A 57,671-nucleotide genomic window follows, 5' to 3' on the forward strand; every position below is an offset into this window, starting at 1 on the left:
GGTCGTACAGCGTCAGGCTGCGATCTTTGCGACGGAGCTCGCTGCACGCGGCTATGATGGACAGCAGATCTGCGATATCCTGAACCGTGATGCGGAGCAGAACCAGATCTATGTCGGTGTGGATACACTGAAGTACCTGAAGAAGGGTGGACGTATCACACCGGTGGCCGCTGCCATCGGCACACTGCTCCATATCAAACCGGTGCTCGGCATCACAAACGGAGGAAAGCTTGATTCCTATACGAAGGTGCGGACGACCCGTCAGGTGAAGGATGCGATCATCAAGGGACTGAAGAGCGAGCTGGAAGGTCGCCTCGGCGATCCGGAGATGAAGAACTGCTATGTCGCGATCGCCTATACGGATAATCCGGAGCAGGCGGCCGACTTCGCAGAGGAGCTGAAGGAAGCCTTTCCGGATCGACTGAATCCGGAGATCGCTGTTCGACCGCTGTCGCTGCTGATTTCCTGTCACATCGGCCAGGACGGACTGGGTGCAGCCGTCATCGAGCGTCCGGCTGAGCTGAATCCATAAAATAGTATGAAAATGAAAGAGGTCGGACCTTGATGGGTCCGGCCTCTTCTGCTATGATGCTCTTATGAATGTGAAACGACCGCTTCTTCTGATGGCCGTGGTGTATGTACTTGGAGTGTGCGTATCTGCCGGGGAATGTGGTTTCGTTCTGAGAGGGGCTGCGGTGATTCTGTCCGCATGCCTCGTTTTCCATGGGATAAAAAAGAAAACGCTTCGGAAGGGTGCGCTTGCACTCTTATTTGTGCTGTTCCTCGCCGGGGGTCTGCGCTATCGGATGGCAGCCCGCGCATTTCAGCGTTCGGAGGAACGGATCCGTATCTTCAGCGGGATGAAGGTGCGTCTGTGCGGAGAAGTGCAGGAATATACGGAGGCTGCGGGAAAGGCGAAGCTGCGCGTGCGAAACGCGCTGCTGTCGAGTGCGTACGGTGCGCGGGATACCCTGCCGGCTTCGGCCACCGCGGCGCTGCGGGCGCGCTATGATCAGCCAGTCGGGACGATCCTCGTCTACATGGAGACCGGGGATGCAGCGTCGCAGTCTGGAAAGTGGAGCGAGAAGGATCGTACATGCAGGGCGCAGTCACCGTCCGAAAAACAGGACAGGGATCCGACGGCAGATCGGCATCCGGAGGCGTCTCGGCCTCTGCCGGGGGAGCGGATCGAAGTGTATGGGAAGATCTCGCCGGTGGAAGCGCCGCGGAATGAGGGTGTGTTTGATTTTCGTCTGTACTATCGAACGATATCCGTGCAGGGTTCGATGTACGGGACATCCTTCCGGGTCATCGGAGGGGAGCCGAAGCCTTTTGCAAGGGGGCTGCAGGAGCTCCGACTTCGGATGGGGGATATCCTCGATCAGCTGCTGCCGCCACAGGACGCCGGCATTTACCGTGCACTGCTGACGGGAGATAAATCGGCCATGGATGAGGATATCCGATCCCTCTATCAGGAGAATGGCATCGCCCATATTCTCGCGGTTTCCGGCCTGCATCTGTCGATTCTGGGCCTCGGTGTCTATGAGCTGCTGCGGCACTTCGGCAGAAGTAAGGCCGTATCCGGCAGCGTCGCAGCTCTTCTGATCATATCCTACGGGATTCTGACGGGCTGCTCCGGCTCGGCTCTCCGGGCAGTGCTGATGCTGCTTCTGCGCTTTCTCGCTGCTGCCATCGGACGGAGCTATGATATGCTGACGGCGATGGCCGCGGCCGCACTCTTTCTCCTGTGGAAGGAGCCGTTCATGCTTTTCGGTGCAGGCTTCCAGCTGAGCTTTCTTGCGGTACTCGCCATCGGCCTCTGTCATGTCCTCCCGGCACCGAAGCATCCGCTCCTCGAGGGCCTGTGGCTCTCCTTTTATCTGCAGCTCCTGACGATGCCGGTGATTCTGTTTCACTATTTCCGCTTTCCGCTCTACGGGATCTTCCTGAATCTCATCGTACTGCCACTGATGGGCTGCGTGATCTACAGTGGCGTTTTCGCTGTCGGGCTCTTCGGACTGTCAGAGAAGCTCGCGACCATCGCCGTCGGTGGTGGACACTGGATACTTCGCCTGTATACGCTCCTCTGTACGCACTGCGCAGCACTTCCGTACAGCTCCCTGCTGCTCGGTCGACCGTCGATGCACAGTATCCTTCTTTACTATACAGCGCTCAGCGTTGTGACATGGGCGCTCGCGGAACGGCATGCAGCCGAACACGTCGGGCAGCAGCGTGTCCGGCGGTATCCTGTGCAAACGGAGATTCCGGTCCGGGAAAGCTCCGTATCGCAGAGCAGAAGGTCTCGATGGGTACAGCAGCTAAACATACTGCCGGATCCTGGGAAGCTGGCGTGTCGACTGCCACTCCCCTGCATCGTGCTGCCGTTGCTTCTTTCGATGCTGTGCCTTCCGGCGAAGCAGCCGCAGGGGCTCGAGATCACGGCACTGGATGTCGGACAGGGGGATGGCTTCATCCTGCGAAATCAGGGACTGGTGATGAGTGTGGATGGTGGTTCGACGAGTGACCAGCGCCTCGGGGAAAATGTACTCGTCCCGTATCTCGAGTCACAGGGAATAGGGCACATTGATCTCGCGCTGATTACGCACTGTGATGCGGATCACTATTCTGGAATACAGTATCTTCTTGAGGAGGAGCCGAAGATGAGCATCGGAGAGCTGTTACTGCCACGGGTGGCCATGCAGGATGCGCGTTATGATGCGCTTCGAGATGCAGCGGCTGCACGGGATGTGCGGATCCGGTACTTCGGACAGGGCGACTGCATTGACCTCGGCGAGGTGGAGATACGCGGATACTATCCGGTGGGGACGGAGAGGCTGGAGGTCGCGAACGATCACTCGATCGGGATGCTGCTGCGCGCGCCGGATTTTCAGATGCTGTTTACGGGGGATATGGACGAGGACTGTGAGCGACAGATGCTCGCGGCACTGTGGGAGGCCGATGCAGGCTACCCGAAGATCGATGTGCTGAAGGCGGGGCATCACGGCAGCCATACGAGCAGCTCGGAGGCACTCCTCGCCGCGCTCCGCCCGGACTATGCGATTCTCAGCTACGGTGTCGGAAACGATTACGGACACCCGCATGCAGAAACGCGGGAGAGGCTGCGACGCTACGACGTAAAGATGCTCGAGACCGGCGTGATGGGGGAAATCAGGATAACAGTTTCGTCAGAGGCCCTCCGAGGCCTCTGATATAAACAGAAATTAAGAAACCCTGCGGTGGGTTAACCGCAGGGCTTTGTGAGTAACGTTACTTACAAATATTTATTTTCAAGAACGACTTGAAAAAGCAGAAATCCTGTACATGATTTCTGTGCGCTTCGCGCAATCAGTTCATGGAAGCGACAGCCTTTGAGATGTGAGCAACCTTTCTGGAAGCGTTGTTAGCCTTATAGATGCCCTTGCTGTGTGCCATGCAAATCTTCTTCTGAGCCATCTTCAGAGCATCCTGAGCTGCTGCCTTATCGCCAGACTCAACTGCTGCGTATACTCTCTTGATGTATGTCTTAACCTCAGAACGAATAGCCTTGTTACGCTCGTTTCTAGCCTGAGCTACAAGAATTCTCTTCTTTGCGGACTTAATGTTTGCCATTGTGAAATCTCCTTTCCTTCAAATATCGTGTGGAGATCCGTCGGATCTCGGCGCTTTCAAATACCGGACACGGACAGTTTGAAAACACGCTAAACTATCATATATAAAACCCCCGCCGGTGTCAAGCTGAAAAGCACGTTTTTTCAGTCTCTCACGCGGACTACGTGTAACAGTTCAGATCGGCAGGAGACCCGGAGGGGGCGGCAATGGAGGCACAGTACTCCGAGACCGGTTCAATCTAAGCCGAGGCCCTTTAGCTGAACTGTGACATTCTGTTGGCAAAAGATGCAGGAGTATGTTAGTATATTTCCACGGAAAATACAAGAATCCGGGAACTGTCCCGGAAATTATATTTATATAGGTAGGAACATGGCAGACATCACAAACATCGATCAGAGTAAAATCAGAAACTTTTGCATCATCGCGCATATCGATCATGGTAAATCGACGCTGGCCGACCGGATCATCGAGAAGACGGGTACGCTGACGGCGCGTGAGATGCAGTCACAGGTGCTCGACAATATGGATATCGAGCGTGAGCGTGGCATCACGATCAAGTCACAGACGACGCGTATCGTCTATAAGGCACAGGATGGGGAGGAGTATATCTTTAACCTCATCGATACCCCGGGTCACGTCGACTTCAACTATGAGGTATCCCGTTCACTGGCAGCCTGTGATGGTGCGATTCTGATCGTCGATGCGACGCAGGGCATCCAGGCGCAGACGCTGGCAAACACCTATCTGGCGCTGGATCATGATCTCGAGATCCTTCCGGTGATCAATAAGATCGATCTTCCGTCGGCCGATCCGGATCGTGTGGCGGAGGAAATCGAGGATATCATCGGCATCGAGGCACATGATGCGCCGCGTATCTCGGCGAAGACCGGTGAAAATGTGGAGGAGGTCCTGGAGGCCATCGTGAAGAAACTGCCGGCACCGACCGGCTCGAAGGAAAAGCCGCTGCAGGCGCTGATCTTCGACTCCCTCTATGATAACTACCGTGGTGTTATCATCTTCTGTCGAATCAAGGAGGGTACGGTGAAGGTAGGTACCCGCATCCGTCTGATGGCGAGCAGTGCCGCCTTCGATGTAACCGAGGTCGGGTATTTCGGACCGGGCCGCTTCATCCCGTGTCCGGAGCTGAGTGCCGGTATGGTCGGCTACATCACAGCGTCGATCAAGGATATCCGTGATACCCGTGTCGGTGATACGGTGACCGATGATCGGAATCCGGCGGCAGAACCGCTGCCGGGCTATAAGCAGGTGCAGTCGATGGTATACTGTGGTATCTATCCGGCTGATACGATGAAGTATCCGGATCTCCGGGATGCCCTGGAAAAGCTGCAGCTGAACGATGCGGCACTTCAGTATGAGCCGGAGACCTCGCAGGCGCTCGGCTTCGGTTTCCGCTGCGGCTTCCTGGGCCTTCTGCACCTCGATGTCGTACAGGAGCGTCTGGAGAGAGAGTATGATCTCGACCTGGTGACGACGGCACCTTCGGTTGTCTACCATGTGTATAAGACCGACGGCACGATGATGGAGCTTTCGAACCCGGCGAACCTTCCGGATCCGTCTGAGATCGATCATATCGAAGAGCCAGTGGTCGATGTGGAGATCATGGTGACCCCGGAATTCATGGGTGCCATCATGCAGCTCTGCCAGGATCGTCGTGGCGTGTATAAGAGTACCGAGTACATCGAGGCGAACCGTGCGATTCTCAAGTATGAGATGCCGCTCAATGAGATCATCTATGATTTCTTCGATGCGATCAAGTCCCGTTCAAAGGGCTATGCATCCTATGATTATGAGCTCAAGGGCTACCAGACCTCGAAGATGGTGAAGCTTGATATCATGGTCAACCGTCAGGTCATCGATGCACTGAGCTTCATCGTTCATAAGGACTCGGCGTATGAGCGTGGAAAGAAGATGTGCGAGAAGCTGAAGAATGAGATTCCGCGTCAGCTTTTTGAAATTCCGCTGCAGGCGTCGATCGGTGGACAGATCGTCGCTCGTGAGAACATCCGCGCGATGCGAAAGGATGTCCTCGCGAAGTGCTATGGCGGTGATATCTCCCGTAAGAAGAAGCTGCTCGAGAAGCAGAAGGAAGGTAAGCGCCGGATGCGTCAGTTCGGTAATGTCGAGATCCCGCAGAGTGCGTTTATGTCGGTACTGAAGCTCGATTCAGAATAAAATGTGATGGCGCAGGCCGTGGCCCCGGAGGGCCAGCAGCAGAAACACAGTACGCCGAGCTCGGAAGACTCTAAAATCCCATCCATAAGAAGTACTAAGCCCTTCTAATGGATGGGATTTTGACTCTTCACGACCTCTTTGTATGGTTTCTGCTGTCGGCCCTCCGGGGCCGCAGCCTGTGTTATAACAGACATGAGTATTTTGTGTGCTTTTTGATTTGCATTCATTTTTTTCGAGGACTATACTAGCTCTAATCATGACGAGATGTCATAGCGAAAGGAGATACAGACAATGGCGAAGAAAGACCTTGACTGGGGAAATATCGGTTTCAGCTATCGTGTAACCGATAAGAGATATGTATCAAACTGGAAGGATGGAAACTGGGATGAGGGTGCCCTGATCTCGGATCCGAACGTGACCTTAAATGAGTCAGCCGGCATGCTTCAGTACTGCCAGCAGGTATTCGAGGGTATGAAGGCATATACCTGGGAGGATGGCTCGGTCGTATGCTTCCGTCCAGACCTCAATGCGGACAGAATGTATACGTCGGCACAGCGTATCGAGATGCCGCCGTTCCCGAAGGATCGTTTCCTTGATGCCATCGATCAGGTCGTAAAGGGAAACCTCGACTGGGTACCGCCATATGGCTCCGGTGCATCCCTTTACCTTCGTCCATATGAGTTCGCAACCGGTGTTGTCATCGGTGTAAAGCCGGCGGATGAGTATCAGTTCAGAGTATTTGCAACTCCGGTAGGACCATACTACAAGGGTGGCGCAACGCCGATCGCTATCCAGGTTTCGGATTTCGACCGTGCAGCACCTCATGGAACCGGTGCGGTAAAGGCTGGCCTCAACTATGCGATGAGCTTACACTCTTCTGTGCTTGCGCATAAGGCAGGCTTCGCGGAGAACCTCTACCTCGATGCAGCGACCAGAACCTATGTTGAGGAGACCGGTGGGTCCAATGCAATCTTCGTCGATGCAGATGGCAAGCTGGTTGTTCCGAAGTCACCGTCGATCCTTCCGTCCATCACCAGACGTTCGATCGTGTACATCGCAGAGCATTATCTCCACCTGACGGTCGATGAGCGTCCAGTGAAGTTCGAGGAGATCAAGGGATTCAAGGAGTGCGGTCTCTGCGGTACTGCAGCGGTTATTTCTCCGGTTGGTAAGATCGTAAACCACGAGGAGGTCATCGACTTTCCATCCGGTATGGAGAAGGCCGGCGAAGTCATCGGCGAGCTCTACGCAACCATCACCGGTATCCAGAGCGGCAAGATCGAAGCTCCGGAGGGCTGGATCCGTCACATCTGCTGATCGCGGACACCACTGAAATAATTAACTGGAAGTCAGTAAAAAGGAAACCGGAGGACTGTCTCCGGAAACCTTTAAGCTGAGGACGTGAAAAAAACAGAATCGGACCTTTTAGAGGCAGTTAGACATTTTTCCTAAGCACCCTCTGCAACGCGGAGTTCCCATCAAGGGAACTCCGTCGATTGCAGAGGGCTTACTGCCTCTTAAAGGTCCGATTCTAGTTTTTTCCGCCGCAGGCGACCAGGTCTTCGGAGACCGCCCTCCGGTTTTTTAGTCCAGCAGGAAATCGCTGAGGATGAAATTCGAGACGTCCATACCGCGCTCGGAAAAACGGTAGCGGTAGCCTTCGTGGATCAGAAGGCCTTCGTCGGTGTAGCGTTGCAGCTGCTCGCTGAAGACGGAATGAATATCGACCTGGAAGCGGGTCTTGAACTCGACCTCGGAGATGCCGGCGGTGCGGCGAAGCCCGAGAAACATAAACTCCTCCATCTGATCCTGCACGCGCTGTGTTGCATGCTCTGCGTGCAGTGTCGGGCAGCCCTGCCGAAGTTCTGAAGCCATGTCGAGTGCGAGGTACTGCGGAAAGCTTCGGAGATTGCTCCAGCGTTCGCCCTGGAAGCAGGAGGCAGCACCGAGACCGAAGCCGAGGTAAGGGATACCGGACCAGTAACCGTAGTTATGCCGGCATTCGTAGCCCGGCTTTGCATAGTTCGAGACCTCGTAGCGCTGGTAGCCGTAGCGCTCCGTCATCTCGCGGGTCAGCGCGTCGATGGCGGCCTGCGTATCCTCTGAAGGAAGTGCCAGCTTACCGGCCTCCTGCATTGCCCGAAACGGCGTCCCCTCCTCGACGATGAGGTTATAGATCGAGACATGCTCCGGCTTCAGCATGAGCACATGGCGGAGCGTCTCGCGCCAGGACTTCTCGGTCTGCCCCGGGATCTCGTCGATGAGGTCGATGTTGATGTTCCGGAAGCCCTCCATCCGCGCACTCTGGTAGCACTTCAGGAAGTCCTCGAAGAGGTGGAGACGACCGAGGGTGCGGAGCTCGTCGTTGTCGGCGGACTGGAGACCGATGGACAGACGGTTGATGCCGGCGTCGCGGTAGGCCGCAAATTTATACGCGATGGTCGAGGCCGGGTTACACTCGATGGTGATTTCGGCGCTCGGACGGACGGTATAGAAGCGGCGGATGTAATACATGATGCGTGAGATGTACTTCGGATCCAGCAGTGACGGGGTGCCGCCACCGATGAAGATGGTCGAGATCTCGTAGTTCGTCGCCAGCGCGGCACTTTCCCGAATCTCTGCACAGAGCTGATCGATGTAGGGTCCGTGCTCCGTTTCTTTCATCGGAAAAGAGAGGAAATCACAGTAATTGCACTTTCGTGCGCAGAATGGGATGTGGATGTACAGCTCGAGCTGCTGATGGTCGTTTGAATCGATAATCTTGTTGTCCAGCATGGTTTTCTCCTGAAAAATCTAAAGAATAATGTAACATAAGCGCCGGATTTCTGCAATTCACGTAACGGTGCCACTTTCCTGCGGTGGTGCATGCGCATAACAGCCATATAAAAAAGACATGCGCGCGCATGTCCTATTCTCCTTGCAATCTTTCCTTTGAAGGGGTATGATCATACACATATTTTTTGTTGGGAGAACGCGGCCTTTTTGCACGCTTTCATGCGTTGCCTCGAAAAAGAACGGCGGACTTCCTGTATTAAAGAGAGGTAAGAAAGATGACAGTAGCACAGATCGGAATGATGGTAGCCATGGTCCTGTACCTGGTCGGCATGCTCTTCATCGGATTCAAGGTATCCGATAAGAATGCGACGGCGGGGGACTTTTTCCTGGGCGGTCGTTCCCTGGGCCCCTTTGTGACGGCGATGTCGGCAGAGGCGTCGGATATGTCCTCCTGGCTGCTCATGGGCCTTCCGGGCCTCGCGTATCTCAGCGGCATCTCGGATCCGGGCTGGACCGCCATCGGTCTCGCACTCGGTACCTATATCAACTGGCTCGTCGTTGCGAAGCGTATCCGTATCTATACCGAGGTCAATGACTCCATCACGATTCCGGAGTTCTTCTCAAACCGTTATAATGACCGGAAGAAGATCCTGACCCTGATTGCGGCGGTGGTGATCGTTATTTTCTTTATCCCGTATACGGCGTCCGGCTTTGCTGCCTGCGGTAAGCTCTTCGGCAGTCTCTTCGGTGCAGACTATCATGTGGCGATGATCGCGAGTGCCTTCGTCATCGTCGGCTACACTTCCCTCGGCGGATTCCTCGCAGCGTCAACCACGGACTTCATCCAGAGCATCGTCATGTCGCTCGCACTTCTGATCGTCCTCGTCTTCGGTGTGCACAGAGCGGGTGGTTTCGCGGCCGTTCTCCAGAACGCATCTGGACTTAGTGGCTACCTCGATATGCTGCTGGTGTATGATCCGACGAGCGGGACCTCCAGCCCATACAGTCTCATCACCATCGTTTCGACGCTGGCATGGGGCCTCGGCTACTTCGGTATGCCGCATATCCTGCTTCGCTTCATGGCGATCGGTGATGATAAGAAGCTGAAGCTCTCGAGACGGATCGCGTCCGTATGGGTGGTGATCTCGATGAGCGTGGCGATCTTCATCGGTATCGTCGGCCTCGGTATGACGGCGGCCGGCGCGATCCCGAGCCTCGGCGGCAACCAGTCGGAGACCATCATCGTCGAGATCGCGAAGCTGCTTGCAACCCATGGCGTCCTGCCGGCACTGATCGCCGGTGTCGTCCTGTCCGGTATTCTGGCATCGACCATGTCGACCGCGGATTCACAGCTGCTTGCAGCGTCGAGCTCCATCGCAAACGATATTCTGACCGATGTGCTGCACATTCATCTCGATGAGAAGCAGCTTCTGTACGTGGCGCGTGTCTGCCTCCTGATGATCGCCGGTCTTTCCATCGGTATCGCATGGAATCCGGACAGCTCGGTTTTCCAGATCGTATCCTTCGCATGGGCGGGCTTCGGTGCTTCCTTCGGACCGGTTGTTCTCCTCGCGCTCTTCTGGAGACGCTCCAACAAGTATGGTGCGACCGCCGGTATGATCGCGGGTGGGTTCATGGTCTTCTTCTGGAAGTACAGCATCCGTCCGCTGGGCGGTCTCTGGAACATCTATGAGCTGCTTCCGGCCTTCCTTGTGGCGATTCTCGTGAACATCCTCGTGAGCCTCGCGACGCCGGCACCGAATGCGGAGGTGACCGCGGACTATGATGAGGTTCAGAAGCGCATTCGGAACCACTGATTCAGCATTCCATAAATTGAGACTGGGCCAATGCTTCTGTCGTGCTATAATGGTGGCACGCAAGGCATTGGCCTTATTTTGTATTCGGAAAATGAAACGGGACAGGATGATGTGACGTCGGAGGCATTGGCCTCCATACAGGGAGAGAAAAGGAACGATGGCGTACGGAAAGAAAGAGTCGAAAACGGAATATCTGGCACTGAATGAGGATCTGAAGGCGCTTCGCTTTCGGCCCTGCTACCTGCTCTACGGTTCGGAGGAGTATCTGAAGCTTTCTTATAAGAAACAGTTCCGTGCGGCCTTCGGCGGCGAGGAGGGGATGGCCTATACGTTTTATGATGGTGCACCGGATGTGCAGGAGCTGATCGATCTTCTGAATACGATTCCGTTTACCTTCGGAGAGAACACGGGGCGGCTCGTGATCATCAGCGGCAGTGAATGGTTCAAGAAGCCGGCACCGGAGAAGCTGCTGCACTATCTCGAGGATAGCGCGCACTATCCGGATACGGCACATCTCATGTTCATCGAGGGTGAGATCGATAAGCGCAGTAAGCTCTATAAGCTCGTGCAGAAGAACGGCTTCGCCTGTGAGCTCGGGGAGCAGGACCGCGCACAGCTCGGTCGCTGGGCGGCGCGGTATCTTACAATGGCGGGGAAGAAGATCCGGAATTCGACGATGGAGCTTTTCCTCGATAAGACCGGCACCAGCATGGATAACATCGCTTCAGAGATGGAGAAGCTGATCGCCTATACTGGTGTGCGGGACGTCATCGAGGACAGTGATGTCGAGGCGATCTGCTCGCAGAATGTCGAGGATCGTGTGTTTGACATGGTGTCTGAGATGGGACTCGGGCATACGAAGAAGGCGCTTCAGTACTACCGGGATCTGCTGACGTTGCAGGAGGCACCGATGCGTCTTTTGCATCTCATGCGCCGGAACTTCAATCAGCTGCTGCTCGCACGTGAGGCGATGGACAGGGATATGAGCGCCCAGGAAGCGGCGGCGTATGTCGGTGTGAGTCCGTGGATCTACCGGAAGCTCACGGATCAGGCGCGGCAGTACTCACGCCATGGTATCGAGGACTATATCCGACGCTTCTATGAATATGATGAAGCCATCAAGAGTGGGAATCTGACGGACCAGATGGCCGTCGAGCTGTTGCTCACCACGTAAGACCGACAGAAAAACGTAAGTTGACGGTTTTTCAGATCTGTATTATGGTTCTTATAGTAATCGTGCACAAAGTGGGAGATTTCTGTGGAAAAAACACAGTTTCTACCTGAAAAGTGCACCCGACTCCCTTATTTTCAGGAGGAAAAGGATGAAAAAGAATCATGTGTGGAGGACGCTTCTGACCCTCTGCCTCGCCACCTGCTTTGCGATACCTGCATGGGCGGAAGCGCAGGTCGGTCCGGCATGGGTGGATGGCGTTTCCATCAGTGAGCTGAGTCAGTCGACTTATTACACAGGCACGATGAACCCGCAGGATACAACGACGACAGATGGTGCAGAAAGGCCGGTTCTGGTGACCGCGCGAAGCGGACGCAAGGGAAAAAGTACCACCACGCCGGCTGCGGAGAGCACGACCGTGACGACAGGGACAGCGTCATCTGCAGAGAGCCCGGCGCCGGTTGCGAATGCTTCTTCAGGAAGCGCGATCGCGACGACGGCAGCAGCGGGCAGCGCGACGGATCCGTCCACAGCACTGCAGGAGAAACTGGCGGCAGAGCAGGCGGAGGCAGCGGACCTGGCGGCACAGATCGCACAGGAGGAAGCAGCGGCGAGCGTCGGTACGCGTACAGGCGAAACACCGATCGGGGCCGTCGTGACCGAGGAGTCCACGAAGTATACGAAGGGCAGCTCCCTCGGCATCTTCCAGATCACCGGCTACTACGGAAATGGAAAAACCAATTCCGGCACCTGGCCGAAGGCAGATCATACGATCGCGGCGGATACGACCATCCTGCCGATGGGGACGAAGGTTTTCATTCATCATACGGTGTATACGGTTGAGGATATCGGCAGTGCCGTGAAGGGAAATCTGATTGATATCTACTACAACAGCTACGAAGAAGCCTTCGGTGTGACCGCCCTCGGACACCGTTTCGCAGAGGTTTTCGTGGCCGTTCCGAAGAGCTGAAGCGGGACATCGATCTCCTCGCGGATGCACGAAACAGGCGCTGAGATTCGTCCCGATACAGCTGCCGGAGCAAGACGAAACAGGGGGTGTTTTCATCCGTTTATTTCGGTCTTGAAGAGGACGCGGGAAGCGAAAAAACAGTAAAATAAAGACTTGAAAAAAGTGAAAAATCACACGCAAATGCGTGATTTTTCACTTTTTTAATTCTTACGATCTTATAAACTTTTTATAATCACACACTCGACTCTCCGATGAAATAATGCGCAGTCATACGCGTATAAGCGTATGACTGATAGATGAGGGGCTTGACAATTTTTTGGATTTATCCGTATACTTTCGTGCGTTGAGCTCGCTCCGATCCGGAGCTCTTCGTTCATGCCGGTTCATGTGAGAAAAAACGGAAAGAGAAGTTAGAGACACCGGCGCACACACAGGAGGTTATTTTGAGTTTAAATCTACAGAAGCAGAGAGGTATGATCGGGAAGATGATGCTGCTCATCGTACTGATGATTCTTACGATGGCGATGTCCATGCGTACGTATGCAGATGAGAGCGCAAGCTCCGGCGTTTATGCATCTCAGAGCCTGGGCAATGTACTTTTCTTCAATACCAGCACCAACCCACACTTCACCACCGTACAGGAAACGTATGCTGCACAGGCAGTAGAAGAAGCGAAGCAGAAGCAGCAGGCGACACCGTTGTCGGGACAGACGGTGTCGATCGATGGCCGGCAGGCGACGCCGCTGGGGCGCTTCAAGCTGACAGGCTACTGCCCGTGCGCCAGATGCTCCGAGGGCTATGGTACACGTACCGCGACCGGCGCACGTGCGACCGCCGGCAGGACGGTTGCAGTCGACCCACGCGTGATTCCATATGGCACGCATCTTCTGATCAACGGCCATGAGTACGTCGCAGAGGACTGTGGCGGTGGAGTGCGTGGGGCACACATCGATGTGTTTTATAACACCCATGCGGAGGCGCGAAACATACTTGCGTATGCCGACGTATACGTCCTTCCGTAAGCGCTCTCGATTCGACGGAATTTAAAAAACAGAATATCGTGAAGAAGGGGAGCTGGCCATAGCGGTCGGCTCCCTTTCTTCACGATTTTTTCACAAATTCATCGAGGCTAATCCTTGACATCATTCCAAAATCGAGTAATATAGCAAATAGATGTTAGCACTCCGATATTTCGAGTGCTAACAGGCGAAGAGGAGGTGGCAGAGATGGAGCTGGATCAGCGTAAGGTGGTCATCCTTACAACGATTATTAAAAACTATCTGGAGACCGGTGAACCGGTCGGCTCGCGTACGATCAGCAAGTATTCCGGACTCAGCCTTAGTTCTGCTACGATCCGTAACGAGATGAGCGACCTCGAGGAAATGGGCTACATCATGCAGCCGCATACCTCCGCCGGTCGTATCCCGAGTGATAAGGGATACCGCTTCTATGTCGATCAGCTGATGGAGCATCATCAGCATGAAATCGATGATGTGAAAACGGAGATGTTCGAGAAGGTCGATAAGCTGGAGACGACCCTGAAGCAGCTCGTAAAGAACCTGGCACAGGATACTAACTACGCTGCGGTGGTCACCGAGCCGTCGATCCATACGAATAAGATCAAGTTCATCCAGACGTCGATCGTGGATGCGAGAAGAGTGCTTCTCGTCATCATGATGCAGGGCAACATCGTTCGAACCGCAACGGTGATGCTGAGCGGACAGGATGAGCTGGACTTTAACCGTATGCTGAGTATCAACATGCTCCTGAACGACACACTGGATGGCCTGAGTGGTGAAGAAATCACCGAGGGGCGGATCGGACAGATCCTCGCCCGGACACAGCATAAGGATGCAGTGGGTGCGATCCTTCAGGCAATCATCAACATACTGGATATCCGATCCGGGGATGCACGCATCTATACGTCCGGTGCTACGAATATTTTCAAGTATCCGGAGCTCACGGAGTCGGACAATGCTTCCCGCCTTATCAATGCCTTCGAATCGAAGGATGAGCTCGCCGAGCTGGTCCATGAAGTGCAGGGAAACGAGCCGGAAAAGAAAAATCAGATTCAGGTATACATCGGCAGTGAATCGCCGATGGAAAACATGGCGGACTGCTCCGTGGTCACCGCAAATTACGAGCTCGGTAACGGGCTTCGAGGAACGATCGGTGTCATCGGACCGAAACGCATGGATTACGAAAAAGTGCTGGAGGTTCTCTCGAAGATTCAGGGAGAGATGGATCAGGCATTTCGGTCATAGAGATGTACAGAGAATGAACGGAACATCCGGACAGGATGTGATAGGAGGTTATCTTGATAGACGAAGAGTTAAAGAAGTCTTCTGAGGAGCAGGGCACCGAGGAGACCAATGCAGGAAAGACGGCGGAGCAGGAAGCTCCGGCAGCAGATGCTGTGAAGGATACAGAAACGAAGGAAAGCAATGCAAAGGATGCCGGAGAGGCAGAGAGCGCTGAGCAGAGTGCGACACCGGAAGCTTCGGATGCAGAAACTGAAAAGCTGAAAAAGAAGTATGAGGACGCGCTGGCAGAGCAGAAGGATAAGTACATCCGCCTCTATGCCGAGTTTGATAATTACCGTAAGCGGACCGAGAAGGAGAAGTCACAGAACTTCGATTTCGGTGCACGAGAGGTCATCGAGAAGCTGCTTCCAGTGGTCGATAATTTCGAGCGTGCGCTCGGTACCGTCGATCCGGAGGATGAGGACGACGCCTTTACGAAGGGCGTACGCGGCATCTATAAGCAGCTTGAGAAGATGTTTGAGGACCTCGATGTAAAGGCCATTCCGGCGGAGGGCGAGAAGTTCGATCCGAACCTGCACAACGCCGTGATGACGGATACTGAGAGTGATGCCGAAGAGGATACGATCACCCAGGACCTGATGAAGGGCTATACCTACAAGGGCCAGGTGGTTCGTCACTCGATGGTCAAGGTTAAAAAATAAAGTATGTTCATTCCGCCGGGAAACCGGCGTTTGAAGCACCTTCACCAGAGCGCGGAAGCAATCCGGTGATGGCAAGTAGATAGATTACAAGTTTTTATAATTTCGTTTTAGATAAAGGAGATATCGTTATGGGAAAGATTATTGGTATTGACTTAGGTACGACAAACAGCTGCGTAGCCGTTATGGAAGGTGGTAAGCCGACCGTCATCGCAAACGCAGAGGGTATGAGAACAACCCCGTCGGTCGTTGCTTTTACAAAGAATGGTGAGCGTCTCGTCGGTGAGCCTGCAAAGCGTCAGGCCGTCACCAACGCAGATCGTACCATCTCTTCCATCAAGAGACATATGGGTTCAGACTATAAGGTAAGCATCGACGGTAAGGACTATACCCCGCAGGAGATTTCTGCGATGATCCTCCAGAAGCTGAAGGCAGATGCAGAGGCATACCTCGGTGAGAAGGTAAGCGAGGCAGTCATCACGGTTCCGGCATACTTCAATGATGCACAGCGTCAGGCAACCAAGGATGCTGGTAAGATCGCCGGCCTCGATGTAAAGCGTATCATCAACGAGCCGACCGCAGCTGCACTTGCATACGGCCTCGATGAGGGCGACGAGCAGAAGGTTATGGTATATGACCTCGGTGGTGGTACCTTCGATGTATCGATCATCGATATCGGTGACGGTGTCATCGAGGTTCTTTCAACCAACGGTGATACCCGCCTCGGTGGTGATGACTACGATGCACGTATCCAGAACTGGATGATTGAGGAGTTCAAGAAGGCAGAGGGCGTCGACCTCAGCCAGGATAAGATGGCCGTTCAGAGACTGAAGGAAGCCGCTGAGAAGGCAAAGAAGGAGCTTTCTGCTTCGACCACCACGGAGATCAACCTTCCGTTCATCACGGCAACCGCAGAGGGCCCGAAGCACCTCGATATGACGCTTACGAGAGCGAAGTTTGAGGAGCTGACCGCAGACCTCACTGAGAGAACCGCTGTTCCGGTACAGAATGCACTTCGTGATGCAGGTATGACGGCCGCAGAGCTTTCAAAGGTTCTTCTCGTCGGTGGTTCGACGCGTATGCCGGTTGCACAGGAGAAGGTAAAGCAGCTGACCGGTAAGGAGCCGAGCAAGACCCTGAACCCGGATGAGTGCGTAGCTATCGGTGCGGCGATCCAGGGTGGTAAGCTCGCCGGTGATGCCGGTGCCGGTGATGTTCTTCTTCTCGATGTAACACCGCTGACACTTTCCATCGAGACCCTCGGTGGTGTGGCAACACCGCTCATCAAGAGAAATACAACCATTCCTACCCATGCTTCTCAGGTATTCTCTACCGCAGAGGATAACCAGACCGCTGTAGACATTCATGTCGTACAGGGTGAGCGTGAGTTCGCAAGAGATAACAAGACCCTCGGCCAGTTCCGTCTGGATGGTATCCTCCCGGCACGTCGTGGCGTTCCGAAGATCGAGGTATGCTTCGATATCGATGCGAACGGTATCGTAAATGTATCCGCGAAGGATCAGGGTACCGGTAAGGAGCAGCACATCACCATCACCTCCGGTTCAAACATGAGCCAGGATGATATCGATAAGGCCGTAAAGGAAGCTGCTCAGTATGAGGCAGCCGACAAGGAGAAGAAGGAAGCCATCGAGACCAGAAATGGTGCAGATTCCATCGTCTTCCAGACCAAGAAGGCACTGGAAGAGGTTGGTGATAAGGTTTCTGCTTCCGATAAGTCTCAGGTTGAGGCGGATCTGAAGGCACTCGAGGATGTCCTCGCAGCAAATCCGCTCGAGTCCATCACGAAGGACGGCGCAGAGAAGATCAAGGCTGCACAGGAGACACTGATGAAGTCTTCGCAGTCCCTGTTCTCAAAGGTGTATGAGCAGTCACAGGCTGCCGGTGCAGCAGGTCAGGCTGGCCCTCAGGGCGCAGCAGATCAGGGTGCAGCAAACAGCAACAGCAACCCGGATGACAACGTAGTGGATGGCGATTTCAAGGAAGTTTAATTCCTGAAAGACATACGGAAAGCCTCCGGCGCATGCGCCGGAGGCATACGTTCGTCTTGTGAGAAAGAAAATCAGCAGGAGATAGAAACACATGGCAGAAAAGCGTGATTACTATGAAGTCCTCGGCGTGGATAAAAACGCAGATGACGCAACGATAAAGAAGGCATTCCGTAAGCTTGCCAAGAAGTACCATCCGGATGCGAATCCAGGTGATAAGGAGGCGGAAGCCAGATTTAAGGAATGCAACGAGGCCTATGCAGTTCTTTCGGATCCGGAGAAGAGAAAGGCGTATGACACCTATGGCCATGCAGCCTTCGATCCGAACTCGGCAGCTGGTCAGAGTACAGGCTATGGTGGCTTCGACTTCGGTGGCATGGACTTCTCCGATATTTTCGGAGACCTGTTCGGCTTCGGCGGCCGTGGGGGATTCTCCTCCTATGGCGGTGCCAGTCGAGGAAACCAGCCGACCCGTGGTCAGTCGATCCGTACGAGTGTTCGTGTCAGCTTCGACGAGGCCATCAAGGGCTGTAAGAAGAACATCAAGATCCGGTATAAGGATACCTGCCCGAAGTGTAATGGTACGGGCGCGAAGCCGGGCACACAGCCGGAGACCTGTTCGAAGTGCGGCGGCCGTGGACAGGTGGTGATGACACAGCAGAGCATGTTCGGTACGGTGCAGCAGGTGGCGACCTGTCCGGACTGCCATGGCTCGGGTAAGATCATCAAGGAGAAGTGTCCGGACTGCCGTGGCGAGGGCTACATCGCGACGGAGAAGAACATCGAGCTGACGATCCCGGCCGGTATCGATGATGGACAGACCTTGCGCCGTTCCGGTGGCGGTGATCCGGGAACCAATGGCGGTCCGAGAGGTGATCTTCTCGTCGATGTCGCGGTTTCCCAGCATCCGTTCTTCAAGCGACAGGGTACAAATATCTACTCGACCGAGGAGATCAGCTTCGCGACCGCGACACTCGGCGGTACGAAGGTGATCAAGACCGTGGATGGTCCGGTGGAGCTGAAGATCAAGCCGGGCACCCAGTCGGATACGAAGACGAGACTGCGTGGCAAGGGTGTACCGAGCCTGAGCAACCCGAATCTTCGAGGCGATCAGTATGTGACGATCGTCGTCAATATTCCGACGAAACTGAATAAAAAGCAGCGTGAGGCACTGAAGGCTTACGCGGAGGCCTGCGGCGAGACCGTAGACGCATGATGATACCCGATTCCCCGGAGGACTGCAGTAGCTGTCCTCCGGGGCTGTTTTTATAGATTCTTCCACTTTTCTGTATCGTCTGTTATAATAGCGGCGGTTTAACATCAGATTTCGTTTGATGCGATACGCGAGTACGCATGTGAGGAAGAAATGCATCATTTTTTTGTAGATAGAACAGACATCGATACCGAGGCACGGCTGGTGCGGCTCACGGGTGAGAATTACCGGCATCTCAGACAGGTGCTTCGGGCGAAGCCGGGGGAGAAGGTTCTGATTTCCGATGGCGAGGGGACGGACTATGAGTGCACGGTTTCAGAGATTCATGATGCGGACGGGTGCGCGGAGGCGGAGATGAGCGCGGAGGAGGTGCTGCTCCATATCGATTTCGTGGAGGAGATGCATGAGCTGCCGGCGGATATCTATCTGTTTCAGGGGCTTCCGAAGCAGGATAAGATGGAGCTCATCGTGCAGAAGGCCGTCGAACTCGGTGCCCATGCGGTGATCCCGCTCGATACGAAAAACACCGTCGTAAAGCTCGATGAGAAGCGGGCAGCGAAGAAGGTCGAGCGCTGGCAGGCGATCGCTGAGGCGGCTGCGAAGCAGTCGAAGCGTTCCATCATCCCGGAGGTGATGCCGGTCATGAAGTGGAAGGATGCCATGCGCTTCGTGGAAAACTTCGATCTCCGGCTGATCCCGTATGAAAACGCGAAGGATATCCGTCATACCATGGAGGAGCTTCGGAAGCTTCCGAAGCATGGAAAGATCGCGGTTTTCATCGGACCGGAGGGCGGATTTGCGGATGTGGAAATCGAGGATGCCATGGCGCATGGCATCGAGCCGATCACCCTCGGAAAACGCATTTTACGTACAGAAACAGCAGCAATCACCAGTATGAGCATCCTGATGCTGACCCTGGAATCGATCGAGGCGTAAGCCTGAAAAGCGAAAGCCGGTGAACATGTTTCGGGATATGTCACGGCCGTTCATAGAAAGACAGGACATAAACATGAGAGAAATTTATTTTGATAATTCTGCAACGACGAAGCCGTATCCGGAGGTTGTGGAGCTGATGATGAAGACCCTGACCGAGGATTACGGAAATCCGTCCTCGAAGCACACGAAGGGCTTCGACGCCGAGAAGTATTTCCGTCATGCGCGGGAGCAGGTGGCTGCGACCCTGAAGGTGAAGCCGAAGGAGATCTTCTTCACCTCCGGCGGCACGGAGTCAAACAATACCGTGATTTTCGGGACGGCGATGGCGAAGCGAAAGCAGGGAAAGCATATCATCTCTTCCGCGTTCGAGCATGCGGCGATCTACCGTCCGCTGGATGTGCTCGTCGAGCTCGGCTACGAGGTGACCTATCTTCCAGTGGATGCGAAGGGACATATTTCCCTCGATGATCTTCGTGCGGCGATCCGTCCAGATACCATCCTGGTGACGATCATGACCGTGAACAACGAGATGGGTGCGATCGAGCCGATCGAGGAGATCGGACGTGTCGTGAAGGAGTGTAATCCGAATACATGGTTCCACACGGATGCGATCCAGGCCTATGGCAAGATTCCACTTCGTCCGAAGCTGCAGCATGTTGATATGATGTCGGTATCCGGTCATAAGCTGCATGGCCCGAAGGGAGTCGGTTTTCTCTATAAGGACGAGAAGATCCGACTGCGCCCGCTGATTTATGGTGGCGGTCAGCAGGAGGATATGCGCTCCGGTACCCATGATGTTCCGGGCATCGCGGGCCTCGGTCTCGCCGCCGAGATGGCCTGCGCACATCTCGAGGAGAATAAGGCCTCCCTCGAGGCACTGAAGGACTACTTCATCGATTCTCTGGAAACCCTCGAGGGTGTCACCATCAATTCCGAGCGCGGCGCACTGTCCGCACCAAATATTCTCTCGGTATCCTTCGAGAAGGTGCGTGCGGAGGTACTGCTGCATGCACTCGAGGAGAAAGGCATCTATGTCAGCTCCGGTAGTGCCTGCTCCAGCAATCACCCGGGTATTTCCGGTGCGCTGAAGGCGATCGGTGTGAAGCCGGAGCTGCTGGACTCCACGATCCGTTTCTCCTTCGGTGCCGAAAATACGAAGGAAGAGGTCGATATCTGCATGGACGCGCTCCGTGAGCTGCTTCCGGTGCTTCGTCGTTTTACACGATTCTGACCCAAAAATCGAAGTGTCCTTTATAACACAGAAAGTGAATTTCTAGAAAGAGAGTAGAAGATGATCTGGAGAAAATTTACGATTCATACGACGACCGAGGCGGAGGATATCCTCAGTGCAAACCTGGCGGAGCTCGGCATTGACGGCGTACAGATCGAGGATCGCATCCCGCTGTCCGAGGAGGATACGAAGGGGATGTTTATCGATATCCTGCCGGAGATCGGACCGGATGACGGCACAGCGGAGGTAAGCTTCTATGTCGAGGTGCTGGATCCGGAGCAGAAGCAGGACCGGCTCACGAAGGTACAGAAGATGATGGAGGATCCAGCGGTCGACGCCAGCTACATGCCGAACACCTCAAACGTCTATACTCCGCAGGAGCTGAAGAAGCTGCTTCAGGAGGTGCAGGAAACCCTCGATGAGATGAAGCAGTATGTCGATATCGGCCTCGGCACGATCGATACCTCCGACACAGAGGATAAGGACTGGATCAATAACTGGAAGACCTTCTTCCACCCGTTTACCGTCGGGGATCTCCTGATCAAGCCGACCTGGGAAGCCGTTCCGGAGGAGGATCGGGATAAGCTCGTCATCGCGATCGATCCGGGTACCGCCTTCGGCACCGGCATGCATGAGACTACCCAGCTCTGCATCCGCCAGCTGCAGAAGTACATGCAGGCAGGTGATGAAATCGCGGATATCGGTACAGGCTCCGGTATCCTCGGCATCACCGCGCTGAAGCTCGGCGCCGGCCATGTCTACGGAACGGACCTCGATGAGGAAGCTGTGCCGGCGGTGCGCGATAATCTGCAGGCGAACGAGCTCCCGGAGAGCTGCTTCGATATGGTGGTGGCCAATGTGATCGGCGATGAGGATATCAAGACCCGGATGGGTCTCGGAAAGTACGACATCGTGGTGGCGAACATCCTGGCACCGGTCATCGTACTGCTGACTGCTGAGGTGGGACCGCTTCTTAAGAAGGGTGGCCTCTTCATCACCTCCGGTATCCTCGACCAGCGTGAGGCAGAGGTCCTCGAGGCTTTCCGCCAGCATGAGGACATCTGGGAGGTACTGGAAGTCAACCACCAGGGCGAGTGGGTCAATGTGACCGCACGCCGTAAGTGATCACATCAGAAAAACACATCAAAAAGGCGCCCCGTTCTCTGCGGGACGCCTTTTTCTGACCGTATCTGAATGGTGATTCGATGAAGATACGGATATGTTTCTTACTTGCCGTTACACCAGATGAGCTCGGCTTCGTTTACAGCCTTTTCAACCATCGGGATCATCGCGTCATACACGATCTGCTCGGAAGCGCGGATCTTCTCCGGTACCGGCTTCGTGACCGGATGCTTCGCGACGAAGATGGTGCAGCAGTCCTCAAACGGCTCGATGGAGGTTTCATACGTGCCGATCTTCTGGGCGATGTCGATGATCTCCTGCTTATCGAAGGCGATGACCGGACGGTAGACCGGAAGATGGCAGACCTCGTTGGTGCAGACGAGGGACTGCATGGTCTGGCTCGCAACCTGACCGATGGATTCACCGGTGATGAGTGCGATACAGTTTCGCTTCTCGGCGATGGCCTCGGCGATACGCATCATATAACGACGCATGATGATCGTCAGCTCCTCGTGCGGGCACTCCTCGTAGATCTTCAGCTGGATATCCGTGAAGTTGACGACATGCAGCGCGATCGGTCCTGTGTAGCGGGCGACTTCATTGGCCAGATCCACGACCTTCTGTTTCGCACGCTCGGAGGTGTATGGCGGTGCATGGAAGTAGGTCGCCTCGAGTACGGCACCACGACGTGAAATCATGTAGCCGGCCACCGGGCTGTCGATACCGCCGGAGAGGCAGAGCATCGCCTTGCCGTTTGTACCGAGCGGCATACCGCCGGCGCCCGGAAGCACCTCGGAGAAAATGTTGACATACTGACGGATCTCGACGCGAAGCAGCACATCCGGATGATGTACATCGACGGTGGTGTTCGGGTACTTCGTCAGGATATCGTAGCCGAGCTCAGCGTCGATTTCCGTGGAGCTCATCGGGAACTCCTTGTCGGCACGGGTCGTGCGGCACTTGAAGGTCAGCGTACGATCACCGTAGACCTCGCCGAAATACGTAAGCACCTGATCACTGATCGCACGATAGTCATGTGTGTTCTCCATCTGGATCATCGGGCAGATGCCGACGATACCGAAAACGTGCTGAAGTGCATCCACGGTCTCTTCGTAGTCATAGTTCTCCGACTTCGCCGTTACATAGATACGTCCGCGCTCACGGGTGACACGGAACTCACCCTCGACGCGCTCTAGCTTCTTCCGGATGTCATGCACGAGGGCATCCTCGAAGATATAACGATTCTTCCCCTTCGTGCCGATCTCCGCATACTTGATGAGAAAGCTCTGATACTGCATAAAACCTCTTTCTGTACAGGGATGAAGCGAGCCGCCGATGCTATCCGCACCGTGCCCGCCAGACAAAAAATGAGTACGCACCGAACAGCGCGCACTCATCATGATACTTGTTAATTTATCAGCTTAATGATACGATTACTGCGCGATGATATAAGGTGTCAGCGCATTGACGATCTCATCCATGCGACCTGCGTCCGCGTGAATGTTCAGATCGATCGGCTTGCTGAGGTCCAGGGAGAAGATACCCATGATGGACTTGGCATCGATTACATAGCGGCCTGATACGAGGTCGAAGTCAACATCAGTGAACTTCACGAGCTCATTGACAAAAGACTTTACTTTATCGATAGAATTAAGCGAGATACGAACGGTTTTCACGATTTAGTCCTCCTTAAAAATATTATTCATAATACAGATTAATTCTAGGAAAACGCTTATCAAAAGTCAATAGAATGGAATACTTTAAATTAACTGCTGCCATGCATAATCTGGGTTGCAAGGTCAATGCCTATGAAGCGGACGCGATGCTCGAGGAGCTCCGCCGCGCCGGCATACGGATCGTGCCCTGGGAGAGCGCCGCAGCCGACATCTATATCATCAATACCTGCTCCGTCACAAACATCGCCGACCGGAAGTCGCGGCAGATGATTCATAAGGCCCGGAGCATGAATCCGGCGGCCGTCGTAATCGCAGCCGGCTGCTATGTACAGGCGCGCGCCGCGGAGCTTCAGATGGATACCGCGGTGGATATCCTCGTCGGTAATCAGGAGAAGGGCCGTCTGCTGTCGATTCTCGAGGCGTACTGGACGACCCACCCGGACAGGCTTCCAGCGTCCCTCCGTGCTTCCGGCGCTGATGCAGACGAGCGGCACGTATATACCGATCCGGAGGTCCGTGTGCCCGCCGCTTCGTCCGTGGACGCTGCCGCCGACCGGACTGCAGTGATCGATCAGGCGCAGGCGGACCGATCAAACGCTGCCTGCTTCGTGTCGGATATCGCAGAGCCACAGCCGTACGCGAAGCTCCGGGCCGGTGAGATCGCCGATCAGGGACGGGTCTTCATCAAGGTGCAGGATGGCTGCAATCAGTTCTGTGCCTACTGCATCATCCCATACGTGCGCGGACGCATCCGCTCGCGTTCCATCGAGGACACGGTGAAGGAGGTCGCAGATTTCGCCCGTCGCGGCTATCACGAGGTCGTGCTGACCGGCATCCACCTCTCTTCCTACGGCCTCGATTTCGATCATGCGAACTATGAATATGCGATGAACCATGAGATTCCGTCGACGCATCTCCTCGCACTGATCCGTGCGGTGGCGGCAGTACCGGGCATCGCGCGGGTTCGTCTCGGCAGCCTCGAGCCGCGTATCATCACGGAGTCGTTCGTCGAGGAGCTGCGGGCGATTCCGGAGCTATGCCCGCACTTCCACCTTTCGCTCCAGAGTGGTTCAGACCGCATCCTGGCAGCGATGAACCGGCACTATGATACGGCAGCCTTCCGTCACTCGGTCGCGCTTCTTCGTGCAGCCTGGCCCGAGATGGCGATCACAACGGATGTCATCGTCGGCTTTCCGGGGGAGAGTGAAGCGGATTTCGAGGATTCCTGTCGCTTCGTCGAGGAGATCGGCTTCTACGAGCTGCATGTTTTCAAGTACAGCCGGCGGCAGGGAACGGCGGCCGACCGCATGCCGGCGCAGCTTACGGATCGTGTGAAGTCCGAGCGCTCCGAACGACTGATGAAGCTTGACGCGCAGCAGTCCGAGGCCTTCCGCCGCCGCTTTCTCGGCCGGAACGAGGACGTGATTCCGGAGGAAATCGTCGAGATCGAGGGGCGCCCGTATCTTCGTGGCTATAACCGGTGCTATGTGCGCTATCTGATTCCTCTTTCGGATGCGGCAGAGGGAGCTTGTAAAATCGGCCAAATAATGCAGGTATGTGGACAGGAAATCTGTGGAGGATGTGTACTTGCATTGGTTTTATAAATGTTATAAAATTAATTGAGTTATTAAGAGGACGTGACAAAATGAATGATTTAGGCAGTACACAGATTATCCGACCGATGCAGGAGTGCGATCTGGATGTGACAGAGGTTCTGGCCCGTGTCTATGAGGCACTCACGGAAAAAGGCTATAATCCGATTAATCAGATCGTTGGATACATTATGTCGGGAGATCCGACGTACATTACCAGCCATAAGGGGGCGAGAAGCCTGATTATGAAGGTGGAACGCGACGAGATCATCGAAGAGCTGATGAAGACGTACGTGGACGCGAAGCTGAGCAGGTAATGTGTTGATGATGAAGAGTCTGTCCTGTGGGACAGACTCTTTTTGGGTAATGAAAAGAGGAGACCGGCATTCTGGCGCAGGAATCCCGTGAAGGGACCTGCGCGGGACGGCATCCACTCAGAACATACGGATAGGATAAGCATTTATGAGAATACTGGGACTCGATTACGGCTCGAAGACCGTCGGCGTCGCGATGACCGACGCGCTCGGCATGACGGTACAGCCGTATAAGACCATCCAGCGGGACCGGGAGTCGAAGCTTCGGCAGACCCTGTCTGAAATTGCAGAAATCGTCGAGCAGTACCAGATCAAGAAAATCGTGATGGGACTGCCTCTTAATATGGATGATACCGAGGGGGATCGCGCAGCGAAAACGAGAGACTTCGCAGAGAAGCTGAAGCTACGTGTGGCGGTTCCGATCGAGTTTACCGATGAGCGCCTCACCACGATGGAGGCAGAGGAAATCCTCGATCAGAGTGGTATCCCGCGGAGTGAGCAGAAGAAGGTGATCGATCAGGTCGCCGCACAGCTCATCCTGGAACAGTATCTGAGGGGCTGAGACCCTTCAAGGATAAACATCGACGTCGCATGCCGGGCTTCCGCGCGGGTGCGGCCATGAACATGACAAAGGAGCGGACATGGAAAATACTATCCGACTGACATCAGAAGATGGAAATCTGGAACTTGAGATCCTGGAGGAGACGACCGTCCAGGGCGTGAATTATATTCTGGTTACGGATGCACCGGAGGGTGAGGACGGCGAGTGCTACGTCATGAAGGACGTTTCCGGCCCGGAGGATGCAGAGGCAGACTACGAGTTTGTAGATGATCAGGAATCCGAAGCATTGATGCAGATCTTTTCTGCGCTCCTAGAAGGAGAAGGTATAACGATTGAGAAATCATGAACACACTGCCGGAGAGAAGGCAGCAGAAGTAAAAGAAGTAAAAAAAGTAAAAGAAGTAAATCATGCAGAGCTTCCTACCGGTGAGGCGGCGAAGCGTCCGACCCACCGCAGACGGAGGCGCCCATCCACGAAGGGCAGAGAGAGCACGCAGGACACCGAGAGCACGGCTGCTCTGCAGAGTGCGGCAGCGGACAGTGCGGTGAAGGAAGAGGCACCTGCAGCGAAGCGAAGCTCCACACGGAGACGAAGCACACGAAAAGCCGAGACACATGAGAATATGGTGAGTGCAGCGGCATCTGCAGCCGGTGCAGTCGTGGAGGTACCGGAACAGCAGAAGAGCGCCAGCCGAAGCCACCGCAGCAGCAGAAGAAAGAAGTCAGATGAAGTACAGATGAAGAAGAACGGCAGTATTAAGATCATTCCGCTCGGCGGACTCGATCAGATCGGCATGAACATTACCGCGTTTGAGAGTGATGACAGCATCATCATCGTGGACTGCGGGCTGGCTTTTCCATCCAACGATATGCTGGGGATCGACCTGGTCATCCCGGACATCTCCTATCTGAAGAGCCACATGTCGAAGATCAAGGGCTTCGTCATCACCCACGGACATGAGGACCACATCGGTGCGCTGCCATATGTTCTGCAGCAGATCAATGTGCCTGTGTATGGAACACGGCTGACGCTTGCACTCATCGAGGGAAAGCTGCGTGAGCGCGGACTCGACCGCCTGGTGAAGCTGAACGTACAGGCCTTCGGTGATATCGTCGACTTCGGCGATATCAAGGTGGAGTTCATCAAGACGAATCACTCCATCCAGGATGCAGCCGCGCTCGCGATCTTCACACCGGCCGGTACCATCGTTCACACCGGCGACTTCAAGGTCGACTATACACCGGTCTTCGGTGATCCGATCGATCTGCAGCGCTTCGCTGAGCTCGGTAAGGAAGGCGTCCTGGCGATGATGTCTGATTCGACGAATGCGGAGAAGCCGGGATCTACGATGTCGGAGCGCACCGTCGGGGGTACCTTCGAGCGTATCTTTGCCGAGCACCAGCAGAACCGTATCATCGTGGCGACCTTTGCGTCGAACGTCGATCGTGTACAGCAGATCATCAATACCGCCGCGAAGTATAAGCGGAAGGTCGTGGTGGAGGGTCGTTCCATGGTGAATGTCATCACCGTAGCGTCCGAGCTTCACTATATCGATATCCCAGAGGGTACCCTCATCAGCATCGATGAGCTGAAGAGCTATCCGGATGAGCAGACCGTACTGATCACGACTGGATCTCAGGGTGAGTCCATGGCGGCACTGAGCCGTATGGCGAGCGGTATGCACCGGAAGATTCATATCAAGCCGAACGATGTTGTCGTGCTTTCATCTCACCCAATTCCTGGTAACGAGCTCGCGGTGGATAAGGTCATCAACGAGCTGAGTATGCTTCATGCACAGGTCATCCTGCAGGATACCCACGTATCCGGCCATGCCTGCGGCGAGGACCTCAAGCTCCTGTACTCGCTCGTCAAGCCGGAGTTCGCGATTCCGATCCACGGCGAGTATCATATGCGGGATACCGCATCACGTCTCGCCGCCTCGGTCGGTGTCGAGCGTGACCACTGTCTCATGATCGAGAACGGTGACGTACTGGAGCTCACGACACGAAGCGGAAAGTCGGAGGCACTGATCAAGGATCATGTCCAGGCCGGTGGCGTCTTCGTCGATGGTCTCGGTGTCGGCGATGTCGGAAACATCGTCATCCGCGATCGTCAGAACCTGGCGCAGAACGGTATCATCGTCGTCGTACTGACGCTCGAGAAGTATTCAGGTCACCTGCTGGCTGGTCCGGACCTCGTGTCGCGTGGCTTCGTCTATGTACGGGAGTCCGAGGACCTCATGGAGGAGGCACGCGTACAGGTGCAGGATGCGGTCGATGACTGCCTCGTACGCCACGTGAACGACTGGGGCAAGATTAAAAATATCATCAAGGATTCGCTGTCTGACTTTCTCTGGAAGAAGATCAAGCGTGATCCGGTGATCCTTCCGATCATTATGGAGGTTTAAGGCATGCGCCGAAACGATTCCGTGTCCAGGACAGCCGGCTTCATCACCGGCATGGCCTGGCGCGTTATTCTGATTGCAGCCATCATTTTCCTGCTGCTGCAGGGGATCAGGGTGGCGTACAGCTATGGTCACGGACTGTTCTATGAGCATGCCCTGGCTGGTGCCGGTGCACCGGAGCAGGCGTTCGTCATCACCGATGGCGAGAGCTTGGACCGGCTTGCGAAAGACCTTGAGGAGGCCGGGCTGATCGATAATCGTCAGGCCTTCGTGCTGCAGGCGCATCTCTATGAACTCGAGATCGAACCTGGAAGCTATACACTGAGCCCGTCGATGACGGTGGTCGACATCATCGAGCACCTGAGTCAGGAGGGCACGAAGAACAAGGAGCTGGCGGATAAGAATCTGCTGGCAGCACAGGAAAGTACAGCGGCAGCGGAAGAGACCGGTGCGGACGGTACGGAAATCATCGGCGGTACGGAGGACGAAAACCTCATCCAGCAGGATGCGGCCCGTGCCATGACAACAGCAGATAGTGAGGAAAAGAACCCTTGATTACGGATGAACGGCTTGTGAATTATATTCATTCACTGGAACCGGATCGTAGTGAGCTTCTTGAAACCATCAGAGCAGAAGCGCTCGCAGCGGAAATCCCGATTATCCGGGATGAAACGGCAGCGCTTCTTAAGTGTTTCATGAGGATGCTTCGACCGAAGCGGATTCTGGAGATCGGTGCGGCGGTCGGCTACTCCGCCCTCTGCATGGAAGAGGCCTGCGACGGGCAGGCGGAGCTGCTGACGGTGGAGAGCTATCCACCGAGAATCGAAGCGGCGACATGGAACTTCGCGCGCAGCCCGTACCGGGATCGCATCACGCTGGTTCCGGGGGATGCGGGTGCACTGCTCCGACGCCTGGTTGAGGAGGGGCAGCACTTCGATTTTATTTTTATGGATGCGGCGAAGGCGCAGTATATCGTCTGGCTGCCGGACATCCTCCGACTGATGTCGCCGGGCAGCGTGCTCGTCAGCGACAATATCCTGCAGGACGGCAGCATCATCGAGAGCCGTTACCAGGTGGAGCGGAGGGACCGCACCATCCATACCCGCATGCGGGAGTATCTCTTCCGCCTGAAGCATGAAGAGGCACTGGAAACCGCGATCCTGCCGGTCGGCGATGGCGTGTCGATCAGTGTTCGAAAATAAAACACATAGATAAACGTCGCATCGATGAGTGTCAGATGGATGCACATCGAGTAGATGATGTCAGATAGATGGAGAGAGCATATGCTGAAAGAAACAGAGCTTTTGATTCCGGCAGGTTCGCTGGACGTATTAAAGACCGCCGTGAACTATGGGGCGAATGCCGTTTACTTAGGCGGTGAGGCCTTCGGTCTTCGGGCCAATGCAAAAAACTTTACACTGGAGGAGATCCGCGAGGGTGTCGCCTACGCACATGCACATCAGGTGAAGGTTTTCGTCACCGCGAACATCTTCGCCCATAATTACGACCTCGATGGTGTGCGTACCTACTTCCAGGAGCTGGCGGAGACCTGCATCGATGCGGTGCTGATCGCGGACCCGGGTGTGTTTATGATCGCGAAGGAGGTCCTTCCGGCGTCCATCGAGCTGCATATCTCGACCCAGGCGAACAACACGAACTGGCAGACCTTCCTCTTCTGGTGGCAGCTCGGCGCGAAGCGGGTCGTCTGTGCACGTGAATTGAGCCTGAACGAGATCCGGGAGCTGCGTCGTCATATTCCGGAGGAGATGGACATCGAGGCCTTCGTGCATGGTGCGATGTGCATGTCCTATTCCGGGCGCTGCATGTTGAGTAATTTCCTGACCGGTCGCGATGCGAACCGGGGTGCCTGCACACATCCGTGTCGCTGGAAGTACAGTCTCGTCGAGGAGACCCGTCCGGGTGAGTATTTTCCGGTGGTTGAGAACGAGCGTGGCACCTATATCTTTAACTCGAAGGATCTCTGCATGATCGAGCATATTCCAGAGCTGATCGAGGCCGGCATCGATTCACTGAAGATCGAGGGCCGTATGAAGACCGCGCTCTATGTTGCGACGGTCGCACGGACCTATCGCAAGGCCATCGATGATTATAAGGAGAGCGAAGAAAAGTACCGCGCCAACATGGAGTGGTACAAGCAGGAAATCGCGAAGTGTACCTACCGTGAGTTTACGACGGGCTTCTACTATGGACGTCCGACGCAGGATGATCATATCTATGACAGCAACACCTATGTGACGGGTTCCATCTACCTCGGCACGATCCGTGAGAGCGATGCAGAGGGCTGGAGCTACCTCGAGCAGAAGAACAAGTTCTCCGTGGGAGAGCAGCTCGAGATCATGAAGCCGGATGGCCGGGATCTGCCGATCACGGTGCTGGAGATCCGGGATGCGGCGACCGATGTCGAACAGACATCCTGCTCGCATGCCTGTCAGCAGCTGAAGGTGCGCTTCAGTACAGCTCCGGAGGCCGGCGATATCATCAGAAAGGAAAGCGCTGAGAAGCAGGCGCTTGACTAACGCGTATGGAAGGAATTTTCATCGTTCTGGGGGTCGCGTCCCTGCTGTATGTGATCGCGATCATCATGATTCATGGACTGACCAGCTTTCTATGGTTCTGGCCGCTTTTTGCAGCGGTCCAGTTCCTTATGTTTGCACTGGTACGCTATGTCCGCAGAAAACAGCGGGAGAAGAAGCGGATCCATCCAGGCCCCTTCGTGTTCATCTTTACGAGCTATGGTCTCTGGATGCTGGTGCTGCTCGCGCTTCTCGGCACGATCTTCTTTAATGCACATACGGTCGAGCAGAAGAACCTCGACTATGTGATCGTGATGGGGGCAGATCTCGTCGATAACCGGATCTCACCGTCACTGAAGAAGCGTCTGGACTGTGCCGTCGCGTATGCGAAGGAAAATCCGGACACCATCTTCGTGCTGTCCGGCGGCCGGAGCGATTATGATCGAAGCACCGAAGCGACGGTCATGTACTACTACATGATCAAGGCCGGCATCCCGGAGAACCGTCTTCTGCTCGAGTTCTACTCCCACTCCACGCAGGAGAAGATCGGCTTCTCGCTTCGAACGATACAGCAGGATCAGGAGGCCCGTCTCCGGGAAAGAGCGAAGACGCACCCGGGACTTATGGTGCCGCTGCGCGGTACAGACGGGGAGGAAATCGGGGTCATCCTGGGGGAGGAAAAGCCGATCACCCTCGGGATCATCACCTCCGAGTTTAATCTCTTCCGGGCCTGCCGCATCGCGGCGCGCTTCGGCTATCCGGATGCCTGTCCGATGGCGACCGAGACGAGTGAACTGATGCTCGTTCACCTGAGCGTTCGGGAAGCCATCGCGGTCTTCAAGGATCGTCTGATCGGAAATATATAGAAAAAGAGGAAGCTGAATGAAGAATTATGAGCTGATCGAGACCAGAAGGATCGATGAACTTTCGACCGATGCGTGCATCTACCGTCATACGAAGAGCGGTGCCCGCATCTTTACCATGAAGAACACGGATGACAATAAGGTCTTCAGTATCGCCTTTCGCACCCCGGCGGAGGACAGCACCGGCGTGGCCCACATCACGGAGCACTCCGTGCTGTGCGGATCTGCGAAGTTTCCGCTGAAGGATCCGTTTGTGGAGCTTGCAAAGGGCTCCCTCAACACCTTCCTGAACGCTATGACGTATCCGGATAAGACCGTGTATCCGGTTGCCTCCCGCAACGAGAAGGACTTCGAGCATCTGATGGATGTCTACCTCGACGCGGTGTTCCATCCGAACTGCGTCGAGGATCCGCGTATCCTCCAGCAGGAGGGCTGGCACTATGAGATGATGGACGAGCAGGATGCGCTTCGCTATAACGGCGTCGTCTACAACGAGATGAAGGGTGTCTTCTCGAACCCGGAGTCGGTGCTCGAGCGCTACATCATGAACGCCCTCTTCCCGGATACCTGCTACGCGAACGAGTCCGGCGGTGATCCGGCGGTGATCCCGGAGCTTAGCTTCGACCAGTTCCGCGCGTTCCATGCGCGCTACTATCATCCGTCCAATGCCTACATCATCCTGTACGGCGATATGGATATGGAGAAGAAGCTCGCGTGGCTCGATGAGGCCTACCTCTCGGAGTTCGATGCGATCGATCCGGATTCCGATATCCCGCTGCAGCCGGCGTTTACCGAGCTCCATGAGGAGGAAATCGCGTATTCCGTCGGAGCGCATGAGTCGCTCACAAAAAATACCTACCTCGCCTGGAACGTCGTGGTGGATGCACTCGATAATAAGCGGAACCTCGCCCTCGATATCCTGGACTATGTGCTGCTTTCCTCACCGGGTGCGCCGCTCAAGCAGGCCCTCGTCGAGGCCGGTATCGGAGATGATATCTTCGGCGGCTTCGAGGATGGTATCCGCCAGCCGTATTTTTCTGTCTGTGCGAAGGGCGCGGATGCGAAGGATAAGAAGCGCTTCCTCTCCATCATCGACACGACCCTCCGGAAGCTGGTGAAGGAGGGCCTCGACCAGCAGGCGATCCTCGCCGCCATCAATCATGATGAGTTCCAGTACCGTGAGGCGGACTACGGACGTTCACCGAAGGGCCTCGTCTATGCACTGACTGCGATGGATACCTGGCTCTATGGCCGGGAACCATGGGAGTATCTCTTCTGTACGCAGTGCTATCAGGAGCTCCGCGAGGACGCGAAGCATGGCTACTTCGAGAAGCTGATCGCAGAGTGTCTGCTGGACAATCCGCATGCAGCCCTCGTGATCTGTAAGCCGGAGCGCGGGCTCACCGAGAAACGGGAGCAGGCGCTCGCGAAGAAGCTGGCGACGATGAAAAAAGGGATGACACAGGCGGAGCGGATCGCCTGCATTGACCAGACGAAGGCGCTGAAGGCTTATCAGGAGGAACCGACCTCCGACGAAAACCTCCGGAAGCTTCCGCTGCTCAGCATCTCTGATATCGGAAAGCAGGCCGAGCGCTATCACTGGGAGGAGAAGCGGGTGGAGGATACTCTGCTGCTCGAGACGAGTCGGGATACCCGCGGCGTGATGTATCTCCGCTTGAATTTCAATACGCAGTGCCTCACCGAGGAGGAGCTGCCGTACGCTGGTTTCCTGAAGACCGTGCTCGCGTATATGGATACGAAGCAGCATAGCTTCCAGGACCTGTCCTCGGATGTTCTGCTGCATACCGGCGGCATGAACTTCGATATGAACGCGTATCCGGACCTCGATCACTATAATCACTATACCGGCATCTTCAGTGTGGAGGTGAAGCTGCTCTACGAGCACCTGGACCGTGTCCTCGCACTGATCCGTGAGATCCTGCATACGACGAAGTTCGAGGATACGAAGCGGATGGCGGAGATCCTCGCGGAGGCCCGCTCCCGGGAGCGGATGAAGATCGAGGGCGCCGGCCACAGCTATGCCGTGAACCGTGCAAGCGCCTGCTTCTCCGGCACCGGACGATACCAGGATCTCGTGGGCGGCATCAGCTACTACCACTTCATCAACCGCGTCGCGGATGCCTTCCATGCGGATCCGACGACCCTCGGCCGGAAGCTCTGGGAGATCGCGGATAAGCTGTTCCGCCTTGAGAACATGTTTGTGTCGATAACGGCGGAGCCACAGGGCATCGCGGCGTTCGAGCAGATCTATCCGACATGGAAGGAAAACTACCGCCGTGATCTTCGCGAGAAGGAGCTGCTCCGCGAGGTACTGGATGCGGACTATATCGCCGGTACCCATACAGAAGCCGATGAAGAAAAGCCGCAGCTCATCCTCCACGGCAGCCGGAACGAGGGCTTCCGAACCCCGTCCCAGGTAAATTATGTCGCCAGGGCCGGCTGGTACGATCCGACGAAGCATCCGTATACCGGTGCCCTGCGCGTACTGAAGATGATTCTGAACTACGACTATCTCTGGCTCAATCTCCGTGTGAAGGGCGGCGCCTATGGCTGCATGGCCGGCTTCGGCCGCTCCGGTGAGGGCTATCTCTGCTCCTACCGGGATCCGCATATTCAGGAGACCCTGGCCTGCTATGAGGCGCTTCCGGCGTATATCCGGAGCTTCAGCGCAAGCGAGCGGGATATGACGAAGTACATCATCGGCGCCATCAGTGAGCTGGATACGCCGCGTACGAACGCCAATGTTGCCGCCCTCAGCGTCAGCGCCTTCCTCTCCCATGTGTCGAACGAGGCACTGCAGCGAGAGCGCGACCAGGTGCTCGCGACGACGGTAGAGGATATCCGCGCACTTTCGGACTATGTGGAGGCGGTGCTGGCGACCGGTGCCGGCTGCACCATCGGCAGTGGAACAGAAATCGATGCCCATCAGGATCTCTTCCTGACAACAGAGGAGCTTTTTAAATGATCAAGACAGGCTTTGTGGCGCTCGTGGGGCGCCCGAATGTAGGAAAATCAACCTTGATGAATCACGTGATCGGCCAGAAGATCGCCATCACCTCGGAGAAGCCACAGACGACCCGTGGCCGTATCCAGACGGTCTATGACGACGAACGCGGCCAGATCATCTTTCTCGACACGCCGGGTATTCACAAGGCGGCCAATAAGCTCGGCGAGTACATGGACCATGTGGCGGAGAAAACCCTCGAGGACGTCGATGTTATCGTCTGGCTCGTGGAGCCGACCACCTATATCGGCGCCGGTGAGCAGCACATCGCGGAGGTGATGAAGAAGTACGACAAGCCGAAGATCCTCGTGATCAATAAGATCGATACCCTGAAGGATCCGGCGGTCGAGCTGACGGCGGCCATCGAGAAGTATCGTGACCTTATGGAGTTCACAGAGATCGTTCCGGTCTCTGCCGCGCGTGCCCGAAACATTGACGAACTGAAAAAGGTGATTTTTCAGTACCTTCCGGAAGGGCCTCGTTACTATGATGAGGATACCGTGACCGACCAGACGATGCGTGAGATCGCGGGTGAGCTGATCCGTGAGCAGGCGCTTCGGAAGCTGAAGGATGAGGTGCCACATGGCATCGCGGTGCTGATCGACGAGATGCACCAGCGGAAGACCGGCATCTGGGACATCAAGGCGACCATCGTCTGCGAGCGGGATGCGCATAAGGGTATCATCATCGGAAAGGGCGGCGCGATGCTGAAGCGCATCGGTACCGGTGCCCGTATCCAGATCGAGCGTATGACGGAGGATAAGGTGAATCTCCAGCTTTTCGTCAAGGTACGAAAGGACTGGCGTGATTCGGATACCTTCCTGAAGAACTACGGCTTTAAGGACGAGACCTGAGCGCCATGCAGGAGGAACTTGTTTTTCACGGGCTGGTGCTGAACTCGGCCTCGTCCCGTGATTTTGATAAGCGGCTCTGTGTTCTCACGAAGGAGCAGGGAAAGATCACCGTCTGGGCGTCGGGCGCGAAGAAGCCGGGTTCCCCGCTCATGGCGGCGACACGGAATTTCGTCTTCGGTGCGTTCAGCGTGACGAAGGGAAGGGCCGGCTATAATCTCCGCTCGGTGAAGGTGAACGAGTATTTCGAGGACATCGCGCTGGATCTCGTCAACGCCTGCTACGGTTCGTATCTGCTGGAGCTGGCGGAGCTCGTCGCCCAGGAGAATCTTCCGGCGGAGGAGCTGGTGAATCTCATCTACCTGTCGCTCCGGGCGATTCTGAAGGAGAGTATCCCGAACGAGCTGGTACGGCGTATCTACGAGCTTCGGGTGCTCCTTTTAAATGGCGAGTACACAGAGCTTCCGCCACTCGAGGCCTCCGACGCCTGCTGCTATGCCTGGCAGTATGTACTGGAGTCGCCGCTCACGAAGCTCTACACCTTCACGCTGACCCCGGGCGTACTCATCGAGTTTTCGCAGAACGTGGATCTCGTGCTCCGCGACGCGTTGCCGTACCACTTCCGCTCGCTCGATATCCTGAAAGCACTGTGACGCGACGTCTGTTTGTACGGGCGCAAAAACAGGCAGGGGCTGGATTTTTCGACGGTCCCGATGTATAGTTGGATGAAGCGTCTATCGGCGCAGTACTGATTAACTTTATTCTTGGTCGCACTCCGGCGACAGAAAGAGGAAAACATGCCAAAGAATTACACCATGGACACCATCGTTTCTCTTGCGAAGTCAAGAGGTTTTGTTTATCCGGGTTCTGAGATCTACGGTGGTCTCGCAAATACCTGGGACTACGGCAATCTCGGCGTTGAGTTAAAGAACAACGTAAAGAGAGCCTGGTGGAAGAAATTTATTCAGGAGTCCAAATATAACGTCGGTATCGACTGCGCGATCCTGATGAATCCGCAGACCTGGGTCGCATCCGGACATCTCGCATCCTTCTCCGATCCGCTGATGGACTGTAAGGAGTGTCACGAGCGTTTCCGTGCAGATAAGCTGATCGAGGATTTCGCAGAGGCAAACGGTATCGATATCGGTGGTTCCGCGGATGCGATGTCGAAGGAAGAGATGGAAGCATTCATCGAGGAACATCAGGTTCCATGTCCTACCTGCGGTAAGCATAACTTCACCGGTATCCGTCAGTTCAACCTTATGTTCAAGACCTTCCAGGGCGTTACAGAGGATGCGAAGAATGCCGTATATCTCCGTCCGGAGACCGCACAGGGTATCTTCGTAAACTTCAAGAATGTACAGCGTTCTTCCCGTAAGAAGCTTCCGTTTGGTATCGGTCAGATCGGTAAGTCCTTCCGTAACGAGATCACACCGGGTAACTTTACCTTCCGTACGAGAGAGTTCGAGCAGATGGAGCTCGAGTTCTTCTGTAAGCCGGATACGGACCTCGAGTGGTTTGCATACTGGAAGCAGTTCTGCCTTGACTGGCTGCTTTCGCTCGGCATTCCGAAGGATATGCTTCGTGCCAGAGACCACTCTCCGGAGGAGCTCTGCTTCTATTCGAAGGCAACCACCGATCTCGAGTTCACCTTCCCGTTTGGCTGGGGTGAGCTCTGGGGTATCGCGGACAGAACCGATTACGATCTCGGACAGCACGAGAAGACCTCCGGTCAGGATATGACCTACTTCGATGAGGAGACCAACACGCATTACATCCCGTATGTTATTGAGCCGTCCCTCGGTGCGGATCGTGTCACCCTTGCCTTCCTCTGCGCAGCATATGATGTGGAAGAGCTGGAGGGTGGCGATGAGCGTACCGTCCTTCGTTTCCATCCGGCCATCGCACCTGTAAAGGTAGGTATCCTTCCGCTTTCGAAGAAGCTGGCAGAGCCGGCACAGGCCATCCATGATGAGCTTGCGAAGTACTGGAACGTCGAGTACGACGACCGTGGAAACATCGGTAAGCGTTACAGAAGACAGGATGAGATCGGTACACCGTACTGCGTAACCTATGATTTCGATTCGGAGAACGATCACTGCGTCACGATCCGTGAGCGTGATTCCATGGCACAGGAGCGTATTCCGATCGATCAGCTGAAGAGCTACTTCGAGGAGAAGCTCGCATTCTAAGTTTTTATAGCGTCTGAATAGAGGCCCATCCCGGGATTCGGGGTGGGCCTTTTGGTAAACGGAGTGTTTGGGCTCTCGACGGAGGTTTACTTCACAAATTCGTAACATATGGAAATTATAATATAATCCTGTATAGTAGAAGAGGATTGAAACAGGAGAGAATGCTTATGAAGCATATAGGACTGATGGGGCGTGTGGGCGTCAGCTTCTTCGTCAGCACGGTGCTGCCACTGGTGCTGATGTTTCTGATGTTCCGCGGAGACATCACGATGGGAACGAATATGGCGATTCTGATTCTTGCAGGTCTTTTTCTGATCTGCTGGATCTATATGGGGATCGTGCGTCCGGTCGATGAGCTGAAGGCGGCGGCGAAGCGCATCGAGTCCGGAGATCTCGATTTCACGCTGGAAGCAGAGACGAACGACGAGTTCGGTGAGCTGATGCAGGCCTTCGATGAGATGCGGATTCGTCTCAAGGAAACCCAGGAGGAGAAGATACGAAACGATACAGCCAACCGTGAGCTGGTCTCCAACATTGCCCATGATCTGAAGACGCCGCTGACGGCGATCAAGGGCTACAGCGAGGGCCTGCTCGATGGGGTCGCCAGCAGTCCGGAGATGCAGCGGAAGTATATTCGGACCATCAACAACAAGGCGGCGGAGATGGATCGCCTGATCGACGAGCTGCGCTACTATGTGAAGGTCGAGTCGGATAAGATCCCGTATGATTTTCAGCATATCTGTGTGAAGGATTATTTCCAGGACTGTGCGGAGGAGATCGGACTCGATATGGATTCGCAGGGAATCCGATTCAGCTATCGCAATACGATCGACCCGGAGGTGGAGATGATCGCGGATCCGGAGCAGCTCCGGAAGGTGATCAGTAACATCATTTCGAATTCTGTGAAATATATGGATAAGGAAGAAAAGGAGATCGCGCTGAGTCTGGAGGATGCCGGGGATTTCATCCAGGTGAATATTCGGGATAACGGAAAGGGCATCTCCCGCTCGGATCTGCCGTATATTTTCCAGCGTTTCTTCCGGGCGGACAGCTCGCGCAATTCGATGAAGGGGGGATCCGGTATCGGCCTTTCCATTGTGAAGAAGATCATAGAGGACAGTGGCGGACGGATCTGGGCGAGCTCGAAGGAGGGCGAGGAAACCACGATTCATTTCGTTTTACGTAAATACATCAAGAGCCCGAAGGAGGCGTAAACTATGGATGAGGATAAGAAGAACATACTGATTATAGAGGATGAGCAGTCGATTGCGGAGCTGGAGCGGGATTATCTGGAGATTTCCGGCTTTTCCGTCGATATCGCATCCGATGGTGATACCGGTCTTCAGAAGGCACTGGAGGGCGACTATGCACTCATCATCCTGGATCTGATGCTGCCGGGAAAGGACGGCTTCCAGGTATGTAAGGAGGTCCGGGAGATGAAGGATATACCGATCATCATCGTTTCTGCACGGAAGGATGATATCGATAAGATCCGAGGGCTTGGTCTCGGTGCCGATGATTATGTGACGAAGCCGTTTTCTGCTTCGGAGATGGTGGCACGGGTGAAGGCGCACATGGCACGGTATGCACGTCTCGTCGGCAGCGGCCGGGAGGAGAGCGGGGTCATCGAGATTCATGGACTGAAGATCGATCCGAGTGCCCGCCGCGTATTCGTGAACGGAGAGGAGCGGACCTTTACGACGAAGGAGTTCGACCTTCTCTGCTTCCTCGCCTCGCATCCGAATCATGTATACACGAAGGCGGAGCTCTTCAAGGAGATCTGGAAGATGGATTCCGTCGGTGACATCGCGACCGTCACGGTGCATATCAAGAAGATCCGCGAGAAGATCGAGATGGATTCTGCGAAGCCACAGTATATCGAAACCATCTGGGGTGTCGGATACCGCTTTAAGGTCTGACCGTGAGCTGTCCAGATTTATAAAGCCTTTGAAATTCTTTGATTTACGATGGAATTTCTTAGGCTTTTTTGTGTGGGAAAAATAATTCACGATGTAAACGTTTACATTTTCTGTTCAGACTTTACTAACAATTTTTCCTAAAGTATAATTCGAATAGAGATTTTTCCTCGACATGGGTTAAATCGTATGAGTCGTTTTGCAGAGATCGCCGTCCATGTGTACGGCCTTTTTTTAAGAGATGCACTCATCAACATACATAGGATTAGGAGGATAAGCGATGGCTAAGAAATGGGTTTACTTGTTCACGGAGGGTAACGCAGACATGCGTGAGCTTCTGGGTGGTAAGGGTGCAAACCTTGCAGAGATGACCAATATCGGTCTCCCGGTTCCACAGGGCTTCACCATCACGACAGAGGCCTGCACACAGTACTACGAGGACGGTCGTGAGATCAATGCGGAGATCATGGGTCAGATCGACGAGCATATCGAAAAGATGGAGGAGATTACCGGTAAGAAGTTCGGTGATCACGAGAATCCGCTTCTGGTATCGGTACGTTCCGGTGCACGTGCTTCCATGCCGGGTATGATGGACACCATTCTGAACCTTGGTCTTAACGAGGACGTTGTAAAGGTTCTTTCTGAGAAGTCCGGTAACCCACGTTGGGCATGGGATTCCTACAGAAGATTTATTCAGATGTACTCAGATGTCGTTATGGAAGTTTCCAAGAGCGAGTTTGAGAAGCTGATCGATAAGAAGAAGGAAGAGAAGGGTGTAAAGCTCGATGTCGAGCTGAGCGCAGAGGATCTTCATGATCTCGCAGAGCAGTTCAAGGCGAAGTATAAGGAAGCACTCGGTGAGGACTTCCCGGCAGACCCGAAGGCACAGCTCTATGGCGCAATCAAGGCCGTATTCCGTTCATGGGATAACCCACGTGCAAACGTTTATCGTCGTGACAATGATATCCCATATTCCTGGGGTACTGCTGTAAACGTACAGTCCATGGCATTCGGTAACATGGGTGATGACTGTGGTACCGGTGTAGCCTTCACGAGAGATCCGGCTACCGGTGCAAAGGGCCTCTTCGGTGAGTTCCTTACGAACGCACAGGGCGAGGACGTTGTCGCAGGTGTTCGTACGCCGATGCACATCCAGGAGATGGAGCAGAAGTTCCCGGAGGCATTCGCAGAGTTCGTAAAGGTATGCGAGACCCTCGAGAAGCATTATAGAGATATGCAGGATATGGAGTTTACCGTTGAGCACGGTAAGCTGTACATGCTGCAGACCAGAAATGGTAAGAGAACCGCACAGGCTGCGCTGAAGATCGCCTGCGACCTCGTAGATGAGGGCATGAGAAGCGAGAAGGAAGCCGTTGCGATGATCGATCCACGTAACCTCGATACACTTCTTCACCCGCAGTTCGATAAGGATGCGCTGAAGGCAGCGGTTCCGATGGGTAAGGGCCTCGGTGCTTCCCCAGGAGCGGCATGTGGTAAGGTCGTCTTCACTGCAGAGGATGCAGAGGCATGGAACGCACGTGGCGAGAAGGTGATTCTCGTTCGTCTCGAGACTTCCCCAGAGGATATCACAGGTATGAAGTCTTCCGAGGGTATCCTGACCGTTCGTGGCGGTATGACCAGCCATGCAGCCGTTGTTGCCCGTGGTATGGGTGAGTGCTGCGTATCCGGCTGCGGTGATATCGTGATGGATGAGGAGAACAAGAAGTTCACACTCGGCGGAAAGACCATCAAGGAGGGAGATTTCATTTCCATCGATGGTACAACCGGTAACATCTACGAGGGTAAGATCGCTACCGTAGATGCTCAGATTTCCGGCGACTTCGGTCGTATCATGGGCTGGGCTGATAAGTATAGAAAGCTCGGCGTAAGAACCAACGCGGATACACCGCGCGATGCTGCAAAGGCACGTGAGCTCGGTGCGGAGGGTATCGGTCTCTGCCGTACAGAGCACATGTTCTTCGACCCGGAGAGAATCGAAGCATTCCGTGAGATGATCTGCTCGGATACGGTAGAAGAGCGTGAGAAGGCACTCGAGAAGATCGAGCCGTATCAGCAGGATGATTTCAAGCAGCTCTTCGAGTCCATGGAAGGCAACCCGGTTACCATTCGTTTCCTGGATCCGCCTCTTCATGAGTTCGTTCCGACCACGGAGCCGGAGATCAAGGCACTTGCAGAGAAGATGGGCAAGACGGTTGAGCAGATCAAGGCGATCATTACCGGTCTCCATGAGTTCAACCCGATGATGGGTCACAGAGGATGTCGTCTGACCGTAACCTATCCTGAGATCGCAGTTATGCAGACACAGGCGATCATCCGTGCAGCCATCGAGGTAAAGAAGGCACATGCTGACTGGAACCTCGTTCCGGAGATCATGATTCCGCTCGTTGGCGAGGTGAAGGAGTTCAAGTTCGTGAAGGACATCGTCGTAAAGACCGCAGACGAGGAAATCGCAGCGGCTGGCGTTGAGCTCAAGTATGAGGTTGGTACCATGATCGAGATCCCGAGAGCCGCTCTTACAGCTGACGAGATCGCTGCAGAGGCTGATTTCTTCTGCTTCGGTACAAACGACCTTACACAGATGACCTTCGGCTTCTCACGTGATGATGCCGGTAAGTTCCTGAACAGCTACTATGACACCAAGATCTACGAGCAGGATCCGTTCGCAAAGCTCGATCAGAAGGGTGTTGGTAAGCTCATGGATATGTCACTGAAGCTTGGTAAGCCGGTGAACCCGAACCTCCACTGCGGTATCTGCGGCGAGCACGGCGGCGATCCTTCTTCTGTAGAGTTCTGCCACAACATCGGCCTCGACTATGTATCTTGCTCACCGTTCCGTGTACCGGTAGCAAGACTTGCAGCAGCACAGGCTGAGATCAACAATCCGAGAAAGTAATTTCACAGGATCGTGGATTAAATAAGTGATGATAAACACCGGAGACTGTCCTCGACATTCTCCGGTGTTTTATATCGTGCACAGGTATGGACAGGGGGGAATTATGGCTGGAGATCATAGCGGACTAAATAAAGAAGAAATGAAAAACATCGCGCTGATCGGTTTTATGGGTGCCGGAAAAACGACAGTATCACATGCACTCAGAGCACTGTATGGACTGACAGAGATCGATACGGATCAGGAAATCGTGCGCCAGGAGGGACGCCCGATTACGGAGATTTTTGCGACGGATGGAGAGGCGTATTTCCGGCAGCTTGAGCACGACGTGGTGCTGCGTTTTCAGGATGTGCATGCGGCGGTGATCTCCTGTGGCGGGGGTCTCGTGATGAATCCGGAAAATGTTAAAAATCTGCGTACATCCTGCATCATTGTTTTTCTGACGGCGACCCCGGAGACGACGCTCCTTCGGGTGAAGGATTCTGCGGATCGTCCGATCCTGAACGGACATATGGATGTCGCGTATATCCGTATGTTGCAGGAGAAGCGCCGGCCGGCGTATGAGGCGGCAGCGGATATATGCGTCGCGACGGACGGGAAGGATGTGGAGACGATCTGCTGTGAAATTATGCAGAAAATGAAGGATTTCTCATAATTATATAAATAGTACAGGACCGCGTTATTGTGTTGAAAAGTGCGCAATAACGCGGTTTTTGTATGCTGCTTTTGGCGCTTATTCTGCGCCAGTTTATAATTTTTTTATAATTTTGTTGCGAAATTAACGAAGCTATAATATAATTTTCACGAATAAGACATATTCTACTCGCGAATAATCGTCATGTTTTACACAGATTGTGAGGATAGAAAATGAATCATCAGGAAGTGAATAAGGAACTGCTCCATTTTCTGGATCATAGCCCGAATGCATTTTATGCAGTAGCCAATATGCAGAAGGAACTCGAGGACGCCGGTTTCACCCGCCTCTATGAGGGCTGCCCGTGGACACTGTCCGAGGGCCATGGCTACTATGTGACACGGAACGATTCGGCCATCATCGCCTTTCGTATACCGGAGGGTGAGTATAAGGGCTTCCAGATCATGGCGAGCCACTGCGATTCACCGGTTTTTAAGATCAAGACGAACGCAGAGATCGTCGTGGACAACAGCTATGTCAAGCTGAATGTCGAGAAGTATGGCGGTATGCTCTGTGCACCATGGCTGGATCGTCCGCTTTCCGTTGCCGGTCGTGTAGTCGTTCAGACGGAGGAGGGCATCGCGACGAAGCTGGTCAATGTTGATCGGGATCTTCTCATCATTCCGAACGTGGCGATCCATATGAATCGTCAGGTCAATGACGGTTATGCATTTAATGCACAGGTGGATATGCTGCCGCTGTTCTGTGAGCAGGGTGAGGAGAAGAACCAGTTCATGCAGCTGATCGCAGACGAGGCAGCTGTGCAGGTGGAGGACATCCTGGATACGGATCTCTTCCTGTATAACCGCATGAAGGGAACGACGCTCGGCCTCCATGGCGAGTTCATCGCAAGTGGACGTCTGGATGATCTCCAGTGTGCATTTGCATCTCTGAAGGGCTTCCTCGCGGCCGAGCTGAAACAGTCCATCGCTGTTCACTGTGTCTATGATAACGAGGAGGTCGGCTCCGGTACGAAACAGGGTGCCGCCAGCACCTTCCTGAAAGATACACTCCAGCGCATCAGCCGCGCGATGGGACGCAGCGAGGAGCAGTACCTCATGAGCATCGCTTCGAGCTTCATGGTATCTGCAGATAATGCACATGCCGTGCATCCGAACCATGCCGAGAAGGCAGATCCGACCAACCGCCCGTATATGAACCGGGGAATCGTCATCAAGTACAGCGCGAACCAGAAGTATACGACCGATGGTGTTTCCGGCGCTGTGATGCGCGCGATCTGTAAGAAGGCAGCTGTGCCATGTCAGACCTTCACCAACCGCTCCGATATGCTCGGCGGCTCGACGCTGGGAAATATTTCGCAGGCGCAGGTTGCGCTGAACACCGTCGATATCGGACTGCCACAGCTCGCGATGCACTCTCCGTATGAGACGGCCGGTGCGCGGGATACCGCGTATCTGATCGAGGCGGCGCGGGTACTGTTCAGCTCGAGCTTTGAAGGAAACGGGGACGGCAATTACAGACTGATCTTCTGATCATGATCATGTGTGGATGAGCCCGTGGAACAGGCGAATGCTGATCACCGGGCTTTCAAAACAAAGCGAAATCTGAATTCGTTTCGCTAAACAACAAAAAAGGAGTATACATATGGATTCAAAACACATTAAATGGACGACGCTCGCGTTCATGGCGTTTTCGACGGTCTGGGGCTTCGGAAATGTACTGAACGGCTTCATCTACTTAAACGGTATCCAGGTTATTTTCAGCTGGATCCTCATGTTTGCGCTTTACTTCGTACCATACGCACTGATGGTCGGTGAGCTGGGTTCCGCATTTAAGGAGTCCGGTGGTGGTGTGAGCTCATGGATTCTGAAGACGACAGGACCGAAGCTTGCGTACTATGCAGGCTGGACCTACTGGGCATGCCATATCACCTACATCGCAAGTAAGTCCTCCGGTGGTCTGAAGGCATTGAGCTGGGCTGTGTTCCGTAACGCGGAAGCATACGATACCTTCCCTACACTGGCAGTACAGCTGATCACCTTCTGTATCCTGATTCTGTTCTGCTATATCGCAAGCCGTGGTCTGAACCCGCTGAAGAAGATGGCGACACTGGCAGGTACCAGCATGTTCATCATGTCCATCCTCTACATCATCATGATGTTCGGTGCGCGTGCCATCAATCCGGCTTCTTCCTTCGTGACACTGGATTTCAGTGCGAAGAACTTGGTTCCGACCTTCGACTGGAAGTACTTCACCTCCCTGTCCATCCTGGTTTTCGCTGTCGGTGGCTGTGAGAAGATCTCTCCGTATGTTAATAAGGTAGAGAACCCGAGCAAGGGCTTCCCGCGTGCGATGATTAGCCTGGCGATCATGGTTGTGATCTGTGCGATTCTCGGTACCATCGCGATGGGCATGATGTTCGATCCGACCATCATCAACGAGTCCAAGGAGAGCTTCAACTCCTATAACTCGAACGGTTCCTACTGGGCATTCCAGAGACTGGGCGAGTACTATCATATGGGTGACAGCCTGATGATCATTTACGCACTCTGCAACGCGGTAGGTCAGCTTTCCACGCTTGTCATCAGTATCGATGCACCGCTTCGTATGCTGTTTGACAACGAGGATGCGCGTGAGTTTATCCCGTCGAAGCTTCTCAGACAGAATGATAAGGGTGCCTATGTCAACGGTATCAAGATGGTTGCGGTTCTTTCCGGTGCTATCATCCTCGTACAGTCCTTCGTTCCTGGTGCAGCGACCGTTCTGAAGCAGCTCACCAAGCTGAACTCCGTATGTATGCCGATGCGTTATCTCTGGGTATTTGCAGCGTACATCGCACTTCGTAAGGCGGAGGACAGGTTCAAGCCGGAGTATCGTTTCGTGAAGAATCATAACGTGGCTATGTTCTTCGGCTGCTGGTGCTTCTTCGTGACCGCGGCGAGCTGTCTGCTCGGTGTTTATGATGAAGACCTGTTCACCATGTGTCTCAACATCATCACACCGTGCGTACTGACAGCACTCGGTATCATCCTTCCGATTCTGAAGAAGAGAGAGGATGCAGCGAAGGCCTGATCCTTCATATGCTGAAAGAGAGGATGCAGCGAAAGGCATCATGGCGTATGCCCGGAAAGCATCTATAGGAAAACAGATACAAAATGCTTTGCCAGGATGTAGAGAAATCTGCATCTTGGCAAATTTTGACAAGAAAAGTGAACCGGTTTACCGCAACATTCACAAACTTTGTGAAGAGTGCCTGTGAAGGCTTGAACCGGGGTACCAAATCAACTATGATGATGCTGGTATGGATGTATTCAGGCATCGTGCCTGAGAACATAGAAGTAAGAAAAATGGAAGAAAAAGGAGATTTGTTATGGCTGGAATTCTTGATAAGTTCAGACTTGATGGCAAGGTTGCATGGGTAACCGGCGCATCCTATGGACTGGGTCTTGCATATGCGAAGGCATTTGCTGAGGCTGGCGCAAAGAAGGTCGTTTTCAATGATATCAATCAGGAGCTCGTAGACAGAGGTATCGCAGAGTACCAGAAGCTCGGCATCGATGCATACGGTGTCGTATGTGATGTTACGAACGAGGAGCAGGTAAACGCACTCGTGAAGGATATCGAGGAGAAGTTCGGTGGTGTTGATATCCTGGTAAATAATGCCGGCATCATCAAGAGAATCCCGATGGTTGAGATGACGAAGCAGCAGTGGGATCAGGTTATTAATGTCGATCTCACCGGTCCTTTCCTCTGCGCAAAGGCTGTCCTTCCAGGCATGATCAAGAAGGGCTACGGCAAGATCATCAACGCATGCTCCATGATGTCTGAGCTTGGTCGTGAGACGGTATCTGCTTATGCAGCTGCCAAGGGCGGCCTCAAGATGCTCACAAAGAACATCTGCTCTGAGTATGGTCAGTACAACATTCAGTGTAACGCGATCGGACCGGGCTACATCGCTACTCCGCAGACTGCTCCGCTTCGTGCAAAGCAGGCAGACGGTTCCATGGCTCCGTTTGATCGTTTCATCCGTTCGAAGACACCTGCACAGCGCTGGGGCGAGACAGAGGACCTCGAGGGTCTCGCTGTATTCCTCGCTTCTCCGGCATCTGACTTCATCAACGGTCAGGTCGTATACATCGATGGTGGTATCCTCGCGTACATCGGTCAGGATCCTAGCCAGCTCGATGAGTCCAAGTTCCAGGACGTTACAGGCGTTGAGGATATCAAGGTAGCAGATCACTGATCTTGGTTTTCTGGATACGTTCACGAGAGACTGCTGCGGCAGTCTCTCGTTTTCTTTTAGTAGAAAATATGCTACACTGCATGAGAGAAGGCAGACAGGAAAACCAGGAGGTTTATATATGGCAGATTATACTGAAAGAGCCAACCAGAAGCTGGTTGACGCGATCCATACACTGAAGGCATCAAATGGTGAAAACACAGGTGCGGAGCAGATCGTGATGGAGGAGATGGCGGGTGCTGAGTTCATCATGCCGGTACGTATCGTCGGCGAGAAGGCACGTGAGCGTAAGCTTCTGTATGGTGTCACCGCAAACAAGGACGGTGCACACTTCTACATGGTATTCACGAGCCGGGCAAATCTGAAGGCATGGTTTAAGAGCGAGCCGGTACAGAGCGTGAAGCACAGCTTCGAGGAGGCGGCCGATATCGCGATGAACGATCGGCAGATCTACGGCTTCGTTCTGAACCCGGGTACGGATGATTTCATCGTCGCCCGTGAGATGATCATCGATCTTCGCACGAAGATCAAGGGCGCTGAGCTCGGACTCGAGGGTGAGAAGTCCAGCGCAGACGAAGACATCATTTTCAAGAATGTCCGGGAGGATCAGACGACAGCGGATCTTCTGAATGCACTGACCGGTGCGATGCGGAGCGATCGTAATGTGGCGGCGGGGTACATCCGTGACATGGTCCGCAATGGACACACGGATTACTGCGTTATCGTTCGTCACATCGGTTCGATGGATGAGACCTTCCCGAGACTGATGGCAGCGGCACGTCGTGCCAGCCGTGGACGCTCTGTGGCACTTCTGTCGGCACGTGCGCCGATCGCGGCGAAGGCGATCGAGGGTCAGCAGCCGTTCTATCAGAGAGCGTTTAAGATCGTCGAGCAGTAAGCCGGAAGCAGCAGGCATTGATTCCTTCTGAATGGGGAAAATGCATGAAAATGACGGATCAGGCGAAAGGAGGGGCGGATGGCGGAGTTGACACATGTGGATCACCGTGCGTTCGGACCGCTGTATGATGCGGATTCGGAGGTGCTGGTGCTGGGCTCGATTCCTTCGCCGAAGTCGCGGGAAATGAAGTTCTACTACGGACATCCGCAGAATCGTTTCTGGAGGGTTATGGCGACAGTGCTGGCGGAGACATTGCCCGAAAGTGTCGAGGAGAAGTCCGCGATGATGCGGCGTCACCACATCGCCCTCTGGGATGCGCTGAGTGAGTGCGATATCGTGGGCGCATCGGATGCCAGCATCCGAAATCCGGTTCCGACGGACATCGAGGGACTCCTGAAGAAGACGAAGATCACGCGCATCTTCTGCACGGGTGCGAGCTCGTATAAGTACTATGAAAAGTATCAGTACCCGCGGACCGGTATCCATGCGGTGAAGCTTTCGTCGACGTCGCCGGCGAACTGTGCGGTATCTTTTGAGCGTCTGGTGACGGAATATCAGCAGATCATCGCAAATAATTCTTGACTTACTTATGTAAGGAAATGTATTATGGGCATATTACATAACAGTTACTGTTAGGAAAGAGGTATTTCTATGAAGCATATTATGACATTAAACACAAGAGATATGAAGAGATCCGAGGAGAAGGGCGGCTGTGGCGAGTGCCAGACATCCTGCCAGTCTGCTTGCAAGACCAGCTGTGGTATCGCTAACCAGCAGTGTGAGAACAAGAACGCTTAATATCAGGTTCGTGTATCGACCGGGGCATGAACAGCCCCGGTTTTTTATTGCTTATCGATTTTGGTTTTTTGTATCGATTTTCTGATCGTTTTTCGATCATTAGAGTAGGAGATTTCATGATTCATCAGTATAAACTCAATGGTTATAACATCGTTCTCGATGTATACAGCGCAAGCGTTCATGTGACCGACGACCTGGCTTATGATGCGATCCATCTGATCGACAGCGGCATGAGTGAAGAGGCAGCGACGGAAGAGCTTCGCACGATGCATCCGGAAGCATCGGCGGAGGAGCTCGCGGATACCTTCGCGGATATCCATGAGCTGACGGAGCAGGGAAAGCTCTTTACGAAGGATGTCTATGAGAAGACCGCCGGCTATCTCAAGCAGCAGTCCACGGTGGTGAAGGCACTCTGCCTCCTCGTGGCACATACCTGTGATCTGAACTGCAGCTACTGCTTCGCATCCCAGGGAAAGTTTCATGGTAAGGAAGGGATCATGACCATCGAGACCGCTAAGCGTGCGATCGACTTCCTGGTAGAGAATTCCGGAAACCGTCGGAATCTCGAGGTCGATTTCTTCGGTGGTGAGCCGCTGCTGAACTTCGAGCTCTGTAAGGAAACCGTGGCGTACGCGCGTTCCATCGAGAAGGCGCACAATAAGAACTTCCGCTTCACGCTGACGACAAACGGTGTCAAGCTGACGGACGAGGTCATCGAGTGGGCGAATAAGGAGTGCTACAATGTCGTTCTTTCACTGGATGGACGGAAGGAGGTCCATGACCGCTTCCGTGTCGATCGTGCAGGTCGCGGCTCCTATGACCGTATCGTGCCGAACTTCCAGAAGTTCGTCGAGTCCCGTGGTGATAAGAGCTACTATATGCGCGGAACCTTCTCCCACTACAACACGGATTTTACAAACGATATCTTCCACATGGCGGATGATCTCGGCTTCTCCGAGCTCTCTATGGAGCCGGTTGTCACTGATCCGTCCAGCCCGAGTGCGCTGACCGAGGAGGACCTTCCGGTTCTGTACGAGCAGTATGAGATTCTCGCGAAGGATATGCTGCGTCGTGAGAAGGACGGTAAGCCGATCACCTTCTATCATTACATGATCGATCTCGAGCACGGTCCATGCGTGTACAAGCGTGTGTCCGGCTGTGGTTCAGGAACGGAGTATATGGCCGTGACTGCCTGGGGCGACCTCTATCCTTGCCATCAGTTCGTAAACGATCCGGAGTATAAGCTCGGTAACATCTGGGATGGTGTGCAGCATGAGAACATCCGTGATGAGTTTAAGGAGTGCAATGTTTACTCCCGTCCGGAGTGTAAGGAGTGCTGGGCACGTATGTACTGTGCCGGCGGCTGCGCAGCCAATGCCCTGCATGCTACCGGTGATATCCACGGTGTCTATGAGTATGGCTGTAAGCTCTTCCGTAAGCGGATGGAGTGTGCGCTCATGATGAAGGTAGCGGAGGCCGAGATGGCTCAGGAAGCAGATGAAGAAGCATAATCTGAAAGATCAGCTGGATCAGTATCTGAATCAGCAGTATTATCCGATGCATATGCCGGGGCATAAGCGCCGCGTGGCGGTCGTACCGGAGTGTGTTCTGCGTTATGATCTGACGGAGGTCTCCGGGACGGATGACCTCCATCATGCGTCGGGGATCCTGAAGGACGCCATGGCGCGAACGAGTGCACTGCATGGCGCGGACCGAAGCTGGTATCTGGTCAATGGAAGTACCTGCGGGAATCTCGCAGGTGTTTCTGCTATCGTGCCCTATGATGGAGAACTGATCGTCGCGCGAAACTGCCATCGTTCGGTGTTCCATGCGATCGAGCTTCGCCATGCGCATCCGCACTGGCTCTGGCCATCCATGGATCCGGCAACCGGCATTTTCGACAGCATCCGGCCGGAGGCGGTGGAAGCACTGCTCGACGAGTATCCGGAGAGCCGCGCGGTGGTACTGACGAGTCCGAGCTATGAGGGCGTGGTTTCGGATATCCGGCGCATCGCGGATCTCTGTCATCAGCATGGGATCCCGCTGATGGTGGATGAAGCACATGGCGCACATCTCGGTCTCGTGCCGGAGGCGGGCTTCCCGGACAGTGCGACCCGCCAGGGCGCGGACATCAGTGTGCAGTCGGCACACAAAACCCTGCTGGGCATGACGCAGACGGCGTATCTTCACCTGCGTGGAGAGCGGGTATCGGAAAGCGTCATCGAGGAAAAGCTGTCGATATTTGAAAGCTCTTCGCCATCGTATCCGTTGATGCTGTCGCTGGCGGGCTGTACCGAATGGATGGAGCAGGAGGGACGGCAGTGTTTTATGGACTGGGCAGTAGCACTTCGGGCCTTCGATGAAACGATCCGGTCGCTTCGACACCTGCGCGTGCTTTGCCATGGTGAAGATGCGGTGAATGCACATGCGTTTTATGCATTTGATCCGAGTAAGCTCGTGATCGACTGCAGCGCGACGCGGCTCAGCGGCTATGCGATGATGGATCTCCTGCGGATGTACTTTCACTATGAGCTGGAGATGGCGCAGCCGGGCTATGCGCTCGCGATGACCGGGCCGGGCGACGATTTTGCGGAGCTTCCGCGTTTCGCAGAGGCGCTCCGGATGATCGACCAGGTACTGGATGAGGATGAAAATGCAGATTCGGTACGCACTTTGGTGGATGGCACGTGGACGGATGTGGATATGTCCGCCTTAAGAGAAGCCGTACGGAGAAAATGTGCGACCGATACGATGGCGGAAGTGCGAAACAGCGCTGAATCGGCACGCCTCGCGATGGTGGACATCCCGAGCCTGCAGGAGGCGACACCGAAGGAAATGGTACAGACTCCGTGCGAGGCGGTGGAAGCGGCTGTGGAGATGGTGCCGGTCGCGGCGCTCCAGGGACGCGTTTCCGGAGAGTATGTCTATAGCTACCCACCTGGGATTCCACTTCTGGTACCGGGGGAACGCATCACCGAGGCGATGGTCCGCTACCTGCAGCAGGCAGATAAGCGATATGATGAACTTCGTTATTCGCGCTCGGAAGCTGTGCATGGAAGGGTCGCCTGTCTCACGCAGGTATGAAGTGCTCCTGCTGTCTGTGATAAAAACATATAAACAGGCTGTAAACCGGTGGCGGTGCCACCGGTTTTTCAGCATCTTACGTAAAAGCATGCGGATGTGCAATTTTTTGCATAGCTGCATGCTATCTTTATACCTGTAAGGCAAACAATAACAGATCATGTATGTGGGGACCCGAACTGTTATGACAAACATACATTTTCAGAACAAATATTTGCAAACGACTGTTTACAAAACAAACGTGCCGTGTTATGATGTGGACAGTTGATGAAGGAGGCAGAGCACATGAGAATTAATCTGAAAACTTTCGAGCTGGTAGCGATGATTATTTTAGGGATGGGCGTGATGGCATCCCTGTGTGAGTTCCACCAGGTGCGCTGGATCGGTTATGTCCTGAGCGCGGGCAGTGTGTATCTGCTGTATGAGATTGACCGGGAGCGTGCGCGCCAGCGTCATCGCGCAGCGTTTTACAGACGTATGGGACGGATTGTAGAGTCCCGGCTGGCGGATACCGTCTGAGAAGACATCGACAGGCTTCGGCAGAAAAACCAGCTGAAGCTGCATCATATGATATATACACGCCCATCGCTGCATGAAAAAGTGCAGTGCTGGGCGCGTTCTGTTTTTTGAATAGATGGAGAAACTACAGGATGCTGATGCCGCGTCTGTATCCGAGACGCTGCCATCTGGAGAAGATAGGTTTAGTGCGAAGGAAAATCATGTTATAATGTCCGTGCTGAAAAAAGCGTCATTATAACAGAAAAAACGAGGGCAGGATCATGGCAGCAGGTAGCGAGAGAGGCTGTCGAGCGTTGCCTGCGGAAAAAGTGAGAAAGGTTTTTATATATGAAAATAGTAGAAAAAATCACGCAGGAGCTCGGACTGAAGACCTGGCAGACGGAGGCGGTCATCCGACTGATCGATGAGGGAAATACGATCCCGTTTATCGCACGTTACCGCAAGGAGGCGACGGGTGCGATGCACGATGACGTGCTGCGTGCCTTCGATGAGCGTCTGCGTTATCTTCGGAATCTGGAGGAGCGGAAGGAGACGATTCTCGCCTCGATCGAGGAGCAGGGAAAGCTGACGGCTGCCCTGCGGAAGGAAATCGAGGAAGCAGAGACGGCGGTGAAGCTCGAGGATATCTACCGTCCATATAAGCCGAAGCGTCGCACCCGTGCGATGATCGCCCGTGAGCGTGGCTTGGAACCGTTGGCGCTTTACATTCTCTCGGGGCAGGGGAAGCCGGCGGTTCCGGTGGAGGCGGAGAAGTATGTCGATGCGGAGCATGAAGTACCGGATGTAAAGGCGGCGATCCAGGGCGCAGAGGATATCATCGCAGAGACGATGTCGGATAGTGCAGCGCTGCGTGCCTGGATCCGCCGGAAGAGTGTGGAGGAGGGCTGCATCGTATCCGCTGCCCGGACGAAGCAGCAGGCTGCGGAACACAGCGTATATGATAACTACTATGCATATTCAGAGCCGATTCGTAAGATTCCGGGCCACCGTGTTCTGGCACTGAATCGTGGTGAAAAGGAGAAGATCCTCAGCATCCGGCTGGAGGTGCCGGAGGCGGAGATTCTTCACTTTATGGCGCAGAAGATGGGCGCAGAACAGCATCCATCGAGTGCGTCCTATATTCGCGAGGCCTGTGTTGATGCCTATAAGCGGCTCATCGGGCCGTCGATCGAGACGGAGATCCGGAATGATCTGACGGATCGGGCAGAGGATGGAGCGATTCAGGTCTTCCGTGAGAACCTGCGGCAGCTGCTGATGCAGGCCCCGCTGAGCGGAAAGACCGTACTGGGCTGGGATCCGGCCTTCCGTACCGGCTGTAAGATCGCGGTGGTGGATCCGACCGGAAAGGTGCTGGATACGACGGTGGTTTTCCCGACGGCACCGCAGAACCGCGTGGAGGAGGCGATGCGGACCATCGAAGACCTGATCCGAAAGTATCATGTGGATGTGATTTCACTCGGCAATGGTACAGCCTCCCGTGAATCCGAGCAGATCATCGCAGATTATATAAAGAAGGATCATCTGCCAGTGCAGTATGTGATCGTGAACGAGGCGGGGGCGTCTGTCTATTCTGCGTCCGCACTTGCGACAGAGGAGTTCCCGAATTTCGATGTAGGGCAGCGCTCGGCGACCTCGATGGCGCGACGGCTGCAGGATCCGCTGGCAGAACTTGTTAAGATCGATCCGAAGTCGATCGGTGTCGGACAGTATCAGCATGATATGAACCAGACGAAGCTGAGTGAGCAGCTGTCGAGTGTCGTCGAGGACAGCGTCAACAGCGTCGGTGTCGATGTGAACACCGCAAGCTTCGCGCTCCTGTCGTATGTGTCAGGCATCAATAAGACCATCGCACGAAACATCGTCGCCTACCGCGAGGAGAAGGGCGCCTTTCGCTCCCGTAAGGAGCTCCTGAAGGTGGCGAAGCTCGGCCCGAAGGCATACGAGCAGTGTGCCGGCTTCCTGCGGATACGGAATGGAAAGGAAGCGCTGGATAACACAGCGGTGCATCCGGAAAGCTATGCTGTTGCGAAGGCACTTCTCACATCGATGGGATATACGGAGGAGGATCTTCAGAGTGGGAAGAATGCGCAGCTGGCGGCGAAGCTGCAGTCTGCGAAGAGCTCGATTCCGGCACTGGCAGAACAGCTACAGGTCGGTGTCTATACGCTCGAGGATATCGTGCAGGAGCTGATCCGGCCGGGACGTGACCCTCGGGAGGATGTACCGGCACCGGTGCTTCGCTCGGATGTGCTCGATTTTGATGATCTGAAGCCGGAGATGGAGCTTCAGGGAACCGTTCGAAATATCGTGGATTTCGGCGCGTTCGTCGATATCGGTGTGCACCAGGATGGACTCGTGCATATCTCGCAGCTCGCGGATCGATTTGTGAAGCATCCGCTCGACGTCGTAAAGGTCGGCGACATCGTTCGCGTCCGGGTGCTGTCGGTGGATAAGACACGGAAAAAGATCTCACTCACGATGAAAGGCGTAGACCAGCACCGCTAAGGGCGGCATAGCGATGAAAATCAAGCAGGGCTCCGGAGGGAAGGCAACAGAAGTCATCCCTCCGGGGCCCTGCTTAATTCTTGAACCGTCGGCAGGACCGAATGCGCCGGATGCATAGCCCTCCGGGGCTCTGCCGGATTTTTGCCTGCGGACACCGTGGATACCGAGATGTATTAGCACGTTGAATTGTAACACTTTCCGACATTAAAAATTTAAATCGATTGTAATAACAGTTATATGTGTTATAATTGGCCGTGATATTTTTTATTAGGGGGTTATCAAATGGATAACAAAGAACAGTTCAAGCCATTTATCCCGGCTGAGAAGATCGTTCCTGAAATGACCGCTTTCTCGATCATTATGGGTGCCATTCTCGCCGTGATCTTTGGTGCAGCCAATGCTTACCTGGGATTACGAGTTGGTATGACCGTGTCCGCTTCGATCCCGGCAGCCGTTATCTCGATGGGTGTCATTCGTGTGATTCTTCATCGTGATTCTATTCTCGAGAACAATTTCGTTCAGACCGTAGGTTCCGCCGGTGAATCACTGGCTGCCGGCGCGATCTTCACGCTTCCGGCGATGTTCCTGTGGGCGAAGGATGGTCTCATGGAGAAGCCGAATCTCGTAGAGATCATGATTATCTGTCTCATCGGCGGTCTTCTCGGTGTATTCTTCATGGTACCACTTCGTAACGCGCTGATCGTGAAGGAGCACGGCACACTTCCGTATCCGGAAGGTCAGGCCTGTGCAGAGGTACTGCTCGCTGGTGAGGAGGGTGGCGATTCCGCTTCCGTTGTATTTGCGGGTCTCGGAATTTCTGCTGCTTTCAAGTTCGTCATCGACGGTCTCGGCCTCGTTCCGAGTGAGATCAACACACCGAGTACCGGTCTCGGCAGCTTCAAGGGCCAGATAGGTACCCAGATCTACCCGGCGGTCTTCTCTGTAGGTTATATCTGCGGACCGAAGATTTCTTCTTATATGTTCTGCGGTGGTGTCATCTCCTGGATGATGCTGATTCCGCTGATCGTTATGTTCGGTTCAGACGCCGTGCTGTATCCTGGCACAGCGCCGATCGGTGAGATGTTTGCACAGGGTGGTGTGAGCGCCATCTGGGGTAGCTACATCCGTTACATCGGTGCCGGCGCACTGGCAACCGGTGGTATCATTTCGCTCATCAAGTCTCTTCCGATGATCGTGACCACCTTCCGTGATTCCATGAAGGCACTCGCAGGTGGCCAGGGTGGAAGTGAGCTTCGTACAGATAAGAATATCAGCATGAAGGTGGTTGTCATCTGTCTTGCAGTTCTTATCGTTCTGACCGGTGTTCTCCCGCAGGTTCCGGTTGGTATCGGCGGCGCAGTCCTGATCGCGATCTTCGGTTTCTTCTTTGCGGCCGTTTCATCCCGCATGGTTGGTATCGTTGGTTCTTCCAACAACCCGGTATCCGGTATGGCGATTGCGACACTTCTATTCTCCACCATCATCCTGAAGGCCACCGGCGCAGAGGGTGCAGCAGGCATGAAGGCTGCGATTGCCATCGGCACGGTGATCTGTATCGTAGCAGCCATCGCCGGTGATACCTCACAGGATCTGAAGACCGGTTACCTCGTAGGTGCGACACCGATCAAGCAGCAGTATGGTGAGATCATCGGTACCATCGTATCGGCGATCGCCATCGGTGGTGTTCTCTACCTCCTCGATGCAGCCTGGGGCTTCGGCTCGGAGCAGCTCGGTGCACCACAGGCAACCCTCATGAAGATGATCGTTGAGGGCGTTATGGGTGGTAAGCTTCCATGGAGTCTGGTCATCGTGGGTGTCGTTCTTGCATGTGTGGTTGAGATCCTCGGTATCCCGGTGCTTCCGTTTGCCATCGGTGTTTATCTTCCGGTTCAGCTCAACGCATGCATCATGATCGGTGGTCTCGTTCGTCTGTACTTCGATCGTAAGAAGTATGCTTCCGAGCAGGAGCAGACCAGAGTAACCAATCGTGGCGTACTTTACTGCTCTGGTATGATCGCCGGTGAGGGTCTCGTCGGCATCGTTCTGGCGATTCTTGCTGTTATCGGTGTATCCGATAAGATCAACATGGCAGGTGTACTGAACCTCAGCGCAGGCGCTGGCAACATCGC

At 54.4% G+C, this 57,671-nt stretch carries 47 protein-coding genes (2 of these 47 cut by a window edge); 43 read left to right on the top strand and 4 right to left on the bottom strand.

Annotated elements, in window-relative coordinates; translation table 11 throughout:
* Nucleotides 1-532 carry the 3' portion of a DegV family protein gene (locus ACK8P7_RS03890; protein WP_410042917.1) on the top strand. Its footprint begins 359 nt before the window's first position, so 532 of the gene's 891 nt are visible here — the last part of the coding sequence; its start codon lies beyond the left edge, outside the window; it ends in the stop codon at nucleotides 530-532.
* Between the two features lie 64 nt (nucleotides 533-596).
* Nucleotides 597-3,209: a ComEC/Rec2 family competence protein gene (locus tag ACK8P7_RS03895; protein ID WP_410042918.1), complete on the top strand. Its 2,613-nt coding sequence runs from the start codon at nucleotides 597-599 to the stop codon at nucleotides 3,207-3,209.
* Nucleotides 3,210-3,345: 136 nt separating this feature from the next.
* On the opposite strand, the gene rpsT is transcribed toward ACK8P7_RS03895, so the two are convergent.
* The gene (rpsT, locus tag ACK8P7_RS03900) at nucleotides 3,346-3,609 is read right to left on the bottom strand and encodes a 30S ribosomal protein S20 (RefSeq protein WP_410042919.1); all 264 of its coding nucleotides are present in this window, start codon (nucleotides 3,607-3,609) and stop codon (nucleotides 3,346-3,348) included.
* Between the two features lie 369 nt (nucleotides 3,610-3,978).
* Between rpsT and lepA the strand changes: the two genes are divergently transcribed.
* The gene (gene lepA / locus ACK8P7_RS03905) at nucleotides 3,979-5,802 is read left to right on the top strand and encodes a translation elongation factor 4 (RefSeq protein WP_410042920.1); all 1,824 of its coding nucleotides are present in this window, start codon (nucleotides 3,979-3,981) and stop codon (nucleotides 5,800-5,802) included.
* A 291-nt stretch (nucleotides 5,803-6,093) separates the two neighbouring features.
* Entirely contained in the window at nucleotides 6,094-7,119 is a 1,026-nt protein-coding gene (locus tag ACK8P7_RS03910; protein WP_410042921.1) for a branched-chain amino acid aminotransferase, read from the top strand.
* 267 nt (nucleotides 7,120-7,386) lie between these two features.
* Here ACK8P7_RS03910 and hemW read toward each other — a convergent pair whose 3' ends face one another.
* The gene (gene hemW, locus ACK8P7_RS03915) at nucleotides 7,387-8,577 is read right to left on the bottom strand and encodes a radical SAM family heme chaperone HemW (RefSeq protein ID WP_410042922.1); all 1,191 of its coding nucleotides are present in this window, start codon (nucleotides 8,575-8,577) and stop codon (nucleotides 7,387-7,389) included.
* 275 nt (nucleotides 8,578-8,852) lie between these two features.
* Between hemW and ACK8P7_RS03920 the strand changes: the two genes are divergently transcribed.
* The 11 genes from ACK8P7_RS03920 to prmA all read left to right on the top strand — a co-directional run bounded on the left by ACK8P7_RS03920 (nucleotide 8,853) and on the right by prmA (nucleotide 22,008).
* Entirely contained in the window at nucleotides 8,853-10,394 is a 1,542-nt protein-coding gene (locus tag ACK8P7_RS03920) for a sodium/proline symporter (protein ID WP_410042923.1), read from the top strand.
* Nucleotides 10,395-10,551: 157 nt separating this feature from the next.
* Nucleotides 10,552-11,568, top strand: coding sequence for a DNA polymerase III subunit delta (holA, locus tag ACK8P7_RS03925; protein WP_410042924.1), 1,017 nt, complete (start codon nucleotides 10,552-10,554; stop codon nucleotides 11,566-11,568).
* Between the two features lie 148 nt (nucleotides 11,569-11,716).
* Nucleotides 11,717-12,535, top strand: a complete 819-nt coding sequence (locus ACK8P7_RS03930) for a 3D domain-containing protein (RefSeq protein ID WP_410042925.1) — start codon at nucleotides 11,717-11,719, stop codon at nucleotides 12,533-12,535.
* A 443-nt stretch (nucleotides 12,536-12,978) separates the two neighbouring features.
* Nucleotides 12,979-13,557 carry a 3D domain-containing protein gene (locus ACK8P7_RS03935; RefSeq protein ID WP_410042926.1) on the top strand — a complete coding sequence of 193 codons (579 nt, stop codon included), beginning with the start codon at nucleotides 12,979-12,981 and terminating at the stop codon, nucleotides 13,555-13,557.
* A 204-nt stretch (nucleotides 13,558-13,761) separates the two neighbouring features.
* A complete protein-coding gene (hrcA, locus tag ACK8P7_RS03940; protein WP_410042927.1) occupies nucleotides 13,762-14,799 on the top strand; it encodes a heat-inducible transcriptional repressor HrcA in 1,038 nt (345 codons plus the stop codon).
* A gap of 53 nt (nucleotides 14,800-14,852) precedes the next feature.
* Entirely contained in the window at nucleotides 14,853-15,500 is a 648-nt protein-coding gene (gene grpE / locus ACK8P7_RS03945; protein WP_410042928.1) for a nucleotide exchange factor GrpE, read from the top strand.
* A 128-nt stretch (nucleotides 15,501-15,628) separates the two neighbouring features.
* Nucleotides 15,629-17,506 carry a molecular chaperone DnaK gene (gene dnaK, locus ACK8P7_RS03950; RefSeq protein WP_410042929.1) on the top strand — a complete coding sequence of 626 codons (1,878 nt, stop codon included), beginning with the start codon at nucleotides 15,629-15,631 and terminating at the stop codon, nucleotides 17,504-17,506.
* 91 nt (nucleotides 17,507-17,597) lie between these two features.
* On the top strand, nucleotides 17,598-18,719 hold the full coding sequence (gene dnaJ / locus ACK8P7_RS03955) for a molecular chaperone DnaJ (RefSeq protein ID WP_410042930.1): 1,122 nt from the start codon (nucleotides 17,598-17,600) through the stop codon (nucleotides 18,717-18,719).
* Nucleotides 18,720-18,869: 150 nt separating this feature from the next.
* The gene (locus tag ACK8P7_RS03960) at nucleotides 18,870-19,652 is read left to right on the top strand and encodes a 16S rRNA (uracil(1498)-N(3))-methyltransferase (RefSeq protein WP_410042931.1); all 783 of its coding nucleotides are present in this window, start codon (nucleotides 18,870-18,872) and stop codon (nucleotides 19,650-19,652) included.
* Between the two features lie 73 nt (nucleotides 19,653-19,725).
* On the top strand, nucleotides 19,726-20,883 hold the full coding sequence (locus ACK8P7_RS03965; protein WP_410042932.1) for a cysteine desulfurase family protein: 1,158 nt from the start codon (nucleotides 19,726-19,728) through the stop codon (nucleotides 20,881-20,883).
* Between the two features lie 60 nt (nucleotides 20,884-20,943).
* On the top strand, nucleotides 20,944-22,008 hold the full coding sequence (prmA, locus tag ACK8P7_RS03970; protein ID WP_410042933.1) for a 50S ribosomal protein L11 methyltransferase: 1,065 nt from the start codon (nucleotides 20,944-20,946) through the stop codon (nucleotides 22,006-22,008).
* Nucleotides 22,009-22,109: 101 nt separating this feature from the next.
* Here prmA and thiI read toward each other — a convergent pair whose 3' ends face one another.
* Entirely contained in the window at nucleotides 22,110-23,303 is a 1,194-nt protein-coding gene (thiI, locus tag ACK8P7_RS03975) for a tRNA uracil 4-sulfurtransferase ThiI (protein WP_410042934.1), read from the bottom strand.
* 135 nt (nucleotides 23,304-23,438) lie between these two features.
* Complete coding sequence (locus tag ACK8P7_RS03980; RefSeq protein ID WP_410042935.1) at nucleotides 23,439-23,681, bottom strand: HPr family phosphocarrier protein; 243 nt, start codon at nucleotides 23,679-23,681, stop codon at nucleotides 23,439-23,441.
* 101 nt (nucleotides 23,682-23,782) lie between these two features.
* On the opposite strand from ACK8P7_RS03980, the gene mtaB reads away from it, so the two are divergent.
* The 28 genes from mtaB to ACK8P7_RS04120 all read left to right on the top strand — a co-directional run.
* Nucleotides 23,783-25,285 carry a tRNA (N(6)-L-threonylcarbamoyladenosine(37)-C(2))-methylthiotransferase MtaB gene (gene mtaB, locus ACK8P7_RS03985; RefSeq protein WP_410042936.1) on the top strand — a complete coding sequence of 501 codons (1,503 nt, stop codon included), beginning with the start codon at nucleotides 23,783-23,785 and terminating at the stop codon, nucleotides 25,283-25,285.
* 41 nt (nucleotides 25,286-25,326) lie between these two features.
* Complete coding sequence (locus ACK8P7_RS03990; RefSeq protein ID WP_410042937.1) at nucleotides 25,327-25,590, top strand: IreB family regulatory phosphoprotein; 264 nt, start codon at nucleotides 25,327-25,329, stop codon at nucleotides 25,588-25,590.
* A gap of 145 nt (nucleotides 25,591-25,735) precedes the next feature.
* Nucleotides 25,736-26,149, top strand: coding sequence for a Holliday junction resolvase RuvX (gene ruvX, locus ACK8P7_RS03995; protein ID WP_410042938.1), 414 nt, complete (start codon nucleotides 25,736-25,738; stop codon nucleotides 26,147-26,149).
* Nucleotides 26,150-26,228: 79 nt separating this feature from the next.
* Nucleotides 26,229-26,495 carry a DUF1292 domain-containing protein gene (locus tag ACK8P7_RS04000; protein ID WP_410042939.1) on the top strand — a complete coding sequence of 89 codons (267 nt, stop codon included), beginning with the start codon at nucleotides 26,229-26,231 and terminating at the stop codon, nucleotides 26,493-26,495.
* A 391-nt stretch (nucleotides 26,496-26,886) separates the two neighbouring features.
* Entirely contained in the window at nucleotides 26,887-28,557 is a 1,671-nt protein-coding gene (locus ACK8P7_RS04005) for a ribonuclease J (protein ID WP_410042966.1), read from the top strand.
* A gap of 3 nt (nucleotides 28,558-28,560) precedes the next feature.
* On the top strand, nucleotides 28,561-29,109 hold the full coding sequence (locus ACK8P7_RS04010) for an endolytic transglycosylase MltG (RefSeq protein ID WP_410042940.1): 549 nt from the start codon (nucleotides 28,561-28,563) through the stop codon (nucleotides 29,107-29,109).
* A gap of 17 nt (nucleotides 29,110-29,126) precedes the next feature.
* Nucleotides 29,127-29,756, top strand: a complete 630-nt coding sequence (locus ACK8P7_RS04015) for an O-methyltransferase (protein ID WP_410042941.1) — start codon at nucleotides 29,127-29,129, stop codon at nucleotides 29,754-29,756.
* 84 nt (nucleotides 29,757-29,840) lie between these two features.
* Nucleotides 29,841-31,091, top strand: a complete 1,251-nt coding sequence (locus ACK8P7_RS04020; protein ID WP_410042967.1) for a peptidase U32 family protein — start codon at nucleotides 29,841-29,843, stop codon at nucleotides 31,089-31,091.
* 5 nt (nucleotides 31,092-31,096) lie between these two features.
* Nucleotides 31,097-31,954, top strand: coding sequence for a YdcF family protein (locus ACK8P7_RS04025; protein WP_410042942.1), 858 nt, complete (start codon nucleotides 31,097-31,099; stop codon nucleotides 31,952-31,954).
* Between the two features lie 16 nt (nucleotides 31,955-31,970).
* Nucleotides 31,971-34,937, top strand: coding sequence for an insulinase family protein (locus tag ACK8P7_RS04030; RefSeq protein ID WP_410042943.1), 2,967 nt, complete (start codon nucleotides 31,971-31,973; stop codon nucleotides 34,935-34,937).
* Entirely contained in the window at nucleotides 34,934-35,830 is an 897-nt protein-coding gene (gene era, locus ACK8P7_RS04035) for a GTPase Era (protein ID WP_410042944.1), read from the top strand. Before ACK8P7_RS04030 ends, era begins: the two co-directional genes overlap by 4 nt.
* A 5-nt stretch (nucleotides 35,831-35,835) precedes the next feature.
* Nucleotides 35,836-36,480 (top strand): DNA repair protein RecO, encoded by a 645-nt coding sequence (recO, locus tag ACK8P7_RS04040; protein WP_410042945.1) that lies wholly within the window; start codon nucleotides 35,836-35,838, stop codon nucleotides 36,478-36,480.
* A 144-nt stretch (nucleotides 36,481-36,624) separates the two neighbouring features.
* Nucleotides 36,625-38,019, top strand: a complete 1,395-nt coding sequence (locus ACK8P7_RS04045) for a glycine--tRNA ligase (protein WP_410042946.1) — start codon at nucleotides 36,625-36,627, stop codon at nucleotides 38,017-38,019.
* 167 nt (nucleotides 38,020-38,186) lie between these two features.
* Entirely contained in the window at nucleotides 38,187-39,233 is a 1,047-nt protein-coding gene (locus ACK8P7_RS04050; RefSeq protein ID WP_410042947.1) for a sensor histidine kinase, read from the top strand.
* A gap of 3 nt (nucleotides 39,234-39,236) precedes the next feature.
* On the top strand, nucleotides 39,237-39,938 hold the full coding sequence (locus ACK8P7_RS04055) for a response regulator transcription factor (protein WP_410042948.1): 702 nt from the start codon (nucleotides 39,237-39,239) through the stop codon (nucleotides 39,936-39,938).
* A 277-nt stretch (nucleotides 39,939-40,215) separates the two neighbouring features.
* Nucleotides 40,216-42,849 carry a pyruvate, phosphate dikinase gene (gene ppdK / locus ACK8P7_RS04060; protein WP_410042949.1) on the top strand — a complete coding sequence of 878 codons (2,634 nt, stop codon included), beginning with the start codon at nucleotides 40,216-40,218 and terminating at the stop codon, nucleotides 42,847-42,849.
* Between the two features lie 103 nt (nucleotides 42,850-42,952).
* Nucleotides 42,953-43,501: a shikimate kinase gene (locus ACK8P7_RS04065; RefSeq protein ID WP_410042950.1), complete on the top strand. Its 549-nt coding sequence runs from the start codon at nucleotides 42,953-42,955 to the stop codon at nucleotides 43,499-43,501.
* Between the two features lie 212 nt (nucleotides 43,502-43,713).
* Nucleotides 43,714-45,033 (top strand): M18 family aminopeptidase, encoded by a 1,320-nt coding sequence (locus tag ACK8P7_RS04070; RefSeq protein WP_410042951.1) that lies wholly within the window; start codon nucleotides 43,714-43,716, stop codon nucleotides 45,031-45,033.
* Nucleotides 45,034-45,145: 112 nt separating this feature from the next.
* Nucleotides 45,146-46,573, top strand: coding sequence for an APC family permease (locus ACK8P7_RS04075; RefSeq protein WP_410042952.1), 1,428 nt, complete (start codon nucleotides 45,146-45,148; stop codon nucleotides 46,571-46,573).
* 298 nt (nucleotides 46,574-46,871) lie between these two features.
* On the top strand, nucleotides 46,872-47,744 hold the full coding sequence (locus tag ACK8P7_RS04080) for a gluconate 5-dehydrogenase (RefSeq protein WP_410042953.1): 873 nt from the start codon (nucleotides 46,872-46,874) through the stop codon (nucleotides 47,742-47,744).
* Between the two features lie 118 nt (nucleotides 47,745-47,862).
* Nucleotides 47,863-48,639 (top strand): enhanced serine sensitivity protein SseB C-terminal domain-containing protein, encoded by a 777-nt coding sequence (locus ACK8P7_RS04085; RefSeq protein WP_410042954.1) that lies wholly within the window; start codon nucleotides 47,863-47,865, stop codon nucleotides 48,637-48,639.
* Nucleotides 48,640-48,717: 78 nt separating this feature from the next.
* A complete protein-coding gene (locus ACK8P7_RS04090) occupies nucleotides 48,718-49,221 on the top strand; it encodes a DNA-deoxyinosine glycosylase (protein ID WP_410042955.1) in 504 nt (167 codons plus the stop codon).
* A 69-nt stretch (nucleotides 49,222-49,290) separates the two neighbouring features.
* A complete protein-coding gene (gene scfA, locus ACK8P7_RS04095) occupies nucleotides 49,291-49,437 on the top strand; it encodes a six-cysteine ranthipeptide SCIFF (protein WP_410042956.1) in 147 nt (48 codons plus the stop codon).
* Nucleotides 49,438-49,553: 116 nt separating this feature from the next.
* Complete coding sequence (scfB, locus tag ACK8P7_RS04100) at nucleotides 49,554-50,948, top strand: thioether cross-link-forming SCIFF peptide maturase (protein WP_410042957.1); 1,395 nt, start codon at nucleotides 49,554-49,556, stop codon at nucleotides 50,946-50,948.
* Nucleotides 50,935-52,521, top strand: coding sequence for an aminotransferase class I/II-fold pyridoxal phosphate-dependent enzyme (locus tag ACK8P7_RS04105; protein WP_410042958.1), 1,587 nt, complete (start codon nucleotides 50,935-50,937; stop codon nucleotides 52,519-52,521). The genes scfB and ACK8P7_RS04105 overlap by 14 nt, the downstream gene beginning before the upstream one ends.
* A gap of 282 nt (nucleotides 52,522-52,803) precedes the next feature.
* Nucleotides 52,804-53,037 (top strand): hypothetical protein, encoded by a 234-nt coding sequence (locus tag ACK8P7_RS04110; protein WP_410042959.1) that lies wholly within the window; start codon nucleotides 52,804-52,806, stop codon nucleotides 53,035-53,037.
* Nucleotides 53,038-53,364: 327 nt separating this feature from the next.
* Nucleotides 53,365-55,542, top strand: a complete 2,178-nt coding sequence (locus ACK8P7_RS04115; RefSeq protein WP_410042960.1) for a Tex family protein — start codon at nucleotides 53,365-53,367, stop codon at nucleotides 55,540-55,542.
* Between the two features lie 282 nt (nucleotides 55,543-55,824).
* Nucleotides 55,825-57,671, top strand: the 5' portion of a protein-coding gene (locus ACK8P7_RS04120; protein WP_410042961.1) for an OPT family oligopeptide transporter. 73 nt of this gene lie beyond the right edge of the window; only the first 1,847 of its 1,920 coding nucleotides appear in the window; its start codon is at nucleotides 55,825-55,827; its stop codon lies beyond the right edge, outside the window.

Origin of the sequence: Oribacterium sp. P9 (genome assembly GCF_046365365.1) — a bacterium.
Taxonomy (GTDB): domain Bacteria; phylum Bacillota; class Clostridia; order Lachnospirales; family Lachnospiraceae; genus Oribacterium.

Coding starts and splice junctions, on each gene's coding strand:
- ACK8P7_RS04070 (WP_410042951.1), top strand. CDS start 43,714: ATGAATCATCAGGAAGTGAATAAGGAACTGCTCCATTTTCTGGATCAT.
- ACK8P7_RS03920 (WP_410042923.1), top strand. CDS start 8,853: ATGACAGTAGCACAGATCGGAATGATGGTAGCCATGGTCCTGTACCTG.
- ACK8P7_RS04080 (WP_410042953.1), top strand. CDS start 46,872: ATGGCTGGAATTCTTGATAAGTTCAGACTTGATGGCAAGGTTGCATGG.
- ACK8P7_RS04065 (WP_410042950.1), top strand. CDS start 42,953: ATGGCTGGAGATCATAGCGGACTAAATAAAGAAGAAATGAAAAACATC.
- ACK8P7_RS04055 (WP_410042948.1), top strand. CDS start 39,237: ATGGATGAGGATAAGAAGAACATACTGATTATAGAGGATGAGCAGTCG.
- holA (WP_410042924.1), top strand. CDS start 10,552: ATGGCGTACGGAAAGAAAGAGTCGAAAACGGAATATCTGGCACTGAAT.
- thiI (WP_410042934.1), bottom strand. CDS start 23,303: ATGCAGTATCAGAGCTTTCTCATCAAGTATGCGGAGATCGGCACGAAG.
- scfB (WP_410042957.1), top strand. CDS start 49,554: ATGATTCATCAGTATAAACTCAATGGTTATAACATCGTTCTCGATGTA.
- hemW (WP_410042922.1), bottom strand. CDS start 8,577: ATGCTGGACAACAAGATTATCGATTCAAACGACCATCAGCAGCTCGAG.
- era (WP_410042944.1), top strand. CDS start 34,934: ATGATCAAGACAGGCTTTGTGGCGCTCGTGGGGCGCCCGAATGTAGGA.
- ACK8P7_RS04090 (WP_410042955.1), top strand. CDS start 48,718: ATGGCGGAGTTGACACATGTGGATCACCGTGCGTTCGGACCGCTGTAT.
- ACK8P7_RS04045 (WP_410042946.1), top strand. CDS start 36,625: ATGCCAAAGAATTACACCATGGACACCATCGTTTCTCTTGCGAAGTCA.
- ACK8P7_RS04005 (WP_410042966.1), top strand. CDS start 26,887: ATGAAGAAGAACGGCAGTATTAAGATCATTCCGCTCGGCGGACTCGAT.
- ACK8P7_RS04030 (WP_410042943.1), top strand. CDS start 31,971: ATGAAGAATTATGAGCTGATCGAGACCAGAAGGATCGATGAACTTTCG.
- ACK8P7_RS03895 (WP_410042918.1), top strand. CDS start 597: ATGAATGTGAAACGACCGCTTCTTCTGATGGCCGTGGTGTATGTACTT.
- ACK8P7_RS03960 (WP_410042931.1), top strand. CDS start 18,870: ATGCATCATTTTTTTGTAGATAGAACAGACATCGATACCGAGGCACGG.
- prmA (WP_410042933.1), top strand. CDS start 20,944: ATGATCTGGAGAAAATTTACGATTCATACGACGACCGAGGCGGAGGAT.
- dnaJ (WP_410042930.1), top strand. CDS start 17,598: ATGGCAGAAAAGCGTGATTACTATGAAGTCCTCGGCGTGGATAAAAAC.
- ppdK (WP_410042949.1), top strand. CDS start 40,216: ATGGCTAAGAAATGGGTTTACTTGTTCACGGAGGGTAACGCAGACATG.
- ACK8P7_RS04110 (WP_410042959.1), top strand. CDS start 52,804: ATGAGAATTAATCTGAAAACTTTCGAGCTGGTAGCGATGATTATTTTA.
- recO (WP_410042945.1), top strand. CDS start 35,836: ATGCAGGAGGAACTTGTTTTTCACGGGCTGGTGCTGAACTCGGCCTCG.
- ACK8P7_RS04105 (WP_410042958.1), top strand. CDS start 50,935: ATGAAGAAGCATAATCTGAAAGATCAGCTGGATCAGTATCTGAATCAG.
- ACK8P7_RS04115 (WP_410042960.1), top strand. CDS start 53,365: ATGAAAATAGTAGAAAAAATCACGCAGGAGCTCGGACTGAAGACCTGG.
- ACK8P7_RS04025 (WP_410042942.1), top strand. CDS start 31,097: ATGGAAGGAATTTTCATCGTTCTGGGGGTCGCGTCCCTGCTGTATGTG.
- ACK8P7_RS04075 (WP_410042952.1), top strand. CDS start 45,146: ATGGATTCAAAACACATTAAATGGACGACGCTCGCGTTCATGGCGTTT.
- ACK8P7_RS03910 (WP_410042921.1), top strand. CDS start 6,094: ATGGCGAAGAAAGACCTTGACTGGGGAAATATCGGTTTCAGCTATCGT.
- rpsT (WP_410042919.1), bottom strand. CDS start 3,609: ATGGCAAACATTAAGTCCGCAAAGAAGAGAATTCTTGTAGCTCAGGCT.
- hrcA (WP_410042927.1), top strand. CDS start 13,762: ATGGAGCTGGATCAGCGTAAGGTGGTCATCCTTACAACGATTATTAAA.
- ACK8P7_RS03930 (WP_410042925.1), top strand. CDS start 11,717: ATGAAAAAGAATCATGTGTGGAGGACGCTTCTGACCCTCTGCCTCGCC.
- ruvX (WP_410042938.1), top strand. CDS start 25,736: ATGAGAATACTGGGACTCGATTACGGCTCGAAGACCGTCGGCGTCGCG.
- ACK8P7_RS04085 (WP_410042954.1), top strand. CDS start 47,863: ATGGCAGATTATACTGAAAGAGCCAACCAGAAGCTGGTTGACGCGATC.
- ACK8P7_RS03965 (WP_410042932.1), top strand. CDS start 19,726: ATGAGAGAAATTTATTTTGATAATTCTGCAACGACGAAGCCGTATCCG.
- scfA (WP_410042956.1), top strand. CDS start 49,291: ATGAAGCATATTATGACATTAAACACAAGAGATATGAAGAGATCCGAG.
- lepA (WP_410042920.1), top strand. CDS start 3,979: ATGGCAGACATCACAAACATCGATCAGAGTAAAATCAGAAACTTTTGC.
- ACK8P7_RS04000 (WP_410042939.1), top strand. CDS start 26,229: ATGGAAAATACTATCCGACTGACATCAGAAGATGGAAATCTGGAACTT.
- ACK8P7_RS03990 (WP_410042937.1), top strand. CDS start 25,327: ATGAATGATTTAGGCAGTACACAGATTATCCGACCGATGCAGGAGTGC.
- mtaB (WP_410042936.1), top strand. CDS start 23,783: ATGCATAATCTGGGTTGCAAGGTCAATGCCTATGAAGCGGACGCGATG.
- ACK8P7_RS04050 (WP_410042947.1), top strand. CDS start 38,187: ATGAAGCATATAGGACTGATGGGGCGTGTGGGCGTCAGCTTCTTCGTC.
- ACK8P7_RS04010 (WP_410042940.1), top strand. CDS start 28,561: ATGCGCCGAAACGATTCCGTGTCCAGGACAGCCGGCTTCATCACCGGC.
- dnaK (WP_410042929.1), top strand. CDS start 15,629: ATGGGAAAGATTATTGGTATTGACTTAGGTACGACAAACAGCTGCGTA.